Origin of the sequence: Streptococcus phocae (assembly GCF_001302265.1) — a bacterium.
Classification (GTDB): Bacteria; Bacillota; Bacilli; order Lactobacillales; family Streptococcaceae; genus Streptococcus; species Streptococcus phocae.
This window is the reverse complement of sequence record NZ_LHQM01000030.1, coordinates 1-57,671: the sequence shown is the minus strand read 5'-3', so window position 1 is coordinate 57,671 and position 57,671 is coordinate 1. Positions and strand designations below refer to the sequence as shown.

General features: G+C 39.6%; 48 protein-coding genes and 1 riboswitch (1 of these 49 running past the window's edge). Of the genes, 2 read left to right on the top strand and 46 right to left on the bottom strand.

The genetic code is table 11. The features are described from left to right. The 12 genes from galE to dnaG all read right to left on the bottom strand — a co-directional run. Positions 1-226, bottom strand: the start of a protein-coding gene (gene galE / locus AKK44_RS06695) for a UDP-glucose 4-epimerase GalE (protein WP_054279039.1). It extends 791 nt beyond the left edge of the window; only the first 226 of its 1,017 coding nucleotides appear in the window; its start codon is at positions 224-226; its stop codon lies off the left edge, out of view. A 35-nt stretch (positions 227-261) separates the two neighbouring features. Continuing rightward, a complete protein-coding gene (locus AKK44_RS06690; RefSeq protein ID WP_054279038.1) occupies positions 262-2,727 on the bottom strand; it encodes an LTA synthase family protein in 2,466 nt (821 codons plus the stop codon). Positions 2,728-2,745: 18 nt separating this feature from the next. Beyond that, entirely contained in the window at positions 2,746-4,500 is a 1,755-nt protein-coding gene (locus AKK44_RS06685) for a rhamnan synthesis F family protein (RefSeq protein WP_054279037.1), read from the bottom strand. Further along, on the bottom strand, positions 4,497-6,245 hold the full coding sequence (locus AKK44_RS06680) for a glycosyltransferase (RefSeq protein WP_054279036.1): 1,749 nt from the start codon (positions 6,243-6,245) through the stop codon (positions 4,497-4,499). The genes AKK44_RS06685 and AKK44_RS06680 overlap by 4 nt, the downstream gene beginning before the upstream one ends. A gap of 11 nt (positions 6,246-6,256) precedes the next feature. Then, the gene (locus tag AKK44_RS06675; RefSeq protein ID WP_054279035.1) at positions 6,257-7,453 is read right to left on the bottom strand and encodes an ABC transporter ATP-binding protein; all 1,197 of its coding nucleotides are present in this window, start codon (positions 7,451-7,453) and stop codon (positions 6,257-6,259) included. After that, positions 7,453-8,259 carry an ABC transporter permease gene (locus tag AKK44_RS06670; protein ID WP_054279034.1) on the bottom strand — a complete coding sequence of 269 codons (807 nt, stop codon included), beginning with the start codon at positions 8,257-8,259 and terminating at the stop codon, positions 7,453-7,455. Before AKK44_RS06670 ends, AKK44_RS06675 begins: the two co-directional genes overlap by 1 nt. Further along, positions 8,256-9,191: a glycosyltransferase family 2 protein gene (locus AKK44_RS06665; RefSeq protein WP_054279033.1), complete on the bottom strand. Its 936-nt coding sequence runs from the start codon at positions 9,189-9,191 to the stop codon at positions 8,256-8,258. The genes AKK44_RS06670 and AKK44_RS06665 overlap by 4 nt, the downstream gene beginning before the upstream one ends. Further along, positions 9,181-10,335 carry a beta 1-4 rhamnosyltransferase Cps2T gene (gene cps2T, locus AKK44_RS06660; RefSeq protein ID WP_054279066.1) on the bottom strand — a complete coding sequence of 385 codons (1,155 nt, stop codon included), beginning with the start codon at positions 10,333-10,335 and terminating at the stop codon, positions 9,181-9,183. The genes AKK44_RS06665 and cps2T overlap by 11 nt, the downstream gene beginning before the upstream one ends. A gap of 104 nt (positions 10,336-10,439) precedes the next feature. After that, positions 10,440-11,300, bottom strand: coding sequence for a dTDP-4-dehydrorhamnose reductase (gene rfbD, locus AKK44_RS06655; protein ID WP_054279032.1), 861 nt, complete (start codon positions 11,298-11,300; stop codon positions 10,440-10,442). A 111-nt stretch (positions 11,301-11,411) separates the two neighbouring features. Next, positions 11,412-11,750, bottom strand: coding sequence for a metal-sulfur cluster assembly factor (locus AKK44_RS06650; RefSeq protein ID WP_054279031.1), 339 nt, complete (start codon positions 11,748-11,750; stop codon positions 11,412-11,414). A 75-nt stretch (positions 11,751-11,825) separates the two neighbouring features. Then, positions 11,826-12,935, bottom strand: coding sequence for an RNA polymerase sigma factor RpoD (gene rpoD / locus AKK44_RS06645; RefSeq protein ID WP_054279030.1), 1,110 nt, complete (start codon positions 12,933-12,935; stop codon positions 11,826-11,828). 8 nt (positions 12,936-12,943) lie between these two features. After that, a complete protein-coding gene (gene dnaG, locus AKK44_RS06640) occupies positions 12,944-14,755 on the bottom strand; it encodes a DNA primase (RefSeq protein ID WP_054279029.1) in 1,812 nt (603 codons plus the stop codon). A gap of 124 nt (positions 14,756-14,879) precedes the next feature. Here dnaG and mscL point away from each other — a divergent pair, with 124 nt between their 5' ends. After that, the gene (gene mscL, locus AKK44_RS06635; RefSeq protein ID WP_054279028.1) at positions 14,880-15,251 is read left to right on the top strand and encodes a large conductance mechanosensitive channel protein MscL; all 372 of its coding nucleotides are present in this window, start codon (positions 14,880-14,882) and stop codon (positions 15,249-15,251) included. Positions 15,252-15,344: 93 nt separating this feature from the next. Here the strand turns inward: mscL and AKK44_RS06630 are convergent, their stop codons facing one another. From AKK44_RS06630 to AKK44_RS06555, 16 genes are all read right to left on the bottom strand, one after another. Then, positions 15,345-18,200 (bottom strand): endonuclease/exonuclease/phosphatase family protein, encoded by a 2,856-nt coding sequence (locus AKK44_RS06630; RefSeq protein WP_408022493.1) that lies wholly within the window; start codon positions 18,198-18,200, stop codon positions 15,345-15,347. A 228-nt stretch (positions 18,201-18,428) separates the two neighbouring features. Continuing rightward, on the bottom strand, positions 18,429-18,605 hold the full coding sequence (rpsU, locus tag AKK44_RS06625; protein ID WP_000048058.1) for a 30S ribosomal protein S21: 177 nt from the start codon (positions 18,603-18,605) through the stop codon (positions 18,429-18,431). A gap of 342 nt (positions 18,606-18,947) precedes the next feature. After that, complete coding sequence (locus tag AKK44_RS06620; protein WP_037595891.1) at positions 18,948-19,760, bottom strand: transporter substrate-binding domain-containing protein; 813 nt, start codon at positions 19,758-19,760, stop codon at positions 18,948-18,950. Positions 19,761-19,827: 67 nt separating this feature from the next. Continuing rightward, positions 19,828-20,943, bottom strand: a complete 1,116-nt coding sequence (locus AKK44_RS06615) for an aminotransferase (protein WP_054279027.1) — start codon at positions 20,941-20,943, stop codon at positions 19,828-19,830. A 130-nt stretch (positions 20,944-21,073) separates the two neighbouring features. Further along, positions 21,074-24,712, bottom strand: a complete 3,639-nt coding sequence (gene addA / locus AKK44_RS06610; protein ID WP_054279026.1) for a helicase-exonuclease AddAB subunit AddA — start codon at positions 24,710-24,712, stop codon at positions 21,074-21,076. Next, positions 24,702-27,941 carry an ATP-dependent nuclease subunit B gene (gene rexB, locus AKK44_RS06605; RefSeq protein ID WP_054279025.1) on the bottom strand — a complete coding sequence of 1,080 codons (3,240 nt, stop codon included), beginning with the start codon at positions 27,939-27,941 and terminating at the stop codon, positions 24,702-24,704. The genes addA and rexB overlap by 11 nt, the downstream gene beginning before the upstream one ends. A gap of 166 nt (positions 27,942-28,107) precedes the next feature. Further along, on the bottom strand, positions 28,108-28,773 hold the full coding sequence (locus tag AKK44_RS06600; RefSeq protein WP_037595900.1) for an ABC transporter ATP-binding protein: 666 nt from the start codon (positions 28,771-28,773) through the stop codon (positions 28,108-28,110). Positions 28,774-28,781: 8 nt separating this feature from the next. Further along, the gene (locus AKK44_RS06595) at positions 28,782-29,858 is read right to left on the bottom strand and encodes an ABC transporter permease (protein ID WP_054279024.1); all 1,077 of its coding nucleotides are present in this window, start codon (positions 29,856-29,858) and stop codon (positions 28,782-28,784) included. Positions 29,859-29,921: 63 nt separating this feature from the next. Then, the gene (locus tag AKK44_RS06590; protein WP_394297604.1) at positions 29,922-30,302 is read right to left on the bottom strand and encodes a YbgA family protein; all 381 of its coding nucleotides are present in this window, start codon (positions 30,300-30,302) and stop codon (positions 29,922-29,924) included. Further along, on the bottom strand, positions 30,295-30,672 hold the full coding sequence (locus tag AKK44_RS06585) for an OsmC family protein (protein ID WP_054279023.1): 378 nt from the start codon (positions 30,670-30,672) through the stop codon (positions 30,295-30,297). The genes AKK44_RS06590 and AKK44_RS06585 overlap by 8 nt, the downstream gene beginning before the upstream one ends. Before the next feature lie 77 nt (positions 30,673-30,749). Beyond that, positions 30,750-33,155: a phenylalanine--tRNA ligase subunit beta gene (pheT, locus tag AKK44_RS06580; RefSeq protein WP_054279022.1), complete on the bottom strand. Its 2,406-nt coding sequence runs from the start codon at positions 33,153-33,155 to the stop codon at positions 30,750-30,752. A gap of 61 nt (positions 33,156-33,216) precedes the next feature. Next, positions 33,217-34,260, bottom strand: a complete 1,044-nt coding sequence (gene pheS, locus AKK44_RS06575; protein WP_037595936.1) for a phenylalanine--tRNA ligase subunit alpha — start codon at positions 34,258-34,260, stop codon at positions 33,217-33,219. Between the two features lie 286 nt (positions 34,261-34,546). Next, positions 34,547-35,407: a DNA/RNA non-specific endonuclease gene (locus AKK44_RS06570; protein WP_054279064.1), complete on the bottom strand. Its 861-nt coding sequence runs from the start codon at positions 35,405-35,407 to the stop codon at positions 34,547-34,549. Positions 35,408-35,437: 30 nt separating this feature from the next. Beyond that, positions 35,438-35,626 carry a DNA-directed RNA polymerase subunit beta gene (locus AKK44_RS06565; protein ID WP_054279021.1) on the bottom strand — a complete coding sequence of 63 codons (189 nt, stop codon included), beginning with the start codon at positions 35,624-35,626 and terminating at the stop codon, positions 35,438-35,440. Positions 35,627-35,629: 3 nt separating this feature from the next. Next, complete coding sequence (gene murA, locus AKK44_RS06560; RefSeq protein WP_054279020.1) at positions 35,630-36,901, bottom strand: UDP-N-acetylglucosamine 1-carboxyvinyltransferase; 1,272 nt, start codon at positions 36,899-36,901, stop codon at positions 35,630-35,632. A 65-nt stretch (positions 36,902-36,966) separates the two neighbouring features. After that, positions 36,967-37,203 carry a DUF1146 family protein gene (locus AKK44_RS06555; RefSeq protein ID WP_054279019.1) on the bottom strand — a complete coding sequence of 79 codons (237 nt, stop codon included), beginning with the start codon at positions 37,201-37,203 and terminating at the stop codon, positions 36,967-36,969. Between the two features lie 187 nt (positions 37,204-37,390). Here AKK44_RS06555 and AKK44_RS06550 point away from each other — a divergent pair, with 187 nt between their 5' ends. Continuing rightward, entirely contained in the window at positions 37,391-37,945 is a 555-nt protein-coding gene (locus tag AKK44_RS06550; RefSeq protein ID WP_054279018.1) for a hypothetical protein, read from the top strand. Between the two features lie 214 nt (positions 37,946-38,159). Here AKK44_RS06550 and AKK44_RS06545 read toward each other — a convergent pair whose 3' ends face one another. From AKK44_RS06545 to AKK44_RS06460, 18 genes are all read right to left on the bottom strand, one after another. After that, a complete protein-coding gene (locus AKK44_RS06545; protein WP_236686666.1) occupies positions 38,160-38,306 on the bottom strand; it encodes a hypothetical protein in 147 nt (48 codons plus the stop codon). A gap of 519 nt (positions 38,307-38,825) precedes the next feature. After that, positions 38,826-39,248: a F0F1 ATP synthase subunit epsilon gene (locus tag AKK44_RS06540; protein ID WP_054279017.1), complete on the bottom strand. Its 423-nt coding sequence runs from the start codon at positions 39,246-39,248 to the stop codon at positions 38,826-38,828. 12 nt (positions 39,249-39,260) lie between these two features. Next, entirely contained in the window at positions 39,261-40,667 is a 1,407-nt protein-coding gene (atpD, locus tag AKK44_RS06535; protein ID WP_037595912.1) for a F0F1 ATP synthase subunit beta, read from the bottom strand. A gap of 184 nt (positions 40,668-40,851) precedes the next feature. Beyond that, on the bottom strand, positions 40,852-41,727 hold the full coding sequence (locus AKK44_RS06530; RefSeq protein ID WP_037595914.1) for a F0F1 ATP synthase subunit gamma: 876 nt from the start codon (positions 41,725-41,727) through the stop codon (positions 40,852-40,854). Positions 41,728-41,745: 18 nt separating this feature from the next. Then, positions 41,746-43,251, bottom strand: coding sequence for a F0F1 ATP synthase subunit alpha (gene atpA / locus AKK44_RS06525; protein ID WP_054279016.1), 1,506 nt, complete (start codon positions 43,249-43,251; stop codon positions 41,746-41,748). Positions 43,252-43,266: 15 nt separating this feature from the next. After that, entirely contained in the window at positions 43,267-43,803 is a 537-nt protein-coding gene (locus tag AKK44_RS06520) for a F0F1 ATP synthase subunit delta (RefSeq protein ID WP_037595918.1), read from the bottom strand. Beyond that, positions 43,803-44,297, bottom strand: a complete 495-nt coding sequence (atpF, locus tag AKK44_RS06515; protein ID WP_054279015.1) for a F0F1 ATP synthase subunit B — start codon at positions 44,295-44,297, stop codon at positions 43,803-43,805. Before atpF ends, AKK44_RS06520 begins: the two co-directional genes overlap by 1 nt. A 15-nt stretch (positions 44,298-44,312) precedes the next feature. Next, positions 44,313-45,026 (bottom strand): F0F1 ATP synthase subunit A, encoded by a 714-nt coding sequence (gene atpB / locus AKK44_RS06510; protein ID WP_054279014.1) that lies wholly within the window; start codon positions 45,024-45,026, stop codon positions 44,313-44,315. 144 nt (positions 45,027-45,170) lie between these two features. Next, positions 45,171-45,365: a F0F1 ATP synthase subunit C gene (locus AKK44_RS06505; protein WP_037595922.1), complete on the bottom strand. Its 195-nt coding sequence runs from the start codon at positions 45,363-45,365 to the stop codon at positions 45,171-45,173. 259 nt (positions 45,366-45,624) lie between these two features. Further along, positions 45,625-47,067 (bottom strand): glycogen synthase GlgA, encoded by a 1,443-nt coding sequence (gene glgA / locus AKK44_RS06500; protein ID WP_054279013.1) that lies wholly within the window; start codon positions 47,065-47,067, stop codon positions 45,625-45,627. Next, the gene (gene glgD / locus AKK44_RS06495; RefSeq protein WP_054279012.1) at positions 47,064-48,197 is read right to left on the bottom strand and encodes a glucose-1-phosphate adenylyltransferase subunit GlgD; all 1,134 of its coding nucleotides are present in this window, start codon (positions 48,195-48,197) and stop codon (positions 47,064-47,066) included. Before glgD ends, glgA begins: the two co-directional genes overlap by 4 nt. Beyond that, positions 48,187-49,326 carry a glucose-1-phosphate adenylyltransferase gene (locus AKK44_RS06490; protein ID WP_054279011.1) on the bottom strand — a complete coding sequence of 380 codons (1,140 nt, stop codon included), beginning with the start codon at positions 49,324-49,326 and terminating at the stop codon, positions 48,187-48,189. The genes glgD and AKK44_RS06490 overlap by 11 nt, the downstream gene beginning before the upstream one ends. Before the next feature lie 88 nt (positions 49,327-49,414). Next, positions 49,415-51,295 (bottom strand): 1,4-alpha-glucan branching protein GlgB, encoded by a 1,881-nt coding sequence (glgB, locus tag AKK44_RS06485; RefSeq protein ID WP_054279010.1) that lies wholly within the window; start codon positions 51,293-51,295, stop codon positions 49,415-49,417. Positions 51,296-51,372: 77 nt separating this feature from the next. Continuing rightward, complete coding sequence (gene pulA, locus AKK44_RS06480; protein WP_054279009.1) at positions 51,373-53,673, bottom strand: type I pullulanase; 2,301 nt, start codon at positions 53,671-53,673, stop codon at positions 51,373-51,375. Positions 53,674-53,681: 8 nt separating this feature from the next. Further along, positions 53,682-54,704, bottom strand: coding sequence for a diacylglycerol kinase family lipid kinase (locus tag AKK44_RS06475; protein ID WP_037595934.1), 1,023 nt, complete (start codon positions 54,702-54,704; stop codon positions 53,682-53,684). Positions 54,705-54,719: 15 nt separating this feature from the next. Continuing rightward, positions 54,720-56,678, bottom strand: coding sequence for an NAD-dependent DNA ligase LigA (ligA, locus tag AKK44_RS06470; protein ID WP_054279008.1), 1,959 nt, complete (start codon positions 56,676-56,678; stop codon positions 54,720-54,722). 154 nt (positions 56,679-56,832) lie between these two features. Continuing rightward, on the bottom strand, positions 56,833-57,339 hold the full coding sequence (locus tag AKK44_RS06465; protein WP_037596748.1) for a QueT transporter family protein: 507 nt from the start codon (positions 57,337-57,339) through the stop codon (positions 56,833-56,835). Next, positions 57,337-57,451: riboswitch (PreQ1 riboswitch) on the bottom strand. (Overlaps the previous gene by 3 nt.) 60 nt (positions 57,452-57,511) lie before the next feature. Beyond that, the coding region (locus AKK44_RS06460; protein WP_152911078.1) for a cold-shock protein at positions 57,512-57,671 on the bottom strand (160 nt) is incomplete at its 5' end.

Sequence of the window (57,671 nt, the reverse complement as noted above, 5' to 3'; positions counted from 1 at the left end):
CAATCTGTTCCTTTGAAAAAATGTTTTCTAATGCCTGTTCATTGCAAATATCTTCGTTATAAAAGGTGACTTTTTTTGCTGTTAATCGTTCAACCGTATCAATACTTGCCTTTTTACTATTAGAAAGGTTATCGACGATAACTACAGTATGGTCAGCCTTTAATAATTCTATGCATGTATGAGAACCTATAAAACCTGCTCCACCTGTCACTAAAATGTTTGCCATAATAACCTCCTTAATTCTTGATAAAAAGCGTATCACTATTTCACTTTAAAAAATTCTTTATCATCTAAAATATAGTGATGTCCTAACGTCAAATCGTACTGCAGTATTTTTAGGTCTTCGTTAAGTTTCTTGAAAACAGCTTTTTGGTCTCTATTATCTAACAGTTTCGTTAATAAAGCACCATAAGGAGAGACCTTTGCATTTGTGTGTTTCAAAATAAGTGCTGGAAAATCACTTGAATGGACTTTTGGATAATCCAACTTTTCCGTCTCATAATTGCTCCAGATAAAATAATCCGTCTCATATTGACTACCTGGATTTGAAGAAAAAGCTGAGTTAGGATAAAATCCAGGTAAATGATCGCCATAGAAAACAACTGTCACATTTTTTTCATAGCTAGACAGTTCATTCAAAAAATCTTGCGTCATTTGATCCGTCACATTTAATAATCGTGAATAATTTGATAACGTTGTGTTTTCTTCCTCTGTGAAGCCTTTTCCTGTCCCGCTAATATCTGCGGGTTCTTCCTTAGTCCAAGGAATGTGATTTTGCATCGTGATAACAGAAAAAAACTGGTTTTTATTCTTATCTAAATGACTAAGAACAGCATGGTAGCTTGATTTATCTGTGGCTCCTGCACTTAAAAATTCAAGCTGAGTTGGTTTATCTTTTGTACCATCTAGTGCAACAAAAGTATTAAATCCTAAATCATTATAAACAACATTCCTTGCATAATTTGTTGCATTGTGTAAGTGAACAGCATACTTATCATTATTTTTAAAAGTGTCACTTATCGATGGCACGTAAGGCATGCTAGGAATAACTTCGGTATTAACGACTGCTACGCTAGGAGAAAAGTTTGAATAAGGTAATCCTGTCAATGTTTGAATTTCAACATTGGCAGTACCTCCACCATAAAAATCAGACACCATTGTACCACTAGTGTTTGTTTTCATAACTTCAGAAATATTTGGAATGATGTTTTTTGAAAGTGAAACACCAGCAATACGTTCTGGATTTGCAAAACTCTCACTGAGTACAAAAATAACAGTTTGGTCATTCAAATGCTTAAATCTAGTTTGATTGATTTGAGTAGCCTCTTCTTTGTAAAGTTTCGCAATCCGCTTAACTGAAGCCTTGCTATATCCACTAGGGACTTCCATAATAGAACCTGTTAATTGTTTGGTCCAAATATAGGCAAGAGATTTATATCTGGCATTAACTAAAAAGCCCATCCAATCGATATCGTTCCAGTTACTCACTTTCGACAAAACTGGTATGCCATTAATAACCTTATTGTCTTCTTTATGTCTAAAAGTTATCAGCGTTCCAAGTCCAAAAAACATTATAAAAAACAAATAAAACAATCTAACTTTGTAATCATTTAAAATTTTTCCTGGAAAAATGTACTTTCTGACAATAAAATACAAGACAACAATGCCTAAACTTATCCCAGTTATTTTAATAAACAAATTAGTATCAAAACTGCTCAAAAAAGACAAGTCCTTTAGCCAAACAAAGTCTGTCATCAATAAAGGTTCATTACGCATTCTGACTTTTGTTGCATTTGCTATTGATAATAATATTCCTAAACTTAAGCTAAGCACCGTCGATAGCACATAGCGATTGATGAGTAGATAAATAACAAAAAACAAGAAAAACAAGAAAGCAATCTGATAAGCGGTTGCTCCAGGAAAAATATATCTCTCTAACAACATGGCATCTTTTTTTAAGCCATATTGGAAACAGTAGTTAAATACTAAAGCTAGTAATAAACTACTGGCAAAGGCAAGGTGGATGCTGGGTTTGTTGTTAGTTATTGACTCATACGCCTTATATAAATAGTAGCAAATAACATGAAATGTTATTAAGCAAAGCAAAAGATTGATTACAGAAAACCGTATGAAGGCAGTATAGTCTGCTTTTTCCAAAAATGATGACAAAATATCGTCTCGAAAAATCGTAACAAGATGCTTATCATTAATAATGAACGAAGAAATCATCCCAAACAGAATTGAGTCGGATGATTCAAATACTGCCATATACTTAGATAATATCAAATCCAATGAACTTCGTTGGAGAAATATTTTCAAGATTATAGTTGCTACTAACATACCTACTAACGGAAGTAAAAAACTATTTGTTGTCACTGATAGCTTAGAAAAATCCCAAACTTTAAATTTATCATCGTTTAGATACCTCGTTACAAGTATAAAATAAGATACTAATAAATAGGTGAGGTATCCTAAGCCTAACTTTTTAAGAAACGAGACATTTATAAATTGAGTTAATATCACTGTGATACTCGTCAAAGCTAAACCAAAAGTTATTCCTGAAAAATTAAAAAGTGTTTGAATGCCTACTACATTATGATTGGCAATAGATTGTTTCAAAATAGGAACAATGAGTAAATAAAAATTAATATAAGCAAATAAAATTACTGCTAAAATAGGTTGTAAGCACTTGGGCCAATTAGCGTTTTTTATTCTAGTAATTATCATTTTTTCAATATTTTTTAATTATTTATTTTTTAATATTCTTCTAATTATATATTTTATCGCACTTCCCGGACCACGGTAAATATATTTCAAGGCACCTTTTATACCTCCAATTTGATCAAAATTAATATATGTGTTCTGAACAAGATCCGGTCTTAAATTGAGAACTTTGTTATCAACATAAGGGCTGATATAAAGAGGATTACGAGAAATAGCATAATCATAATCATTAGCCCACGCTAGGTAAACAAGAATTCTTTCAATTGAATGAAGCACCGTATGTTGACCTATTGGTTCTTCGGGGATGTCTAAATCTTCAAGTACTAGATCAAATAAAGGTTGTAATGCTGCTTTTTTGAACCAAATAAAGGTACCATAGCTCATAATAAAAGTATCTAATTGATTAAAATCTAATGCTCTCGATAATCCCATTTGCTCCCATAAAGCATTCATATCTTCAGCAAACTTATTCTCATTAGTCGGGTCTACAATTTTTGTATAGCGAAAGAAAGAAGGAATATCCGCAATAACAAGTCCGAGATTATCTCTTTGCTCTAAACTAGCAAGAATGTTGTTAGCTGGTTTTATTAACATTTGATACAATTCGCGACGCCATGAGTCACCTACCCAATGAGGGTATTCCGGTGATTTTTTCGTGTGGAAATGGCCAATGTAATCATAGTTTGCCAATTCTTCTTTCAACTTCAGCATCGGAATAATGTCTCGTCCTTTATTACCAGTTAAGAAAATTCGAGCAGGCTGAGCTAGCTTATCAAGAATTACTTGAATGTGTTCTCTTTTTTCTTCGGTATCTGTTGTCAAAAACAAATCATAATCAAAATTGAAATGTTTAAATTGAATCAGAAATTCTTCTAATAAATCAACATAAAAAGTATGCAGGTGAACAGCTATCTTCTTCGTATTAGAGTAAGGAGGTGTCCCCGTTGTTAAAACTTTTCGTCCCAATAAATAAGCAGGTGTTGGCACGCTAATATCTGACATATGATCCAAGATATGTTGCACTGGATAATCTGTTTCTTCTTCTATTGCTATTAACAGATACGGAGATAAGTGTTGCGTTAAGTCGAAGGTCTTAACTTTAACAAAAGGAACCTTATTTGCCAGTATGACATGTGGATAATGAATTGTAAAATTAGAATGAAAATAATCGTCTGCAATAGGAACTGTATTTAAAACGGATTGATAATGAAATCCTGCATCTAAGAAGCGTTTCGTGTATTGCGTCTCATAATTATCAATAACATATTGAACATTATCATAAGCCTCTATGTTAGTCCAAAAAGCTTGAAAAACTTCTGAAGCTACGAGGGAGCGCTTGAACGACATGAAGTAAGATTGTAGGTGTTCTTCTATATGAACATGATGCGTGTCTACTTTGGTATGATTTGTCATTCCCCAAAAATCTACAGATATGTCCGACTCGTATTTTTCAAAGTAGGGCTCCATATCCCATAGTGGCCCAAAACAGGTGTCATTCATGCAGGTCACGGAATCAAATTGATCTAAACGGTCAAAACCGATAACATTCATTCCATCATGCCAAGCAGCAAAATCATACCCTTTGTTTTCTCTTTGAATAAAAGAATCAAATAGCTGCTGTTTTTTTAGTTGTTCAATAGCTTCCTCTTCTAATAGGCTATTAGAAATAAATACAATTTCAGAAAATAACGGTCTCATTTTCTCCAATTGATAAAATACATGGCTGCTAATCTTATTATATTTATGATAGTGAACATATAACAATAATCGTTTCATTTTTTTCTCCTAAAAAAGTTGATTATTTTAGTTGGAATCGTCCAGCGACGAGAATTGATGACATTTAGGTATTGATTTTTCCAGTTTTGGGATTCACGTTGCAAAGATAATATTTGAGTCGTCAATTCACTGATATCGCTCTCTAATCGCATGATATCATTCGACTGGTAGTGAGTTATCTGATCAAAAGTATGTGTCACCATGCTATCATAAGTGCTTGTCAGGGTGTAACGAAACTGAAGTGTCTTTTTATGATATTGATGAACATCATAAATGATTTGTGGATCTTGGGTCAAAAATAAAAACACATCATTTTCAAGTATTGCATTATAACTAAGTGGTTTGATAAATTGTTTCGTTTCAGCATCATATAAACTAATTTGAGCAGAAATACCCGTTTGTTCTGATAGATCAAACCTTATAAAATTACACTGATCACTGATTTCAATCATAAAATCATCAGAAAAAGCCAGGTCTTTTTGGTGACTATTCATAGCCGAAAAACTATCTAATTCTTCCGATTCAAATATTGTTAACTTTTGATTGTGAATAAACCAAGGAAATTCGTCATAATTATAAGAACCTAGCAACTCTTTTATGGGATAAATTATTTTTTTAGTGGAAGGGTGGCCAGTTGCTATTGCTTTTAGAATTGATGCATACGCATTTTCTAAAGTGTAAACTTGTCTAGCCTTTTGCTGTAAGTATAGAGACCTTGTTTTATACTCTTCATAGTCTTCTAAAATGGATTTCAACAGTTGTACTAACTTGTCAATATTTCCTATCGGATAGCTATGACCAGATTTAAAAACTTTTTGAACTGATTGATACCCATAATTATCAGAAACAACTGTTGGAATTCCTTTTAAGGTAGCTTCTACAAAAACCATTGGAAAAGCCTCTGATTTAGAGTTAAAGACACATACATCTTTATCAGTAACATATTCCCAAGGATTTGCCTTATGTCCTAAAAATTGAACATTAGTCAACTCATTCTCTTTAATAATCGCATCAATTTTTTCTTTTACAGACTCTTCCCAACCACCAATAAAAACAAGTGGAAGATTACGTTGATTTAACGCAATATAAGCTTTGAGAAGCTCTATTTGATTCTTATTATCATTGATTTTACCAATCGAGATCAAGCGTCTAGCCGTACCACTTGTAACAGGTGACTGGTCAATATTAGAATAAGGCATAAATGTTTTTGGTCTTTTCTCTTGCGGAAAGAGGCTAGCAAGTTGCTCATTCAAAATACCTTCAACAGAGAAAACATCATCTGACATGTCAGCCATAAATGGAATATAATCTTTGTAATAAGCAAATTCTTCTGTTGGAAACTCGTGAATTAACCAAAAATGCTGCCGATTTTCACAAGCAGCTGCAACAGCTCCCTGAAACAGATTAGCCGTATTAGTAATGACAATATCAATATTATTTTCCTTAATGTATTGACGAATGTCATAAATATATTTTTGGTAGAAATAAAAACGCTCTTCTTTTGTGCCATGAAGTTGTGCAGGCGATTCCTCCCACCACCAATTTAAAAGAGGTAATTTCAAAAAAAGTATTCCATTTTCCTTCATTTTTTCAATGTACTTGTCTTGAGAAGGATGTGGATTACTAGGAAAAACATTAAATACTTGATAATTGTGTGATTGCAGAAACGTCATTAGATTAATCACTGATATTTCTGCACCATTGTCCAAAGTTCCAGTAGGTGATATGACTAATACTTTTTTCATGTTCCTTTTACCTAATTCCACTCACTACTTCGTCTGAGCATCCCCGTATTGGCATCCCATTCGCTTTCTTGTGATTTGTCAATGATTCTGTCAATAACAATGACCGGAGCTGTAGCAGCTGGCGAAAAAGCCAAAGCGTGCTTCGAATTATCTCTGACAGTTGCTGCTAACTTTAATTTAGCATGGTTAAGGTAATCCAATCGACATGTAAATCGAACTTTTTTGTGACCTGCTCCTGTCGTTTTTAAGTCCATTGAGTTGTCGTTATAGATGCCGAAATTAGTATCGAGATCTAAAAATGATAACGCAATATGAGTATCAATATTTTTTAACACCCGATAAGAAAATTCTATAACAATATCTTCTGTCGGGCTAATTTGTGGTGAGGACAATAATCTAGCGTTAAAATCTTGTACAACACTACCTTGACCATCTGTCTGATGTTCAGCTGCTTTTTCTGAAACAACGACATTATCAAAACTATATTGATTGGCAACAATATCCGGGTCACCAATAGCCTTAACCAAGCCATTTTCAATTAATATAGCTTTATTGCAGTATTTTTTTACAGCCCCCATGTCATGGGTCACCAAAATAGTAGTTTTTCCACTCTTCTTACGTTCTAAAAAGTAGTCATTGCATTTGCGTTGAAATGCTTCATCTCCTACCGCTAACACTTCGTCTAAAATCAAGACATCTCCTTGCGCTTTTATCGCGACAGAAAATGCTAAACGAACTTGCATTCCTGATGAATAGTTCTTTAATTTTTGATTCATGAAGTCATGAAGCTCTGCAAAATCGACAATGTCATCGTACATTGCATCAATCTCTTCTGTAGTAAATCCAAGCATAGCTCCGTTCATGTAAACGTTTTCTCTACCTGTTAATTCTGGATTGAATCCTACCCCTAATTCAATAAATGATACCATCTTACCTTGAACTGTTACGCTACCTTTTTCGGGTATGTATATTTGGGAGATAATTTTTAATAGGGTCGATTTACCTGAACCGTTTCTACCAACGATACCAAAAAAATCTCCTTCTTCAACTTCAAAATTGATATCTTTCAATACATGTTGTTCTTTATAGCCTTTTATTCCTTTAAACCGATTGACCAAAGCAGTTCTTAAACTTTGGGTACGCTCTGTTGGTAATCTAAAATATTTGCTGACATGGTCAACGTTTACAACAATTTTTTTATTTGACATTAAAGAATCTCCGCGAATTTTTTAGCATGATGGTGAAAAATATAGTATCCAATCAGAAAGATTATTACTGGGAAAACATACGGTATCAATGCTAACCATTTGTTATTAATCAAATCCCATCCTCTCATTGCTCCTGAATAGATGATAAAATGCCTCATGTCTTGTATAATTTGTGCAATTGGATTAAGCATCATTACTTTAGCAATTCCTACCTGGCCTCGTTGCAAAATAAAGGTCAATGAATAGATAATAGGAGTTGCATACAAACCAGCTTGTAGTACTACTTCCCAAATTGGTCCGATATCTCGGTATTTGACAAAAAAGGTTGATAATATGAACGAAACTCCCGTAGCTAATAACATCAACTCAGCAAACAACGGAAAAATAATTACCCACTGCCAAGAAAAAGAAACTCCATTGACTAAGGCAAAAACAAAAACAACAATCAAATTAATTGAGTAATTGATAGCCGCACCAACAACAGATGAAAAAATAATAATTTCTTTGGAAAAATTTAATTTTCTTAAGAGGTCTCCGCGAGAAACAATTGACATCATTCCCATATTTGTTGCCTCTGTGAAGAAATTCCATGTCACCATTCCCAGTAGAAGACCTATTGCATAGTGAGGTGTTCCATCGTCAAAGCGTAAGAAACGGACGAAAACCAAATACATGATTGTAAAAAGAAGCATTGGTTTTAAAATAGACCAAAGGTGCCCGATGAGGCTTCCCTGATACCGTAATTTAAAATCTGTTTTTACCATTTCTTTTAGCAAAATACGATTTTTTTGTGTTAAAAAATTCATTCTGTTCTCCTGTATCCACATTTTGTCATCACTAATGCTCTAAAAATTATTGTGTGGAAAATGCGATTTTTTCGAAAACCATACTGCCTCAGAGCTGCTAGGCGTTGAGGCAGCGGTTTTTTTAATAAGTCGACATAAGTTTGTATCATTGCTCGATCATTTGGAGTGAGTGGTAACGCTAATAATGACTGGGCCTGTTTTTGGCTGGATGTGATTAACCACCAATATTTCTGTATCAAGGTGGTTGGACGTATCCAGTTTTTGACACGCTTTGACCATGTTCTCGCTCCGAGGACGTTATTGTCGTGTTGACGATAAAGTTCTGTTGCAACATCGAGATAAACTAATTTACCTTTGACTGTTGCTAATAAAGCGAGGTACCAGTCATGCATCAATAGATTTTCACAGCTGGTCCAATATGCTGCTAACGCCTGATTGATCATCATAGTGCCACCTGTCACGGTATTTTCTGTCAATTCTTGAACTAATGTTGTGTTAGCATGTGCTGATTGTGTGCGAATCATGCTGTCATAAATGACTTCGAGGTTTTGATTGACCACTTTTAAGTCAGTGTAGACCAACAAGGGTGTTTGAGCACTATGCTTTTCAGCTTCTGCCAAACTAAGCGCTAACTTGTCTTCTAACCACACGTCATCTTGGTCGCTGAAAAAATAGAAATCAGCCTCTTGATGCTTTAAAAGGGTGAAAAAATTTTTGACAACGCCAAGGTTTTCATCCTTTTCTGAGTTAATGCACTTAATGCGAGGGTCTTGTGCCACAAACTCTTGAATGATTTCACGTGTTCGATCGCTCGACCCATCATCTCTAATCAATAAAGTCCAATCCGTGACGGTTTGTTTTTGAATGCTTTGAATCTGCTCTGCCAAAAACCGTTCACCATTATAGGTGGATAGCAAAATATTAATGTTCATTTAAAAATAAAGCCTCATACTCTCTGACAATTTTTTCCCAGGTATAATCGTTTTGGATAATTGTTTTGGCTTTTTCACCCAAAGCATCTTGATCGCTACCTGAGTCAACTTGATTAATCAATTGAGCCAAGTTGCCTTCTTTTTTTGTCCAATAAAGCGCCGCTGTTTTAGCCACTGAGTGATTAAATGTCACGTCTAGTACTAAGTTAAGGTTTGTATGGGCTAGCGCCTCTAACAATCCTGGATTGGTCCCACCAACCTCATGACCATGAAGGTAAGCAAAAGCATTCTCACGAATATAAGTCAGCAAGTCTCGGTCATACTGAGTGCCGATAAATTTTATCCGAGGATCCTCATGGCAGCCCGTGGACGCAACAAGTTTGTCAAAGTAAGCGTTACCTTTGTGGTTGCAAATGATAATTAAATCACGCTTAGTTGAAGACGCCATAAACTCTCGAATTGCTGTTTCATAATTGTTTTCAGGAACAAATCGGCCTATGATTAAATAATAATCTCTTTCTGTCATGTCAAATTGACGGAAATAATCTCTGACCTTATTGTCTGTGGCAAGAAGGTTCGAAGCTTTTGTCTGTGTGCCATAAGCGATGAACCTGGTCTTTGACCACGGATAGGCCAGTTTGATGTAGTCATCAATACCAATATTGTCAGAAATCACCAAATCTGCGTGCTTGGTCATTTGTTTTTCAGCATATTTCAAGTAAACCTGAACAGGTTTTGACCATTTGGCACGTTTCCACTCTAGTCCATCTGGGTTGATAAATAGTTGACCTCCACGCGCATGCACCTGTCTTACAAAAGGTGCAATAAAGGCACCGATTGTGTTGCCAAGCACATAAAAAATAGGCTTTTGAATATGATGTTTGTCGATGTAAGACAAAGCATAACTAATAGCCATCATGTCGTAGGCGATAACTCTTGCAGGACCCAGTTTAGGTGGATTGATGTAAAAACAGTCTGTCCCTTTATAGTCAAAATGCTCTTGGTGTTTTGTGTCACTGAGGCAGGCAACGTGGTACCGAATAGCTTTGCTAATCTGATGACTAATCAACTCCTCAACAAAAGTCTCAAACCCACCATAAGTTGCTGGCAAGCCTCGACTTCCGATGATAAACACGTCTTGCATAAACATAATGCCCCATTCTAAAGTATAATCAGTGATATTATATCATATTTTAAGGGGTAATGCGATACAAAAAGAGGTGGCCACTATAGCCATCTCTTGCTTCATTATGATAAATTATTGACCTCTTGATGGTAAAAATCATTTAAGGCATCTTGCCACATTGGGATGACAAATCCAGTAGCTTTAGCCTTGTCCAGGTTCAATGTTGAGTTAGCTGGTCTTTTTGCCTTGGCAGGAAAAGCTGATGAATCCACAGGTACCACTTCGACATCTGTATCTTTTAAAATTTCTTTGGCAAAGTCATACCAAGTGGTGTCTTCGTCTGCATCATTCGAGAGGTGATAATACCCATATTCTTTTTGATTATCTGCCAAGTGGCACATAAACTCTGCTAGAGTTCGGGTCCAAGTCGGACGACCATGCTGGTCATTGACAACCGTTAGTCTTGGGTGAGTTTTTGCAAGATTTTGCATGGTAAAGACAAAGTTTTTCCCATAATTACCAAATACCCAAGCTGTGCGGATAATATAAAACTGCTCAGCATATTTCTCAACCGCTTGTTCTCCAAGACGCTTTGTGCGTCCGTATTCGGTTTGAGGGTCTGGCTGGTCTGTTTCTAGCCACTCTTGTCCTACTGGTTTATTGCCGTCAAAAACATAGTCTGTTGAAATGTAAACTAGAGTCGCACCGTGACTGGCACAGGCTTTAGCAATCACCTCTGTTCCTGTGACGTTGATTGCTTCGTTCAAGGCTTTCCCTTCATCTTCGGCAGCGTCAACTGCTGTGTAGGCTGCACAATGATAAACCAATGTTGGTTTGACTTGCGCAAAGACCTCCTCAACCTGATGTTGATTTGTAATATCCATCTCAGCAACATCAACTGCAACGTAATCAGTGTTACGTTCATCTAGCAAATAGCGAAGCTCTGTGCCAAGTTGCCCCTTGCTTCCTGTAATTAGAATCATGTTTTCTCCTTTTCAAATAAAGACAGAGTCGCCCTTATTAATAACGACTACGGTTATCTTTCTTATTATTTTACATCAAAAAAGGGAATATTTCATCCCTTTGCTTTATGATTAACGAATTCCTAAGGCAATTCTCGCATAACGGCTCATCTTATCAACACTCCAGGCTGGTGACCAAACCAACTTCACTTCTGTTTTCGTCACTTCTGGAATGTCACGCATGGCATCATGAATTTGGTCTGTTAACAAATCTGCTAAAGGGCAGCCCATAGTGGTTAGGGTCATATCAATTTCTGTATGACCATTGTCTTCAAAGCGGATTTCATAAATCAAACCAAGATTAACAATATCAATCCCTAATTCAGGGTCAATCACTGTTTCTAAAGCCTCTAAAATGCTATCTTTAATCGCCATAACTTGCTCTTCAGAGTAATGTTGTGTTTCAGGCATTGCTCCCCCTTTCCAAAAATGTTCCAAATCAAGCTTTATCTGGTCATTTCTCAAACAACTACGTGGCTAGACGTCTTAGTCTTCAATAAAATCTCTCAACTGTTTGCTACGGCTAGGATGACGTAGTTTACGAAGGGCTTTGGCTTCGATTTGACGGATACGCTCACGGGTGACGTTGAAAACTTTGCCCACATCTTCTAAGGTGCGCATCTTGCCATCATCTAGTCCAAAGCGCAAACGAAGAACATTTTCTTCGCGGTCTGTCAAAGTGTCAAGCACTTCATCTAATTGCTCACGAAGCACGACACGCGTCGTGTAGTCAACTGGGTTTTCAATGACTTCGTCTTCAATAAAGTCACCTAGGTGGCTATCATCTTCTTCACCGATTGGTGTTTCTAAGGAGACTGGCTCTTGAGCAATTTTTAAAATCTCGCGAACCTTGTCCGGAGTCATTTCCATACGCTCTGCAATTTGCTCAGGCGTTGGATCTTGTCCCAACTCTTGTAGCAGATTACGTTGCTCACGAACCAATTTATTAATCGTCTCTACCATATGAACCGGAATACGGATAGTTCTGGCCTGGTCTGCAATCGCACGCGTGATTGCCTGACGAATCCACCAAGTCGCATAAGTTGAGAATTTAAAGCCTTTTGAATAATCAAATTTGTCAACAGCTTTCATGAGACCCATATTGCCTTCTTGAATCAAGTCAAGAAATTGCATGCCGCGCCCTACATAACGTTTTGCTATTGACACCACCAAACGTAGGTTAGCCTCTGCCAGACGCTGTTTGGCTTCTAGGTCTCCCTCAGCTACTGCTACCGCCAAGACTTTTTCTTCCTCGCTGGTTAATAGGGGAACAACACCGATTTCTTTGAGGTACATCCGAACAGGGTCATTAACCTTAGCAGAGTTGCTACCAATTAATTCTGCATCTGTCAACTCTTCTGGCTTTGGCTCTTCAACGATATATTTTGTTGAAGGGTTCCCTTCTTTATCAGTGATGGAAATACCACCATCTGTCAAACGCTCAAGCAAATCATCAATACGATCTGCATCTAAAGCAAATGGAATCACAAGTTTTTCAGTCACTTCGTCATCAACAGCTGTTCCTTCTTTTTTATGATGACGAATAAACTCCGCGACCTGAACATTAAACGTTGTAATTTCTGTTTCTTTTGCCATATTTTCCTCTATTCCATGTTTCTTTTTTGGGCGATTAGATTTTCTAATACTTCCAAAGCTAATTGGTGATCCCCTTTATTGCTAGACTCTCTCACTTGTTTGCCTTGTTTGTTGATATCTCTTTGGGTTAATAGCTTTTGGCGCTGAGATAAAATGTCTGCTATTTCACCATCTGCTATTTCCTGGGGGAGTTGCTCTTCCAAGACCCGATAGTAAGCTTGGTTGACCTCTTCAGATAATTGCGATAAATCATATGAAGAAATCTGACCATACTGTTTGATGTGCTGATAAATCTCTTGAAAGGCGGGTGTGTCAAAATAAAATGTTTCTCGGTGACGAAATTCATTGAGCAGGTAACTGTGATGTAATAATCTGTGCAAGAGGTGACTTTCTGTCTTAACCACAGCTGACAAACTTTTAACAAGCGGTAAAGTCATCATTGCTGTTGGTTGAGGGACTTGATTTTGCCGATGTTGGCGCTCTTGCACCCTAAACATGTCTACGGATTGCTCGACTTGAAAATAGTCAAAATCCGGCAAGAGGTCTGCAACTTTATTAATGTATGAATTCTGAGCCATGATGGACGGTGATTTTGCGATAATCGGCGAAATTTTCTCCACGTAAGCAATCTGCGACTGTAAGTTGTCTAAATTTTCTGGTTTTAAGTGATCAATAAAAAATTCTGTACTACTAATACGCGACTGTTTGAGTAATTTCGCCAAAGCTTCGGGAGAATGTTTCTGCACAAAATCATCAGGATCCATTTGATTGGGCAATTTAACAATCTCAACTAAAAAATCCTCTAACAAGGTGAGTGATTTTGCAATTGCTTGCTGGCCAGCATCGTCGCCATCATAGGTCAAAATAACTTTTTTAGCCACTTTCTTGAGATGATTGACATGTTCAGGAGTCAAAGCTGTCCCCATCGAAGCCACTGCATTTTCACATCCCGATCGATAGGCTGCTATCACGTCCATGAACCCTTCCATCAAAAATACTTCGTGTGTTTTTGCAATCACAGGTTTGGCCTTGTCTAAATGATAAAGCTCATAGGATTTATTAAAAAGAACTGTCGACCGAGAATTTTTATACTTAGATAGTTGGCTCTTGGCATCAGCTTCTGTCCAAATCCTCCCAGAAAAAGCAATGACACTTCCCCTATCGTCCGTCAAAGGAAACATGATTCGGTTTCTAAACGCGTCATAAATCGTGTTTGATTGTTCAGACAAGTTAAATAAGCCCGAGGCGGCTAGCTGGTCTTCATCGTATTTCTTAGAGAGCGCTTGGTAGAGATAGTCTGTCTCATCTGGTGCTAAACCAATATTGAAATGCTCAAGTAACTGATCTGTCAAACCTCTCTGGTAAAGGTATTCTTTAGCTTGTTGTCCTATCTTTGTAGTCATTAACACGGCATGATAAAACTTAGCAGCATCCTCATGGAGTGTTTTTAATATCTGGTTAGCACTCTTTTGAGGAGATTTTTTTGAACCTGACCGCGGCGCAAAATCAACAGCAATGCCTGCCTTATCAGCGACAATTTGAACACTATCTAAAAAAGGAACTTGCTGATATTCCTCTATAAATTTAAAAACATCCCCTGATTTTCCACATCCAAAGCAATGGAAAAACTGTCTGTCTTCAATGACATTAAAAGAGGGCGTTTTTTCTTTATGAAAGGGACAAAGTCCAAGGTAACGTCGACCTGTGCGGGTAAGATTAACCACCTCACCGATAACATCAACGATGTTTACTGCACTTTTTATTTGGGAAATCTTTTCTTGGTCAACTGCCAAATCATCACCTCCCCACAAAAATCCCATTATGATTTTATATTTTATTATACCATTGAAAATGGTCTTTGTAAATTCAAAAGCATAAGCTATTACATTGCCATTTTTCTTTAAATTATGTTATGATTAAAGAAAGTCAAGGAGGAAATCGATTATGATTCAAGAATTAAAAAAGTTTTTATTTAGGGGCAATATCATTGACCTTGCTGTTGCTGTGATTATCGGTGGTGCGTTTGGTACTATCGTCACATCGTTTGTAAACGACATCATCACACCACTCATCTTAAACCCAGCTTTGAAAGCTGCTAATGTCGAAAACATCGCTCAATTAGCTTGGAATGGTGTCAAATATGGTAGCTTCCTAAGTGCTGTTATTAATTTCTTAATTGTTGGTACCAGCCTATTCTTCGTTGTTCAAGCAGCGCAAAAAGCTATGCCTAAAAAAGAAGAAGTTGCTAAAGAGCCTGCAACACCATCTCAAGAAGAACTTCTTATGGAAATTCGTGATTTACTCGCTAAAAAATAGTCACAAAAAACAACTGATTGCATGTCAGTTGTTTTTTCATTTCTCAATTTTAAAAGCACTGAGACGGTTCGGTCTCAGTGCTTTTTGAGTTGATTAATGTGTGTTCTTTTTATGACGTTTTGCGCCAAAAAATGTTGTTAATATCAGGCTAAAGCCAAATAGAGAGGCTAAGCGACTAGTTGTGTCTCCAGTGCTTGGCAACTGTTTCGAAGCCTTCGATGCCACAGTAGCCTTGCTAGGTGAGAGGTCTTTTTTAACCTCTGCTTGGTCAGATTTTTTCTGAGGAGTTTGATTTTTTTGTTGTTGGGCGTCTTGCGATGAGGTATCTGCTTTAAGCTCCAACTGCAATAACAATGGGTCATGGTCAGAAGCTCTGCCATGTTCTTCCATAAACGGCGAATTAACATGGACCATATCAAAAGCATAACGTCCCAAAAGATTATTAGAAATCAAAACATTGTCAAGAGTTTGGTTATTTCCTTGATAGAAATAAGAGAAACGATCTGCCTCATCATGACGGCTCACAAGATTTGACATGCCGCCTGTCTCAATGAGACTGATGGTCTTAGTAAACTCATAGTCATTGAAATCTCCCAACATCACAATATTGGAATTGGCGTTTTGTGCTAATCCCGTTTTTGCAAAATCAGCTAACATCTTAGACAATTGATGGCGTCTTTCTTCAGATTTAAAAGTTACTGGTTGAACGCGACCATAAAGACCATTGTCCCCACGTTTTGAATTAAGGTGGTTAGCCAACACAACAACTTTTTGCCCTTTGAAAATAAACTCAGCTGCGAGTGATTTACGAACCGTTTCCCAAATAGGATTGGTCGGATCAATTCTTCCAACACTAAGGTTTAATTCACCGTTTTCCCATGCAACTGCCTGAGTAGCTGTTCCTTTAGGTTTGTCAGAAAGGCTAACGCGATCTTTATTATAAAGGAAGGCAACACGGATATTACCGCCAGGCTGACCTCCATCTTGGTTGTTTTCTGGTGCAATGTCAACATAGGTATAGGCTGGACCACCCAAATCTGTAATTGCTTTGATCAAACGAGCTGCACTTTGGCTTGCATCGGTCGTGCCATCATCTGTCGGACCATTGTTGTCTTGAACCTCGATGAGACCAATGATATCTGGAGATTGAAGATCGGAAATAAAGGATTGGGCAATGCGTTTTACTTTGCTGTCTGGCGTTGATTTTTTATCTGCCGAGAAGTTTTCAATATTATAAGAAGCAATGCTCAATCGGCTCTCATCTTTTGCTAAGTAGGTTTTTTCAGGAACAACTGAACCTTGGTTTAAGGTTGGCATCGTTTCATCGTTAACATAAACCTTATAGTTTGTGTAGCTATAGGTCACCGGACCAACCAAGCGACCAGTAAAGAAATCTCCTGCCTTAACAACTTGTTTTCCTGATTTAAACAAGATTGGTACCAAACCAGTGTTGTAAGTATTTGGTTTCAAATTGATGCCGCTCATGTTATTGAGTTTTGCTTGGTAAGACCCTGGTAACACGTAAATTTCTTTGTGTTTCATCGGTCCAACAATCTTAGCATCGTCAACAGCAACTAACATGCCTTCAACAGATTCCCAAAAATCAAGAGCATCTTCTTCTGGGTCAAAAACAGTCATGCCGTCGTTATCAATGATGTCAGCAGGAATCTTGCGGTCTTTGCCGATGACAATCGCTTTAGGCAATTCAGCTGTGCCTGTTTTTCCGATTTCTTTTGCTTTGATGCGCGTAATGGTTAAGTCAGTTTTACTCTTTTCTGAATAGCCCTTCCCAAAATGTTCTTCAACGGTTCCTGTTAATGTTAAAACATCTCCAATACGGATATCTTTAGCATCTACCTCGCTGATGACATTGATACCGTCTGATGTTGCGCTATCACCATCTGGGTGAAGGTCTTGGACGTAAAAATTATTTGAAGCAACAAGGTAAGTTACCACAACGTCTTTTACTATCACTTTTCGGTGATTATAAGGCGATTGATGACTCTTGCCCTGGATATCACCAATAGTAACTGTCGCTTTTTGAGGACTTCGAGGGGCAAGTTTTTTAATGACTTGGAAATGTGATTTGTCAAAAGGTTTGATTTGGAAATTATTGTCAAAAAGAGATAAGATTCCTGAAACGTTAATGACATCACTAGTATCAACTATCTCTAGCAAATCAGAACCTGTCATTCCTGTTCGATTATCTAAACGGATAGTTGCTTTTTGACCCTTATCGTCTGAAACAGTAAAGGTAGCGGTATTATGGGAATCAATAGTAATCTCACCAACAGTCACCTGATCCAATTCCACCATAGTAGCTAAAGGTGCTGTGGCAAGCTCGCTTGGACTAGTTTTTGTGACAGAAGTCTTAAAGGTTTGATCAGTAGACTTATGGTCAGTAACATCTACCAATTGCAAATCACTTCTAAAACGTTTTAGTGTCCCTGTTAGTGTGACACGGTCACCCAGCTGATACCCTAGAGAGTTGTTTTTAGGATAGACATAAAGCCCTTGACCTGAATTGTCTTGAAGGTAAAACCCATTACCGCCCCAGGCATTGACTTTACTAATGATTTGGCCTGAAACAGTATAAGCTACACCTTCTTGCCCGTTTCTAACGTCAGACAAAGGACTAGATATCGTAGCCGTTGCTTGACTGTCGCTGACCTTTTCTTGCTCTGGTTCTACGACAGCAACTTCTCCAGCTTTTTCAGGTGCTGATGTTGGTTGTAATTCCTGTTCTGTTACACCAACCGCAGACACTTCTGCCTGTTGATTTGCCGCAGCTTCTGTTAGGGAGAGTTGTTGTGCTTGAGGCGACTGACCGTCTACCTCTCCAGCATGAACCACTTGCTCTGCTGCAGTTGCTGATAGCAATGCAACTGCCATTTGCCCTAAGACCAAATAACGTGAAAAATCACTTGTCCCAGACTTTCTTTTCACAATAAATACTTCCTTTCTTTTATCACTGCTACCATCAAAATAATTAATGTCATTCGTGATAACAGCTCTATAGCAATAGCCAACGCTTATATTTTATCAGAAAACGTTTAATATGGAAATGTTTTTTCTGACAAAATTAAAAATTGTTCGTACTAATCTGGGAGTGTTTTTCTGAAGTGACGACGAAAAAGCAGCCTCCTTTTTAAGGAGACTGCTTTTAATATCTAGAATTTAGAATTTTTTACGTTTGCGAGCTGCTTCTGATTTGCGTTTGCGTTTTACAGAAGGTTTTTCGTAGAATTCACGTTTACGTGATTCTTGAAGAGTACCAGCTTTAGTAACAGAACGTTTGAAGCGACGAAGAGCATCGTCAAGCGATTCGTTTTTACGGACTACTGTTTTTGACATGTGTTTCACCTCCTCAAGATATTGTAACATTTTCACGTTCTTGACTATATTACATGATTTTGATACAAAAGTCAAACAATTTTTTCTTCTTTTATGTGCTATTTTTTTAAACTCCACGCTAAATCAAATGGAGTACTATCTCCTAAAGGTTTAGCAAAAGGCGGAGCGTTTTTGCTATCCAGTCCTAACAGATATTTTCTTAATAAAATAAATATACAAAAAGAGGACAGATATTTTTGTCCTCCTTTTTAAAATAGCATGATATATCCTACTAATATTTCTGATTGCTTGTATTGTTTCGTTTTTGATAACACTACTTACCAGATAGGCTCGTAACTTTTACTATTCCACTGCTTTTCCTGTTAATGCCGCAGCTTCTTTAATAAAATCTTTGTATTTGCCTTCTTTGATGAGTTTTTTAATAACTTTATCAGCAACTTTTTTCAATTCTTTGCTGCCTTTTGGCATTGCCACTGCTTTAGCATCGCCATCACTGGTTTTTAGTTTAAAAGGTGCCAAAGCTAAATCTGGGTTTTGGGCTAAGAATCCTTCTGCTACTGGAGCTTCTAGGTCAACAGCTTGAACTTGTCCTGATTTCAACTCATTAATTGCTTCACCCATCGCTGTCAAAGGAATGATGTTGGCTTTTTTAAGTTGCTCTTTAGATAATTTTTCCTCGATAGCCCCTTTTTGCACAGCAACTTTTTTATTGTCTAGACTCGATTTATCTGTGTATTTAGAAAGGTCTGAAGCTTTTACTAAAATAGCATTTTCTGTTTCGTAATAAGGTGTTGAAAATTCATAGACCTTTGCACGCTCTTTGGTGTAAGATAAGCCAGAAATTGCCATATCAGCCTTTCCTGTTTGAAGGCTAGACAAAACATTATCAAAGCTCATCGCTGATAACTCTAGCTTGACCCCTAGTTCATCTGCAATGGCTTGGGCTAATTGAATGTCAGCGCCTACCACAGTATCTTTGCCATCAATTAAGGCTTTAAATTCAAAGGGAGCGTAATCAGGGCTGACTGCTACAACTAACTTTCCTGTTTCTTTCACACTATCTTTCAAACTGCTTTTTTGAGTACTCCCACAAGCTGCTAGGCTAAATAGAGATAAAAAGGTGATGGTGCTGATCATTATTTTTTTGAGTTTCATAGTATTTTTATTCCTTTTTTATTTGATAAAACCTATTATAGTGTATTCTTATTCAAAAGTAAAGCATTTATTGAATATTATTTAATAATTTCGACAAGGCTGTCAGTCCTGCTTCGAGATGATCTTTTTGGCAACAGTAGCCAATTCTCACATGCTGAGGTTGCTGAAATCGATTGCCAGGAACAACCAATGTTTGGTAATCATTGAGTAGACTTAGCGCAAAGTCTTCTATTGGGATATCAATGGCTAGTTTTACAAAAGCTGTCGAAACCAAAGGAGGCTTTCGGTAGGAAGCTTTTTCTTCTTGTTGAACCCATTGATCTAAAATGGCTAAGTTAGTAGCAACGATGTGACGGTTACGCGCTAAAATGGCATCAACATGCGTCAGAGCTAATGTTGCTACCATATCATCAAACACACCTGCACAAATCATGGTGTAATCACGGTAACCCACTAGCTGCTGACAAATGCTCTGAGATGCTGCTAGCCAGCCTACTCGAATCCCTGGAATAGAAAACGTTTTAGACATGCTGTTGACTGAAATGCCCTTATCATACAAGTCAGCGATGGCAATCAGTCGGTCTGAGGCAAATGAGTGGTAAACTTCGTCACTGAGAATATAGATATCGTGTGCCTTTGCGATAGCGACAAGTTTTTCTAAGTAAGCCCTATCCATAAAGGCACCTGTCGGGTTATTGGCATTATTGATGGTAATGAGTTTGGTATTTGGTCGAATCAGCGTTTTTAACTCTTCTAAATCTGGCAGCCAATTTAAAGATTCTTTGGTGTGCCAATAGTCTACCTCAGCACCTAATGATGCTGGAATGTCATACAGTTGCTGATAACTTGGGTAATGAGCAATAACATGGTCTCCTTCACTAATCAAGGCATAAATCACTAGAAAATTAGCTCCTGTAGCCCCATTGGTTTGAAGGATGTTATCTGTTTCTTGGTTTTGGTAAAGCGCTGCAACAGCTTTTTTAAACTCAGGCGACCCTTCTATCCAGCCATAGTCTAACTGTTTATGGTGCAAGGTCTGGTAAAAGGCTTCTGGGTTAGTCTGGGTTAGTTCGAATAACTCTGCAAGACTAAGTGATGAAATTGAGGATTCTGCAATATTATGCACTGCTTTTTTTTCGTGCTGATTAAGCCATTCTTCAACACCAAATACTGGTAACTTCATAGATAGGCCTCCTTGCTTTTAATAATTATTATATTAACTTATAAAAATACAAAAATCAAGGCTAAACTGAGCCCAGCAAAAAAGTTGCAGCAATTGCCACAACTTTTACTAATCTTTAGTGATAAGTATCTTAATAAACAGAGACAACTTCTAGTTTGGTGCCTCCCATTAAAACAAGGTATTTGTCAATTTGGTTAATGCCATAAACTTGTTGGAGAGCTTCTGCATATAAATCCATCTGATGTTGGTACCGTTTTTGCAGCTCTTGAGCGTGCGTGTAGCGATCTGTCTTGTAGTCAAACAAGACGATGTAATCGTCAAACAACAGATACCCATCAATAATTCCTCGAACAACATACTGTTCTTTACTCTCAGGGTCTTGGCGCAAAATGGCAAATGGGGCTTCACGGTTCAATCGCTCAGGATGTTGTTTCATGAGTTTTCCGAGAGTTGTTGTTTCAAAGAAACTATTAACCTTATCAAGATCAATTTTTTCCTTCACAGCCTCATCAGCTCCTACCATCTCAAGGGCTTTTTCAATATCAGCCTCTGATAGGTCTTTTGAGATTGGAATGCGCTGCATTAATTCATGCAAGCTAGAGCCTATTTGATGGGGGAGAACCTTTCCTTTTTTCGTAAAATCAGGTAAGTCAAAATCACGTTTTTGGGGATAGGCTTTTGAAATCACCTCAATCTCCTCTGTCCCCATTAATGGCTGGTACCGCTCTTTGAGTTGGCTCGGAGTTCTCACTGTTGGTAGGTTAATGGCCGCTTGATAAGTGTCATTGAGACGAGAGACATTCTCTAAAATGTCTAAAGCACGCGCAATGTCAGGAGTCTGGCGATTGTTGCTCACATCGTCAGCCTGTAAAACAGCGGGGGTTTTAAGTTGCCCAATAGCTTCTGACGTCAACTCCTCATCCGAACAATAATTGATGTCAAAGTGCAAGTCTTGTTTGCTAAACACCGCCGCAACTGCCAGCAACCAGTCTTGAAAACTGGTCAGACGTTTTCGCAGCTCTAAAGCCAAATGATTGCCACTGCGCTGATCATTCTCAAAGGATAAGTCAGTGCTTTCGCTGATCTTACCGACTAGATATAGTTTTTTTTCTGCTCTAGTCATTGCCACATACAAAAGGCGCATTTGTTCTGATAATGTTGCCAGGTGCAATGCTTGCTTATTAATCTGATAAGGCATGGTTTCCATCATCACCTTGACTGAGGCTAGTGATGTTTCTTCTAGTTCTTTTTTGACGTCTGCCAGATACTTGATGCCAATGCCATTCTGGCGGTTCAACATAACAGGTGCTTGCAAATCGGTCATCGAAAAACGCTTGTCACTGTTTAAGATAAAGACATAAGGAAACTCCAAACCTTTGGATTTATGGATAGTCATCAGATTCACCGCTTGCTTAGGGCTTGTCAGCTCAACATTTGCCAAGTCATTTTTGGTTTCCAAAACCTTGTCAATCATGCCAATAAAGCGAGAAAGGCCTTTGTAGCCAGATTGTTCAAATTGATAAGCACGAAAGGCCAGGGCGTAAAGATTTGCCTGAGCCTGTTCTGCCTTTGGCTGAGTCGCAACAAAGTCAAAGTAAAAACGGTCATTAAAGATTTTCCAAATCAAGTCATACAACGAGTTCACTTTGGCAAATTGTCGCCACGAGGTCAACGTTGCGACAAAATCTGTCAATTTCTCAGTCAGGTCTTGTGGCATCAGGGAGGTGTGTGCCCCTTTTTTCAGAAGGCTATTTTCAATTTTTTCATAGAAGGATTCAACATATGGCGTTTCTTGGTTTTGAAGAGCAATCCGAGCTAGCTGGTCCTCGTCAAATGAAAACATCGGTGAGCGCATCAAGGCCACTAAGGCATAATCGTTTAAAGGATTGTTAATGCTTCTTAGTGTGTCTAACATGACCATCACCTCAACGGATTTGAGGTAATTTTGCTGACCACCGTCCACAATCAATGGAATCCCATACTGATTGAAGGTCTGTAAAATGCCATCGTTACGTGTTCTCGAAGAAACTAACAAAGTGATTTGATCAAACGTAACCCCCTCTTCGTTGTGAAGTCGAATAATTTCTTTCACAACCATTTTGACTTCGGCTGGTGATAGTTGACCAACATCAGCTGAGGTTTCTTCTGATTCTTCATTTTTGTCAGTGTTGTATAGTAATAACTGGGTTTTGTTTTGAGGTTGTGGAGCTTTTTGACGATCACTACCGGCGACTAAGGCGTGGCTGTCGTCGTAGTTGATTTCTCCTAAATCCTCATCCATGAGATGGCTAAAAATAGCATTGGTGGTGTCTAAAACCTCTGATTGGCTGCGGAAATTTTCCTTGAGCAAAATCAGTTTCCCATGCTGAGGGTTATTTTGGTAATCTTTGAAGGTTGTGTTGAAAATCTGGGGATCTGCCTGTCTAAATCGGTAGATTGACTGCTTGATATCCCCCACCATAAAGCGATTTTGCCCATTTGAGAGCAGTTCTATCAAACGCTCTTGCATGTGGTTGTTGTCTTGATACTCATCAACCATAACTTCGTGGTAATGGCCTTGATAGGCTTGTCTGATGTCTGGATTTTGCTGTAAAATGTGAATGGCAAAATGTGCGATGTCAGAAAATTCAAAAGCACTTTCAGCCATTTTGACAGACAGGTAGTCTCTCGAAAAATCAAGCATAAAACCTTGCAACACCTCTAATAAAGGAAGGGATTCTGCTTGGTAGGCAAAAATAGTCTCCATGTGCCTGAGCCTCGTCAATCGATGCTGTAAAGGACGGTAGACAGGGTATTTTTCACCAGCAACCGTCACATCTGAGCCAGAAGGCAAGAGGGCTGTTAGGTCTTGGGCCAAACGGCTCAAACCTGATTTTCCATAAAGGCTCTCAAAATGCAAGGCCCATTCGTAAAGCGACTCAATCTGCTGCAAATGTTTAACATATTTCGCAGTGGGTTTGCCGTCTTTTTTTACTTGCCCATAACCTTCTAAATCGGTCACATCTCTGAGTTGGTCAGCGGTATCCTGCATACAAATCAGCAAAGCCTCGACATCTTTGTCAGCAATGTCTTGAAAACTCGTGTAGGTTTTGGCAGCTCTTAAAAAATGCTCTTTCAGCCATTTTTCAGGGTCATCCGTTGACTGGCTAAATTGATGAATTTGATAAACCACTTGCCTAAAGCCTGTGGCATCTTTTCGATTTCCTGAAAAGTTTTTGACTAAAGCCTTAAATAGCTGTCCTTGCGTGCCTTCTAGGTAGCTGGCAAAAAGCTTGCTAAAGACCTCCTTTTTCAAATAGTCTTGCTCAGTTTTATCCTGCATGATTCGAAAATGAGGTGATATCCCTAGGGTATAGCCATACCGACTGACTAATTTTTGGGTAAAGGCATCCATGGTGCCAATATCTGCCTGAGAAAGAGATTGTAATTGGTCGTTGAAATAAGCTTTTAGTTGCGCATCAGAGGTTTTAGCAATGGTTGCTACTAGTCGCTTTTCAATACGCTCTCGTAGCTCTGTTGCAGCTTTGACAGTAAATGTGGAAATAAAGAGTTGGTCAATGCCTATCCCGCGCTTGATTTTATCCAAGATACGCTCAACCATCACAAATGTTTTCCCAGAGCCTGCTGAGGCAGATACCAGAACATTTTGCCCATTGGTGTAAATGGCTTCAATTTGTTGCGCTGTTCGCTTTTGCGCCTTATCTGACAGTTGCTCTTTTTGCTGCAAGTCAGTAATGGCTTCTGGCGTTAAAAAAGGGTCAAATGTCATCGTTTTTGTCCTCCGTCATCATGAGCTCAAAGAAAGCCTGACGTTTTTGTCTAGCAGGAAAGGTCACTAAGCGTCTGGCTTGACCCAAATCAAGATCTGCTTCAAATCGGGTAATGGCTTTCAGTTGATCTCCTTGAACCGATTTTCCGTCTTTGGTGTAGGGATTAATAACAAAATGCCCTTGTCTGATACGCTGAGCCGCTGATTGGTAAAGTTTCTGGTTAACATCCAGCAAGGTTTCAATCTCCTCAGGGCTATATAGAGATTGTTTAATGGCATAACTGCCATTAGCTAAAAACTCTTTTTTAGCTTCCATGAAAATGCCTTTATAGGTCAATTCTTTATGAATCGCCTCAACCAACTTGTTGTCCAACTGTTTAAATTTTGCCAATTCTAATTTCGGCTCTTGCAAATGCAAATACATGGCTCCAAACAGACTGGCGGAATCCTTGTCATCACTACCGTTTGCCAAGGCTGCTAGATAGGTGATTAACTGTGGGCTTAGTCCATTATAGAACTGCTCAATGTCAAACGTATTGGCGCTCGATTTGTAATCAATAATTCCCAAACTACCATCTGGCAAGCGGTCCACACGGTCAATCATGCCTCGCACAACCACATTCTCGTCTAGGTCCCATTCAAATGGAGCTTCTTGACGCAAAACCTGCAAGTTTTGATCAGTAGGCAAAGCGCGTGCTGCTGCTCTGGCTATATCTTCTAAGACCTCGAGGCTGTACTGCCCTTCAGCATCATCATGATAGGCTTGTAAAAAAGTTGATTGCTGATTTGTCTGTTGAATCGCCTCTCCTAACTTGTCGTCAAACGGCAAATCGCGTTGGTCTTGCATGACCAACTCAAAAACACGGTGCAAGTACTGACCATGAATACGAGCATCTGGATGAATAGACTCGAGTTCCTGTAACCTTAGGACATAATCTAAAAAGTATTTGTATTCATTGTTGTAAAAAATAGTTAAAGCTGACGACGATAGCCTTATCGGCTGATCACTTGGGAAGCGGGCTTCTATGACCTTAGCATCTAGTGGTTTAGTGGCGAGGTGATTTTCAAAAGTAGGAATCACCATATCCTCCTCACGTAATCGTCGTTTTAGATACCTAAGCGCCACTGTCCAAAAAGTTCTATCCTCGTCAGTCATTTCCTCAGAAATAGCTTGTCGATTGATATCAATTAAGCGAGACAATAAAGATTTGTAGTTGCCAATATCTTCTGGCGATGTTGATAACAAGTTCTTGCCTTTTTCTACTAGTGGCACGCCAAAACTGATGAGTTCCTCAAGGTAGGGAGACATTTCCTGAGGCACTTCATTGAGAGATAGCGGGGTGCTAAGCACCAACTCTGACGTCGCAGCATTAAACAATGATAAGGCTGTTTGATGATTTTTTTTAAGATTTTCAGCAGTTGGAATTTCAAAACGCTGATGAGTTTCTGTGGCTTCATTGATTAGAGCCCTTTCCTGGTCAGAAATCAGGCTCGTATTAGTGACTTGTTTTGGAAAATGAGACTGGCTAAGCCCAATCGCAAAAACAAATGGTCTAGAGTGAGGTTCAACAAGGTCATAAGACGTCACTGATACCACGTCAACAGTTGCTGGTACTGTTCGATAATTCGCTGCTTGCATGCCTGCTTTAATCAGAGACAGGCAATCTGATAACGTCATTTTTTCCATGCCAAAAATGCGATGGAAAGATTCTAAAATGCCAACGAAGGTCTTCCACACCTCCTCATCTCTGTCCATTTCAGCTTCTGATCGGTTGCTTGATAAAGTGATAATGTTTTCTGATAATCGGATGGTCTTGAAGAAACTCGTGAGTTTTTTTAGCAGAGATGATCCTAACTGTTTCTGACTTTTAAATAACTGTTGCAAGGGAGTTACGACCTCAAGCCTAATCTGATCTAATCGCTCAAGTGGGTAGTGCCTAGAGGAGTTGATGCTAAAAGGACGAGAAAACTTGGTAAATCCTTTAATATCAGCAAAATCTAAATAGTACTCTAGTTGGTCCAGGTCTTTTTCTAAAAAATTACCATATAAACCCGATTTCAACAAATTGACAATGTCATCACGTCTCCAGTTGTAGCGGAGGCTTCTCTCCAAGGACTCTATGAATTGCACCAAGGGGTGAGCTGACATGGATTCTGTCTTACCAAAATAATAGGGAATTTCAAATTTATCAAATAAATGCCCCACTTGGAGCTGATAAGCATCCACATCACCTAAAAGCACTAGCATGTCTTTGTAACGGTAACCGTCTTGAAGTTTTTGTCGAATGGCTTTTGCAACATGCTCTATTTCTTCTTTTTGAGAGATGTTTTGCCAAATGGTCACCTTGCTTTTATCTTCTTCGCTCAGCGTCTGGTCCAGTACTGAGTAATCGTGCCCAGCCTCAAAAAGCTGGGTCAGTCGTGAAAAGGAGGGATCAAAAACCATTTCTGAAGAGCGGTAGATCGGCTTGGTTTGAAACGTCTGGGCGAGACTTGTCATAAAATCAACACTGGCCTGATAGATATTGCCTTGGATAAACGATTGCTGATAAGCTTTTTGGCTGATATAGCTCCCCACAACAATATCGTGGCATTTGGCATGCAACAATGTTAGCAAATGATCTTCTTCTGCAGAAAAGCGTGAAAAGCCATCAATGATGACAACGGTTTTCCTTAATGCATCATCTAAATCGCCACTTTGAATCGCCTCAGCCAGATGGCTAAGTTGGCTGTCTTGATCATAGTTACCTTGAGCAATAATCGCATCAACACGATTGAAAATAGTGATAAAATCAGCCTGTTTATCTGGATTTTCAAGACCGGTCAAGTCAAAAGCGGTCAACTGAGCTTGTTTTAATTCCTTATAAAGGTCAACCAACTGCTTGATGAAAGCTTGATCTGTTCGCAAACGGTTAAAAACCTTTAGCTGATCTTCGTTCAAAGTCATCAATGCCCGATACATAATCATGGACAAATCATTGTCGTCTAAAGATTCTTTTGAGATGGACTTGGACAATGTCAAATAATGCGCCATCTGTGAAAAGCGCGTCACCGTGATTAAAAATGACCCCTGCTCTGGAAGTAATTCTAGAACAGCCCTTTCCTTTTCAAAAGACAAGGAGTTAGGGGCGATATAAAACACACGCAATCCCTCATCAGCATAACCTTTTGCTTCTTTGACGAGGATATCGGTTAATGAGTGGGCGATGTCTGTATATAGTAATTTCATAGGACTCCTTTTGCCTCAATCTGATACTGGTGGTTCCATTATAACAAATGCCACCTTCTTTTCCTATCAATGTCCTGCTTCACATCACAAAAACACACAAGAAGTCATCACGTCTTTCTAGAGTGATGCTGCTTGTGTGCTTATGATGTTATAAGCTAAGTTTCCCTTAGTCTTGGCTGAGATTTCCATCTTGCATGCGATAAACTTTATCACAAAATGATATCATGCGTTCATCATGGGTAACCATGATAATAGCTTTGTTTTGTTCCTTGCTTTCTTTTGCTAACAGATTCACCACTTCAAAGGCCTTCTCAGTATCTAAACTAGCCGTTGGCTCATCTGCTAGTATAATCACAGGGTCATTGTATAGGGCCCTAGCAATAGCTACTCGCTGGCGCTCACCACCTGACAAATCCTGAGGCAGTTTATTCACCAACTTGTCAATGCCTAAGTCCTCAAACAATTTTTGCCGCTTGTCTTCTTGCTTTGTTTTGTTTAATTTATCTACCAGCTCTAACTGTTGCTTCACTGTCAAAAAAGGAATCAGATTAGAAGCCTGTAAAATAAAGCCGATGTCATTAAATCGTAATTTTGCTCGCTCTTTTTCAGATAAGTTGGTATAATCTTGACCATTTACCAAAAATTGACCCGAACTTGGGGTTTGTAAGCCTCCTGCGATTGTCAAAAAGGTCGATTTCCCTGACCCAGATGGACCGACCAAGGCCACAAACTCACCTGCTGAAATTGAAAAATTGGTTTCCTTGAGGGCTTCAATGGTTTGACTACCATCTTTAAATGATTTTGTCACATTTTTAAATTCTAATACCGTCATGTTAACTCCTATCCAATCGCTTTTAATGGATCAATTCTAACAATAGCTAGAACTGAAAACAAGGTGCCCATCACTGCAAAAGTAACCATAGCTACTAAGATTAGTGCATACAAGTACCAGTTACTTTGAAAGGGAACAGCAGCTGGCAACACTTGTGAACTAAGCCAAGTCCCAAGTAAACCAAAACTGCTACCCAATAGGCTCAAGATAAAGGTCTGCGACAAGACAGCATTAGCAATTGTCTTGTTCGAAATGCCTTGTGCTTTCATAATGCCAAAAATAGGGGCCTTTTGAATTGTTAACACGTACATAAAGATACCAATTATAATGGCTGAAATGACAATTAAAAAACCAATCATAAAACCAAAAGTCAGGTTCTGTGCACTATAACCTGGTAATTTCGTGATAAAATCACTAATTGTCAATTTTTGAAAATCAGCTTTTGGGTAGCTATCTAACTTTCCTTGAACAATAAACGCATTCACTTGTTTTGGTTGTTTAGTCGCTCTGTCCCCATATTTCAACTCTTGAAATGCCTCCAGAGTCATGTAGGCAACTGGTGCCACGCTAAAACTAGCTTTATTGGTGTAACCAACTATGGTAAACCCCTTATCGAGACTTGAGACGTAGAGTTTGTCTCCTAGTTGAAAACCTCCTTTTTCAGCCATGATTTCATCAATAACCACTTCTTGGTCTGATTGAAACATTCTACCTTTGGTCAGTGTTGGTTTCAAAAAGGTTTTTGGATCTATCCCGAAAAAACTGACTTTTTCTTTGTCTGTTTCAGTTGGTTTTTTCACAGACCAAGTCACTGAACCTAGCTGTGCTAGAGGGGCAACTTTATCTGCTTTTATGGTTGAAATTTGATCAGCTTCTAGTGATGATAAGTTTAAGCTAGCATCTGCGTCTTTTGACAACAACACGGTATCTGCGTCCCACTTATCAACTGCCGAACGGTTTTCTTGCATCAGACCAAACGATAGACCTGATAAAAAAAACATCAAATAGGCAATTAAAAAAAGTAATCCCATAATCAAACCATAGCGTAGCTTGGCTTGTTTCATTTCATTGATTGCTAAAAACATAACATCTCCTTTGTTTCTTAAAACAGATAGCTGACTGCTATCAACATACCTGCTGTTTCGTGCTCAGACCCCTTCTAAAATCAAACGGGACTGTTGTAAATAGGTTGGCTGATAGAGAGCTGTCAAGTCTTGTAAAAAAACAAGCATCTCACTAGCTCGGTCTTCTAAGCCGTCATCCAATTCTTTAAACCGCTCTTTCTCACTAGGAGTAGCTGACTTCTTGAAGTAACCCCAAACGTGTTGATAAGCAGTGCGCAAGGTTTTGGTGCTTGGCTCAATCCGCTCAGCTTCGGCAATTAGCTCATCAAATTGTTGGGCTTTTTCCTGCGACCAATCATTACCTTTGAATAATAGGCGCAGCTGATTGTAGTGTTGCTGTGAGTGTGCCATAACCCAGTATTTTTGGTAGGCCCACTGAGCTTGATAAGTTGCTAAATTAGTCATTAACATCACCTCTAAAGTCGATAACGATAGGCACATCTGTGCTGAGGAGCTGTTTAACACGGCAATAAGTGTCCACATAAGCTAATAAGGAGGCTTTTTGTTCCAAGGATAGACTCTCTGTCAATAGAATGCTCAATTGAAAGGAGCTCCCATCATAATTAGCTTGGATATCAACCTTTAAATCTTCTCGGTCAAATTCACGTTTGAAATAGCTCTGCACACACATGGTGACACAAGAAGCTAAAGCGATTAGCAAGAGGCTCATAGGAGTTTCGCCTTTTTCTGTAGCGGCGAATAACTCAATTTCTGAACCATATCCATTAGAGCGGGTATGATAAAGTCCGTCTCCTGTAATTGTTGTTTGATACATGGCATTCCTCCTTTTGCTATCTTCTCCCTCAATTATAACAAAAAACCATCCTCAAGGATGGTTTTTTGCTTGTGTGATTATCTGATTTCTGCGTCGACCTGTTGGACCAGAGATTTAGTAATCTTATCCATGTATTTGGTGACTTCTTCATCAGTCAAGCTATCGTTTGGATTTTGGAAGGTTAGGCTGTAAGCCATTGATTTTTTATTTTCGTCAATATTGGCACCTGTATAAACATCAAATAAGGTCACATCGGTCAAGCGTTTCACTCCTGCTGACTCAATCGCCGATAGAATCATTTGATGGCTAGTCTCTTTAGGAACTAGCATGGCAATATCGCGTGACATGGCTGGGAATTTAGTAATCTCAACAAAAGTCTGCTGTTCTGGCAACAAGCTTTCGATAGTAGTCAAGTCAAGTTCCGCCACATAGGTTTCTGGAATATGATAGGTTTTGGCGGTCTGTGGATGCACTTGCCCTACAAAACCTAATACTTGCTCGCCTAACTGAATTAATGCAGTACGACCCGGATGCATATGGGCCAGGTCCTTAGTCGGTAGGTAGTCTACCACTAAACCGAGTTTAGCAAATAATTGCTCTAAAATACCTTTGGCATGGTAGAAATCGACAGGTTGGGCTGCTGTTTGAAAATCTTTTTCAGTGATTAATCCTGTCATGGCAAAAGCAAAATGGTTACGCTCATCTGGTAGATCTGCTTTTGGATTTCCTCTTTGTTCAAAGACTTTACCAATCTCGTAAACCCCTATATTACCTTGTTTACGAGCGACATTGTAAGCAATCGTATCTAGCATGCCTGAGACAATGTTTTGACGAAGCGCGGAGCGCTCAACAGACATCGGCCACATAAGCTCAGTCAAATGGCTTGGAGCTCCTGAAAAGGCAGTCGCTTTTTCAGGAGTTGTCAAGGCATAAGAAATCATCTCTGTCAGTCCTAGACCTTCTGCTATGGTGTGACATTTGCGACGTAACAGCTGTGTCGGCGTTAACTCTGCAGCAGTTCCCCCTGCTTCTGGGAGGGTCGTTGGCAAGCGATCATAGCCATAAATACGAGCAATTTCCTCAACTAGATCAGCTTGTATATGGATGTCCCAACGGCGACGCGGTACCGATACGGTAAAATGACTTACGTCTCCTGCTAAACCAAAACCTAGTTTTTCAAAGACCTGCTCAATATCTGCAAAGGTAAGGTCTGTCCCTAGACGGACATTGACGTAATCCAAACTGGTAGATACCGCTACCGGCTCCGTATCTAATTCCCCTGCCTGCAAATGACCTGATAGCACCTTACCGCCAGCTAACTCTTCTAACATGGCTCCAGCAAAATCTAAAGCTTCTAGCAGGGTTTCATGATTGATACCCTTCTCAAAGCGTGAAGATGATTCAGAACGCAAGTTCAAACGATTGCTGGTTTGACGAATAGACTTACCATCAAAAAGCGCTGCTTCTAAGACGATTGTCTTTGAGGTATGATCAACCTCGGTAGATTGACCTCCCATGATTCCTGCTAGGGCAACTGGCTTGTCCGCAACAGTGATCACAAGATCACCAGGCATCAAGTCTCGCTCTTGCCCATCAAGTGTCACCAATTGCTCACCCTCACGCGCCTCACGCGCTAGAATGTTGTGATTGCCAAACTTATCATAGTCAAAAGCATGCATGGGTTGACCAAAATAAAGCAAGACATAATTAGTCACATCGACAACGTTATTGATTGGGCGAATGCCTGCATTCATCAGTCGGTTTTGTAGCCATTGAGGACTTGGTTTGACCGTGATATTGGTCACCACACGACTGGCATAAGTGGTCACCTTATCAGAAGCAATGGCAACTGACAACAGTTCAGAAGCTTTCTGCGGGACTTCTGCAGGGCTTTTCTTATCAAAAGACACTGTTTTGCCATAAATAGCAGCGACTTCGTGAGCCACACCACGCATGGACAAAGCGTCTGCTCGGTTTGGCGTGATTGACAGCTCAATGATGTCATCATCAAGGTCCAAGTAAGGAAAAATGCTCTCACCAGGTTTAGCGGTTTCTGGCAATAGCTGGATACCTTCTGAAAATTCTTTTGGAATAATGGCTTCTGGCAGACCAAGTTCTTGCAAGGAACAAATCATTCCAAGAGACTCAATCCCACGGATTTTACCTTTTTTAATTTTGTAGTTATCTGCAATGCGAGCCCCAGGAATCGCGACAATAACATTGATTCCTGCAGTAACATTTGGAGCCCCACAAACAATTTGGCGCAGAGTTTCGTCTCCTGTGTCAACTTGACACAAGTGCAGATGGGTGTCTGGAATATCCTCACAAGACACAACATGCCCAACAACTAACTTTGATAACCCTTCTGACGGGACTGTAACCCCTTCTACTTCAATACCTGTGGTTGACATTTTTTCTGCCAACTCGGCAGGCGAAACGTCAATATCCACTAATTCTTTTAACCATTTATAAGATACTAGCATACTTTTATTTTGTTCTTTCTATATTTTCGGATTGTGCCACAAGGCAAATCTAAGACTGCTCTTAGTTAAATTGCTCAGCAAAACGTCGATCGCCTTGGTAGAAGCCTCGAATATCATTAATGCCATAGCGCAACATCGCCACACGCTCTTGCCCTAGTCCAAAGGCAAAGCCAGAGTATTCTTGAGAATCAACTCCTGACATTTCTAAGACGCTTGGATGAACCATGCCTGCTCCCAGAATCTCAATCCAGCCTGTTTTTTTACAAACATTGCAGCCCTTGCCCCCACATTTGAAACACGAAACGTCTACTTCAACAGAAGGCTCGGTGAATGGGAAATACGATGGGCGCAAACGAATCTTACGCTCTTCACCAAACATCTTTTTGATAATCATCTCAAGAGTCCCTTTTAAGTCACCCATGGAAATGTTTTTCCCGACCACAAGGCCTTCAATTTGATGGAATTGATGTGAGTGAGTCGCATCATCTGTATCACGACGGAAAACACGGCCTGGTGAAATCATTTTTAAAGGACCTTTGCTAAAATCGTGTTGATCAAGTGTCCTTGCTTGCACGGGACTTGTATGAGTCCGTAATAAGATGTCTTCTGTGATATAAAAAGTGTCTTGCATATCGCGGGCAGGATGGTCTTTCGGAAGGTTCATGCGTTCAAAGTTGTAGTAGTCTCTTTCAACTTCAAAACCGTCCACAATCTGAAAGCCCATTCCTAAAAAGATATCCTCAATCTCATCACTGGTTTGTGTGAGAATGTGACGATTTCCTAGGGTCATTTGACGCCCTGGCAAGGTCACATCAATGCTTTCAGCCTCAAGCTGTGCCTGAATTCTCGCTGCTTCAACGACCTTCACTTGCTCATCAAAAGCTTTTGTCAGCACATCACGCACTTCATTGACTTGCTTGCCAACAACAGGACGCAAATCATTTGACAAATCTTTAAGCCCTTTTAATAGCTCGGTTAACGACCCTTTTTTACCCAGTACAGAAACCCTCAACTCTTGCAATTCCTTGCCGTGGTTGCCAGTTAACGCTTTAAGGTGCTCCAGCGTCTTAGTTTTTAAGTCTTCTAATTGTGTTTGTAAGTCCATTATATTCCCTTCTGTTTGAAACCATGAAAAAAGCATGCCAAAACTCCATTTAGCGGAGCGTTGACACGCGGTACCATCCGTTTTTTATCTGACTCATCAGACCTTAATTACTCGGTCACCTACTGAGTGAATTCTTAGCATTTCCCTTAAGAAGGCTTCCAGTCACGGCCCTCACTCCCTGTTAATTTCCACACTAATACTAGTCTCACTGACCTTTATTCAATTACTCTTATTCTATCAAAAAAACAAGCGTCTGACAATCTTTATTGCAAAAGGAAGCATCGGTTTAGTCCAATGCTACCTCACCTGTGTAATAGTTAGCAGTCAGCCCTTTTTGCACATTTGGAACAAAAACATTAAACTCTAAACTACCGTCTGATGATTTGGCTTCCAGATGACTCCCACTGGCAAGCAGGTTGTCACCATCATAAATCAAACTGACTCGGTAGCGAACTCGCTTATTGCTGTCTAACGCTTTACGAATTTGTGTTTCGTAGTAATTTTGCCCCGTCGATTCTTCCGAGGAAGCCTGATTAGCCCAAGCTAGTTGCGTTGCAATGTTGTCAGGATTACTAGTTGAAGCATCAAAACCTTTTAGACGACCCACCAAAGCATAGGCAATCAAATGCCCTCTGTCAACAGCGTGATTGTAGCGACCAGGTAATCCGCTAAGCTGATGCCAACCTGGAGGCATCCAACTTGTTGACCCATTACCTGTTTCTTGGCGATTACGGTATTGTCGTGTGCTCTTTGTCAAAAGAGCATTAGCCACTGTTGGAACCTTTTGCCCTCTAACTATTTTCGTGTCATTTCTGGCATAAGGAAGACTTGCCACTTGAGCATTTAAGGGCGTTTTATTGTTATTGATGATGTAAGCTCCTGCTCCATTCCATTCAATAAACTGACCCAGTTGTTTGGTTACTGCAACTGTCATAACCGAATCAGCTAACTCTTTTGACGGTCTTGCAGCATCCGTTTCCTCGGTTGCGACAGTTTTTGTGTCATCACCTATAACTGCCTGATAAACCTGAGCGATGGGATTTTCTGGTGATAGGTAATCCTCGTTGACCAGATAGCCCGTCCCTAAAAGCAACACACCTAACAATAAGGCATTGAGAGTTTTGGTTTTTGGTTTAAATTTTGACATTTTTTCTTTCATATTAAAAGTAGGTCTTGCCTACTTTCCTGTAAATTTACTGATTAGCTCTGCCCATTTACCTACTGATAAAATCGACAAAGGATCCTGACCATCACCAATAAAGGCATAGCCAATCACTAAGCCAATCGCCAAAAACAAACACGCTAAAAAAGCAATAAGCGCTAACAACATGAATTGTTGCAAGACATATCTCCAACCTGTTGTCATAGGCTAATCCTCACTGATACGCTGAATCTTAGCACCTAGCTTAGCCAATTTTTCGTGAAATTTGTAATAGCCGCGATCCAGATGATTTAGCTTGTTAACCGTTGTTCTACCTTTAGCCACCATCCCTGTTAAAATAAGGGCTGCGCTAGCACGGAGGTCTGTCGACATGACAGGAGCTCCTTGCAGCTCATGTCCACCGTGAATCATTGCAGTATCTCGTAAAATTTCAGACTGCAATCCCATACGGCGCATTTCTTCAAGGTGTTGGAATCGGTTTTCAAAGACCGTTTCAACCATTGTAGACTCCCCTTTGACCGTTGCCATAAGGGCTGTAAATTGCGCTTGCATATCTGTTGGAAAGCCAGGATGTGGCAAAGTTTTAACAGCAACTGGTTTCAAGCTAAGAGTATCTGCCTGTACACGGATCCCTTCGTCTTCTTCTGTGACAGAAACACCCATTTCTAACAGTTTTGAAATTAGTGGACGATTATGCTCCCAGACAGCATCTTTGATTAACACATTGCCAGAAGTCATTGCTGCAGCGACCATAAATGTGCCTGCTTCAATGCGATCTTGAACCACGTCATGTTCGACACCTTTTAGTGACGAAACGCCTTTGATGATTAGGGTTTCTGTTCCTGCCCCTCTGACATTAGCACCCATTTTGTTTAATAGCTGAGCAAGATCGACAATTTCTGGCTCACGTGCAGCGTTTTCAAGTACGGTAACACCTTCGGCAAGGGTCGCTGCCATCATCAAATTTTGTGTGGCACCAACCGATGGGAAATCCATGTAAATGTTGGCTCCTTTTAGACGCTCTGCTGTTGCCGTGATATCACCGCCATGCTGCTTAATGACCGCACCCATAGCTTCTAAACCTTTCAAATGCAAGTCTATCGGTCTGCTACCAATGGTGCAACCTCCTGGCATAGAGACCTTAGCATGACCATTACGCGCTAAGATAGGTCCTAATACAACAATCGAAGCACGCATCTGGCTCACGTATTCATAAGGCGCTTCATCTAAGATGTCACCAGAAGCATCTACCGTAATCTCATTTGCAGCCTCGTTAAAATCAACTGCAATGTCTAAACCACGCACAACATTATTCATAGTAAAAACGTCTGACAAAACGGGAACGTTTTTTAAAATGGTTTTACCTTGCGACGGTAAAATAGTAGCCGCCAAAAGAGGAAGAACGGCATTTTTAGCTCCCTCAATTGTGACAACTCCTTCTAAGCGGGTCGTTCCGCCATCAATGATTATTTTATCCACAATAGTCTCCGTTTCATATCTCATAGTTCATAGTCAAATTATACCATACTTTCTGATGCGATTCCTTAACGGAAAGCCACAAAAAGAGACTGGCTTAGCTGGATGAGTTCTATCATAAAATGACTAACCAAATAACCAATGGCAATAGCGACTAAAAATAAAAAAAGACGCAGTTTGCCAACATTCTCAGGCCTATTGTAAATGAACTTAGACCAATCAAAAAGAGTTATGAGTAGCTGATAACTCACGCCGATAAATATTAGATGTGTCATAAACATGACAAAATGATTAATAGTTTCCATATCCCTATTATACCAAAAGTCCCTCCAAAAAGCGTCTTTTCATTTTTGAACATAAAAAAAGAGGTAACCAACAAGACCACGGAAAATATCTAATGGCTAAAAAAGTAAACAGCTAATATCTGCTCTTTTTCTTATTATCTAACTTTTTCAGTAACTTAAATGATATAATAATTATGAGGTGTATTAAATGAAAAAAACATTAATTATTTTAGTATTATCAGTCTTTTTTTTAAACGGCTGCACTAATAATAAAGAAACTGCTAAGAATAGTTTCAGCAATGAAGATAGAATAATTCAAACTCCTAGCAGTGAAGAATCTAGCTCTAAAACTGAAAGTAGTTCTACATCTAAATCTGAAAGTTCAACAAGTGAATTTATTCCAGCAGACTCATCAAAAGATAATATCTCGTCAAGTTCTAATACCACTCCGTATTCATTATATGTCGCTGATTATGTTTCTTTAAACCATATAAAAGATGGACAAGCATTAAGAGATGCTTATGGGCATGTTTTTAGAGATGGTTTCTATATTCATAGGGGCATAATGGGAAGCCGACATGAGGAAGTTGGAATGGTGTACCAATTGTCTCAAGGTATTATGGTCGATAATACATTAATTTTAGGACCCGATGAAGCTAAGCAATTTCTTGATTGGATTAGACAAATTGCTCCAAGCGGAACAACAAAAAATAGGCTTAAGTCTAACTATGATTATTGGACAACAAACATAAAAGATAAGTAAGAAGTACGGCGCTATAATCAGTCTCTGTGTTTCCTGTTGAGAAAATTGATTTGTTGGTAAAGCATTTAATCTAAAATAGCGGTTTTCTAACTCCCCTTGAAACAGACTTGTCTGCGGTAGGAGATAGAATACCTCTGTTTTTTAGTTATCAAAAAATCAAGTAGCTGATTGCTAACTGCTTATAAAACACTTTCGATTGATTTGATTTCCGACTTCATAATTTCTGTATATCCTGTTTTATTTTTTCGACCATAAAATCTTCGAGAGACTCATTTGTTTCAGCGTCATAATGATATGCCATTCCAGTCCAAACCTTATTATCAATATCAATGAGATTAGCTTTTTTATTATTGATTTTCAATAATTCTATGTGTTTTTCCTCCTAATAAGTTACATCAAATATTAAGTTTAGTCTACAAAACATCTTAAAACAAACTCACCTATATAGCCGCTATTAATTTTTTCAGTTTTAAGATGATTTCATCATATGATTCATCTTATGTATCAAGTTTTCCTATAAAAGTGTTGTATCCTATTCTCCATAAAAATACCATCAATCAAAGGAAACTAATTGTCATAAATATTGGATCTCTTGGCGAAGCAGTCTATGTACCATAGTTTCTTATTTACTGAGTTAATGCTGACTTCTTTTAAAGACTCTCATATATGTATTGAAGCTCAATGTAAAGATTTTTAATCTTTGAAGTAACAAACAGCAATTTCTAAGAAAATAAGAGTGATGAAAATAAAAAGCACCTTGGGATAACACCCAAAAGTACTTAATATAAAAAATTTAAAACCTATCAAGTTAAACAAGACTTTTCAAAGATTAGGTTTCATTCTAGTCTTTGAAATGACTTGCAAGTTAGGACTCTTCATTTTATTTTTTACTGACATTGATCCGATTTAAGGCACGTCTCAAGGCAACTTTTGCCCTTTGAACTTCATCAATGTCATGAGTTGTTTCAGCTTGCGCAAGCTTTCGCTCTGCTCGCAGTTTTGCTCGCTCTGCTCGACTAACATCGATATCGCAGTCACGCTCAGCAGAATCTGCAACAATGGTAACCATATTATCTTTTACTTCAAGAATTCCACCATTAATAGCAATCCAGTCCACAACTTCTTGATTTTCCTCACCAAGGCGACGAATCTTCATTTCATGCACCTGTAACGGTGCGATAATATTAATGTGGTCTGGCAAAATTCCCATTTCGCCTTCAGGCGTTTTCACTGAAATAAATTTAGCCTGATTATCATACTTGATACCATCTGGTGTTACCACTTGAATCGTCATTTGTCTCATGACACCACCTCACTAAAAGCCCATTTTTTTGGCTTTTTCGATAACATCCTCGATTGGACCAACTGAACGAAAGGCATCTTCTGGAAGGTCATCATATTTTCCTTCAAGAATTTCCTTAAAGCTACGAACCGTATCAGAAACTGGAACATATGATCCTGGTTGTCCGGTAAATTGCTCAGCAACGTTAAAGTTTTGTGACAAGAAGAACTGGATACGACGAGCGCGTCCAACGAGAGTTTTCTCCTCATCTGATAGCTCATCCATACCCAAGATAGCAATGATATCTTGGAGTTCACGGTAACGTTGAAGAACACGCTGAACCTCAGTTGCAACAGCGTAATGCTCTTCACCTACAATTTCAGGTGACAAAGCACGTGAACTTGAAGCCAGTGGGTCAACCGCTGGGTAAATCCCCATCTGTGTCAACTTACGCTCAAGGTTAGTTGTTGAATCAAGATGGGCAAATGCTGTTGCTGGCGCTGGGTCAGTATAGTCATCGGCTGGTACGTAGATTGCTTGGATAGAGGTTACAGATCCTTTTTGAGTAGATGTGATACGCTCTTGCAATTGTCCCATTTCAGTAGCTAGGGTTGGTTGGTAACCTACCGCTGAAGGCATACGCCCTAGAAGGGCAGACACTTCAGAACCTGCTTGTGTGAAACGGAAAATGTTGTCGATAAAGAGCAATACGTCTTGTCCTTCAACATCACGGAAATATTCAGCAATGGTCAAACCAGTCAAGGCAACACGCATACGTGCTCCAGGAGGTTCGTTCATCTGTCCAAATACCATGGCTGTTTTTTCGATAACACCTGATTCTTTCATTTCCCAATAAAGGTCATTTCCTTCACGGGTACGTTCACCAACTCCTGAGAACACTGAGATACCACCGTGTTCTTGAGCGATGTTGTGAATCAATTCTTGAATAAGAACGGTTTTACCAACCCCGGCACCACCGAAAAGTCCTACTTTACCACCTTTTAGATATGGGGCAAGAAGGTCAATAACTTTGATACCTGTTTCAAGAATTTCTGATGATGTTGATAATTCATCAAAAGCTGGCGCTTTTTTGTGGATTGGTTCGCGTCTTGCATCTGCTGCAAAAGGTTCTTCCAAGTCAATGGTTTCACCAAGGACATTGAAAACACGCCCCAAGGTTTCTTTTCCTACTGGAACGCTAATAGCTTGACCAGTATCAAGAACTTCTAATCCACGAGTAAGCCCATCAGTTGATTCCATAGCAATTGTACGAACTAAACCATCCCCAAGTTCAAGAGCAACTTCAAGGACAATTTTTTGTGTTTTATCGCTATCTTTATAAACTATCAATGCATTATTAATCTCTGGTAGCTTGTCTCCGCTAGCAAACATAACGTCTACAACTGGACCAATAACCTGAGCAATTTTGCCTGAGCTCATGTATTTCTCCTTATATTTGATAGTAAGGGACTTATTCTATTTATCTCAGCCATTGTTAAACCAAGGACTGACCAACCGTATCAAGCAGCTGGATTGATAAATAGATCCCGTATGCTATGTTCCCTTTATGAGGTAACATAGGCAGTTGTCGACCCCTTTATAAGAGTGGGTCTTTTATAATGTTTTAATCAAGTGCATTTGCACCAGCTACAATTTCGGTAATTTCTTGCGTAATTGCTGCCTGACGTGCGCGGTTGTACTGAATGGTTAAATCGCTAATAACATTTTTAGCATTGTCTGTGGCAGTCTGCATTGCAGTCATGCCGGCAGCATGCTCAGCTGTTTTTGCATCAATAATAGCGCCATAGATAAGGCTCTCAGTAAATTGAGGCAATAACTGCTCTAAAATAATATGACGACTCGGTTCCAACTCAAAACCAGTGACCCCTTCTTCTGCTGCTTCATTAGCAACTAGATCAGAAATAGGTAGCATCTGTTGAACACGAACTTGACTGGTTAAACTGTTCACATGATGATTGTAACAAACATACAATTCATCAAAAATTTCGTTCACAAACATGTCCACAGAGCGCGAAATAATTTTGCCTACTTGTTCAAAACTTGGTTGATCAGCAAGACCACGTAGCTCAAAGGCGATATTCATGCCTCTGGCTTTAAAAAAGTCTGAGCCCACACTGCCGATAGAGATAATTTCATAACTACCATCTGCGTGGTGCTCTTGGATCATGTCCATAACAGATTTCAAGATTTTAGAGTTATATCCGCCAACCAATCCTTTGTCTGATGTGATGACAATGTAACCTGTTTTTTTAACCGGTCGCGATGCCAACATGGGATTTCCAGACCCTGCTGTTAAATCAGATTTTAACAAGTCTGTTGTAATTTGTCGGATTTTAGACGCATAAATTTGGAAATCACGAGCTGCTTGTTCTGATTTAATTAGTTTAGCAGAAGAAACCATACGCATGGCACTAGTGATTTTACTTGTTTTTTCAGTTGAACTAATCTTAGCTTTAATTTCGCTTAGAGAGCCTACCATACTAGTATCCCCCCTCTATTAGTTAAAATGTGACTGCGCTTTGAATGCTTTAATAGCTGCATCAAGTTTAGCTTCTTCAGGAAGGTCTTTTGTCGTACGGATGACCTCAAATAAATCATCATAGTGAACATCGAAGTAGTCATAAAGGGCTTCTTCAAAGGCTAAGAGATCATCAACAGGAACATCGTCCAAGAAACCACGCGTTAACGCGTACAATATCACAACTTGTTTTTCAACAGGTAGTGGTTTGTGTAACGGTTGTTTCAAGATTTCTACTGTACGACGACCACGATTCAATTTAGATTGTGTTGCCGCATCCAAATCAGAACCAAACTGTGTAAAGGCTTCTAACTCACGGTAAGATGCCAAGTCAAGACGCAAGGTTCCGGCAACTTTTTTCATTGCCTTGATCTGCGCTGCACCACCAACACGTGACACAGATGATCCTGCATCAATAGCTGGACGAATCCCTGAGTTAAAGAGGCTTTCTTGCAAGAAGATTTGACCATCTGTAATAGAGATAACGTTTGTTGCGATGTAGGCAGAAATATCACCAGCTTGTGTTTCGATAAATGGTAGAGCTGTAATCGAACCACCACCTAATGCATCTGACACTTTAGCTGAACGCTCAAGCAAACGACTGTGCAAGTAGAAAACATCACCTGGATAAGCTTCACGACCTGGAGGACGACGAAGCAAGAGTGACAATTCACGATATGCAACGGCTTGTTTTGATAAATCATCGTAAACGATTAAAACGTGTTTGCCTTGGTACATAAACTCTTCAGCCATAGCTACACCAGCATACGGTGCAATAAAGAGTAATGGAGATGGTTGTGATGCAGAAGCTGTCACAATAATTGTGTAATCCATCGCACCATAGCGACGTAAGGTTTCAACTTGCGTACGCACTGTTGATTCTTTTTGACCAATTGCAACATAGATACAGATCATATCTTGACCTTTTTGATTCAAGATAGTATCTATAGCAACGGTTGTTTTACCGGTTTGGCGGTCTCCGATGATTAACTCACGCTGACCACGACCAATAGGTACTAAAGCATCAATCGCTTTTAAGCCGGTTTGTAGCGGTTCAAAAACAGATTTACGCTGCATAACGCCTGGAGCTGGAGCTTCAACCGGTCTAAAACCAGTTGTTGCAATATCACCTAAGCCATCAACTGGCTGTCCTAGTGAGTTCACCACTCGACCTATAAGAGCTTCACCAACTGGCACTTCCATGATTTTCCCGGTACGTTTCACAACATCACCTTCACGAATGGTTGAAAAATCACCAAGGATAATGATACCGACGTCATTTGACTCAAGGTTTTGAGCCATCCCGTAAGCACCATTTGAAAATTCAAGAAGTTCACCACTCATGGCATTGTCTAACCCACGAGCACGCGCAATACCGTCACCAATATAGGTAACGATCCCAGTTTCTGTGACATCGAAATTTGGCTGGAAGTTCTCAATTTGCTTTTTAATTAAAGCGCTAATTTCTTGTGCATTAATTGCCAAAAGTCACACCACTTTCTATTTTAATTTCATTTTAAATTCTTGTAACTGACGACGCACACTGGTGTCAATTACCTTATTGTTGACGCTAATAACAAATCCGCCGATTAAGCTAGTATCAACGTGCTCAATCAACTGATTTGTTTTTAATGATAGTTTTTTTGCTACTACATCACGAACGCGTACTTTTTGATCCTCGTTTAGGGGAACAGATGATGTGACGGTCACATCGTATTGATTGGTCACAACAGCTATTTCAGCCAATACCGTTTGTAAAATAGTATGCAAATACTGCTCACGTTCATTGTGCAAAATAACGTCTAAGAAATTATTGACGTATGCCGAATTATTTCCTTGAAGTAATCTTACCAACTGAACTTTATCAGCGTGCGGAACAGCTAGACTTGATAGCATTTTATCAAGTTCGGTAGCTTTAAAAGTCTCTAGAATAGCAAGCACATCAGCCTGCAAGGTTTCAAGAGCATCGTGCTCAGAACAAACCTCTACAAGACTTTTTGCATATTGCTCTATAAGAGCCTGTTCTTTTTTAGTCATTAAGCTTCTCCTAGGTCATCAAGATAACTATCAATAAGTCGGCTTTGAGCCTCCTTATCAAGATTAGCTCCCATAATTTTTTCGGCTAAGAGAACAGTTAGGTCTGACATATCCGATTTAACTGCTGAAATGGCTTCTGACTTACTTTGTTCAATATCTGTTAATGCTTTTTGTTTTAAGCGACTCGCTTCATCAGTAGCTTCTGCTACAAGCTTATCACCTTGTGATTGACCAACTTCTTTTGCATCTGTAATGATTTTGCTTGCTTCTTCTTTAGCACCAGCTAATTCATGTTCGCGTTTTTGCGCTAATGTTTTAGCTGTTTGACGTGCAGTTTCAGCAGTTTCGATATCCTTAGCAATTTTAGCTGCTCTTTCTTCTAAAAGACCGCTAATCGCTCCCCAAGCATATTTTCTAATCAAGAGATACAAAACAAGAACTGATCCTGTTACTAGGATAAAATTCCCAATAAGTTCACCTAATGTTAACTCCATACAGGTTCTCCTTTCTTATTCTTCTTCTTCGTTGACTTTTTTACCAAGATACATTGATGTCAACTTGGTAAATACGTAGGCTTGGACACATGAAATAAAGATAGAAAATCCTGTCCATACTATATTTAATAGTAAAGCAACAGGGAACCAAGCCACATTGGCAACTAAAATCTTCAAGATTAATCCTGTAACAACCTCTCCGGCAAAGATATTTCCGTATAGACGCAAAGCCAAAGATAAGACGTTAGTGACTTCTTCTAAAAGATTCATTGGCGCCATAACTTTTGGACTCATTAGACGACTAACATATGCTTTGAAACCACGTTGGCGAATACCTTCGACCTGACAAATGATCGAAATCAAAAATGATAACGACAAGTCAAATCCAATATTAGCTGTTGGCGATGTCCAAAGATTGTAGTGATCTAATGTTTCCAATTTGGTCATAAGACCCAAGTTATTGGCAACCATTACAAAAAGAAAAACACAGAAAAAGAAAAGTGAATAACGACTGCGATGTTGCTTTTCAACGTGCTCATCAGTAACTCCGGATATGAAATCCAAAATCAATTCAAGAACAGTCTGTTTGCCTTTTGGACGCAGCGTCATGTTACGACTAGCTGAGTAGACAAATGTAAAAACAAGGCCTATCGTTACTACACACATGGCAAGCAGGGTTAAATTAAAGGTCACAGGACCTAGTGTCAGTGTTGGAGTTAATTCTCCCAACCTTATCCCTCCTTTTTTCAGTTACAAGGGGCATCAACGAGTAGGTGCTGATATTTGGCATGACGCACAAAATCAGCCTACTCACCTAAAGAGGTAGTCTCTTGACTATATCAGCCCATCTATTTTTCTGAGACAGACACTCGTTTATAAGATAAATGCCATTGCAAGTGTTACGAAGAATGTTCCCTCGATAAAGGCAATACCTAGGATCATCAGAGAACGTAATTGACCGATGATTTCTGGTTGACGAGATGCAGCCTTAAACAGGTTTGCCATCAAGAAACCTTCTGAAAGTGATACACCAAAACAGGCTAAAGCCAATGCGAAAATAGGACTCATAATAAAATACTCCTTAAAATTTTTTGTACCATGTTATTCTATTCTTTAATGTAGAGAATGTCAACAAATTCCTATAAAATCATTATGTTTCTTAGACCAAAACTAACCATCTTTCAGTATTTTCCGACAATATCATTTGCCTTTCACTACTTAAAATAAGGTTACTTTTAGCAGGACGATTCGCCGTCAAAACCCAATAAACTAATGTTTATCGGGCTTGAGCAACGATTACTTATTCTTTTTTTATCAACTCCTTATCTTATCTAAAGGACTCATGAAGCTCCTGGTATAGCGCTAGATAAGCCAGGCTTGCCATATCCCACGAAAAATCCTTGGTCATGGCATTTTTTTGTAGGTTTTGCCATACTTCTGGGAAATTACGATAGGTATCAAGAGCGAGCAAGATTGTTTGTGTCATCCAGAATCCAGTAAAGTTATTAAACCCAAAACCAGTTCCTGTCTGGCTATAGGGATCATACGGCAGGACAGTGTCTTTCAATCCCCCAACTTCGTGCACGATTGGCAGGCTTCCATACCGCATTGCCATCATCTGAGAAAGTCCACAAGGCTCAAAGGCACTAGGCATCAGAAATAGATCGCTAGCCCCATAAATCTGCTGCGCCAACTCCAAATCAAAAGTAAGGTTAGCTGATAACTTTTCTGGGTATTCTTGCGCAAATCTCCTAAAGGCTTCTTCATACTCAGGATAGCCCGTGCCCAAAACCACTAATTGAAGGTCTAGCTGCATCAAATGATGTAACTCTTCAACCACAAGGTCAAACCCCTTTTGGTCTGTTAACCTTGAGACGATCCCAATCAAGGGAACGCCGTCGTTAACCGGCAGGTTTAATCGCTCTTGCAAGGCTTTTCTAGTTGCTTTTTTTCCTGTGATGTTTTCTGCTGAAAATGGCTCCGCTAGATAAGTGTCGGTCTCGGGATTAATTAATTCGGTATCAATCCCATTGACAATTCCTCTAAGCTTCCCAGCTATCATACGCATGACGGGGTCTAGTCCTTTACCAAAAGCTGGCGTTTGAATCTCTTGGGCATAAGTGGGCGATACGGTTGTTACGCGATCAGCATAGAGCACTGCTGCTTTCATCCAGTTTAGAGCATTGTCCCATCGCAATGTGCCGTCATGGTAACGTTCCATGCCTACACCAAACAAGTCCCCTAACATGCCTGGATCAAACTGCCCTTGAAACTGGATGTTGTGAATGGTAAAAACAGTCTGTATGTCTTGATAGGCTGTTTTCCAATGGTATTTTTCTCTTAGTAAGAAGGGAATCATCGCTGTGTGATAGTCGTGCAGATGTAACACATCAGGTATCAGATTGATTTTTTCGAGAGCTTCTAGTGCTGCTAGTTGAAAGTAAGCAAAGCGCTCACCATCATCCCAATCACCATAAACTTTTCCTCTGAAAAAATAGTACTGGTTATCAATAAAGTAAAAGGTAACGCCATCCTTAAGCAGTTTTTTTATCCCAACATACTGATGTCGCCACCCAACTTGGGTGTAAAAGTGTGAGACGTCTTCTACCTGATGACCAAAGGTTTGGTCTATCACATCATAATAGGGAAGCATCACAGAGACTTCATGCCCACTTTTGACGAGTGATTTCGGTAATGCTCCGATAACATCACCCAATCCTCCTGTTTTAGCAAAAGGTGCTCCTTCTGCTGCAATAAACATTAATTTCATTTAATCATATCCTCAACAACCCTTGTTCCTTTGGCGATGACAATAGGATCTTCTGGGGTTCCTTTAATGGTGATGCCTGGTGCGACCTTGACAGACTTATCGATAATCGCATAAGCAATAACAGCCCCTTCGCCAATTTCAGCCTTTGGTAGCAAAATACTGTTTTTGACACTGGCTCCAGGCGCAATCAGACAATTTCGCGACACAATGGCATGCTCTACTGTTCCTTTGATGATGCTGCCTGACGCAAATTGTGAATTTTTCACTACCGAAGCTCTATCAAAGTAGGTAGACTCTTCATTTTTAACCCGAGTGTAAACTTTTTGGTTTGCATATAATAGCGAGTAAAATTTTTGAGGATCCAACATGTCCATATTGGCATCAAAATAAGATTTGACCGAATGGATATTTGCCAAATAGCCGGTGTACTCAAACCCTAGTGCTCCTTCGGAGATAATCAAATCACGTAATAAGAAGCGTAGCTTTTGTGGCACTGCTTTTTGAGCTTCTTTTTCCATCTGTTCAATCAACCAAGGGGTATTTACAATATAGATGCCCGCCGACATTTTTTGTGATGGCTCGTCTCCCAAATGAGTGCGTCTACAGATAACCGTATCCGTTTCATCAATTTCTAGCACATCATTTGATGGCGAAATAGAATCCTTTGGCATGGTTTTGTAAACGACCGTTATGTTACGATGATTGGCATTGTGCAGGTGAATAACCTGGCTCAAGTCAATATTGCACAACATATCACAACTCATGTAAATGGTTTGATCAGACCCTGACCTTTTAAGATAGGTTAGGATTTGCTCGTAGTAGTCTTTGTCAGCTTCTTTGGAATCTTCTTGCGTGTTATAAAAACCAAGAAAATAATGGCTCAACAAAGAATTTAAGCCCCATTCTCTCCCTGAGCGAATATGGTCAAAAACAGAGCGGATGTTTTGCCCACGAAAAATACCATAGATGCTTCTGACTCCCGCATTAGCAAGGTTTGATAACTGAAAGTCGATGAGGCGGTATTTCCCATCAAAAGGCAAGTTTGCCAAGGGACGTGTGTCTGTTAGTCCTTTCATTTCTGGAAAACCAACGGAACTTCCTAAAATTGCTGAATATTTATCAATCTTCATTTGGTACCCCCACTACCTCGTTATAGCCAACTACCTGTACATCTTGACTGCCATCAATAACAACGCCTTCGCCAATCACTGCACCTTCACCGATAATAGCTCGAGTGACTTTGGCGCCTTCACCAATAATAGCTCCACTCATGATAAAGGAGTCCTTGATTTCTGCACCTTTTCTGACTTGGACATTTGTTGATAAAATAGAATGTTCAACTCTTCCTGATACAAAACTACCATCCACAACCAAGGAATCTAGGACTTCTGCGTCTTCGGTGATGAAATTTGGAGGAGCAATATGATTTTTAGAATAGATTTTCCAAGAGCGGTCACGGCTTACGAGCTCATTGTCTTCACCGATATATTCCATATTGGCTTCCCAGAGTGATTCAATTGTTCCTACGTCTTTCCAGTAGCCACTAAAGTTATAGGTGTAGACACGCTCACCAGACTCTAGGTATGATGGGATAACGTTTTGACCGAAATCACACATGTCAACATTGTTTTTTTCAGCATCGACAAGCATTTTGCGTAGGCGTTTCCAGTTGAAAATGTAAATCCCCATAGAGGCTTTGGTGGATTTTGGATTAGCTGGTTTTTCTTCAAATTCAACAATGCGGTCATTGGTATCTGTGTTCATAATGCCAAATCGACTGGCTTCTTTCAAAGGGACATCAATCACGGCAACAGTTAAGCTAGCCATATTATCTTTGTGGGTTTGCAACATGTCATCATAATCCATCTTGTAAATATGGTCGCCAGATAAAATCAGCACGTACTCAGGATTAATGCTATCAATGTAGTCAATGTTTTGGTATATGGCATGGCTAGTTCCTTGGAACCAACGGTTACCTTCTGTAGCAGAGTAAGGCTGTAAGATGGTGGCACCTGAATTAATACCATCTAGCCCCCAAGAAGAGCCGTTTCCGATATGATTATTTAACGCCAAAGGCTGGTATTGTGTAATAACTCCAACATGACCGATGCCTGAATTGGCACAGTTGGACAATGCAAAATCAATAATGCGATAGCGACCACCAAATTGTACTGCAGGCTTGGCAATGGTGTGGGTTAATTTTCCTAGACGAGTTCCTTGCCCTCCCGCTAGAATCAAAGCTAACATTTCATTCTTCATTCAGATATCCTTTCATGGCTCTTAATACGTTTCTATCATTAGTAGGTCTATTTCAACACACGTGCTTGACGAGTTCATAAGCTACTTTTCACGACTTGTTACGGCGCTTAATCCGCCAAATGCTGGCGCCAAGAGCAGGCAATGTAAATTGTAGCGTCTGCTCATAGGTTTTCCAGGTTTCCTTGACAGTTTCTGTAACTGGATTGTGCTCTTTCCATACGCCGCCAAAGGCTTCAAGCTCTGTGTTAAGCACTTCTTCGTATAGACCTGCTATCGGTACACCTATGGTGAACTGCTTGCGCTCTACTGGCGTCATGTTAAAGACACACAAGAGAAGATCGCCTTTTGCGTTAAAGCGACAAAACGACAAAACCGACTCTTCTTTATTATCAGCATCAATCATTTCAATGCCGTCATAGGTTTCATCATTTTGCCAAAGCATGTTATGCTCTTTATAAAACTGATTTAAAAACGAGGTAAAGTATGACATCTTAGCATTAAGGTCATCGGTCAAATCAGACCATTCTAATTGGTCGTCACACTTCCATTCTAAAAATTGTCCAAACTCTGAACCCATAAAGAGCAATTTTTTCCCTGGGTGACACATTTGGTAAGCATAAAGATTTCTCAACCCTGCAAATTGATTGTAGCGGTCTCCCCACATTTTATGCATCATGCTTTTTTTCCCATGAACAACCTCATCGTGAGAAAAAGGCAACAAGTAATTTTCCTTAAAACAATACATAAAACTAAAGGTCAGCAAATGAAACTGATATTTTCGATAGTAAGGGTCTTCTGCATAAAATCTTAGAATATCATTCATCCATCCCATGTTCCACTTAAAGTCAAAGCCCAAACCACCTTCTGTAACAGGACTAGTAATTGGAATAGCTGAGGTTGCTTCTTCAGCTATGAGCATCACATCTGGATGGTAACTTTTGAGAGTACTCGTTAGCTTTTGTAAAAATGCAATGCCTTCTAGGTTTTCGTTGCCACCGTGTTTATTTGGTGTCCAAGGACCTTGATCGTAGTCTAAATACAACATATTGCTAACGGCATCCACTCTGATGCCATCGACGTGATACGTCTCTATCCAAAAAAGAGCACTGGAAATTAAAAAAGAGTGTACCTGTGTTTTTCCTAAATCAAAATTAAGTGCTCCCCAGCCATAATTATGCGCTCTATGATGGTCTTGATATTCATAAGTTGCAGTCCCATCAAAATAGGCTAATGCATCATCGTTTTGAGTAAAGTGACCAGGCACCCAATCAATCAGCACCCCTATATTATTCAGATGGCATGCCTCAACAAAGTCTTGAAAGGCTTCGGGCGTCCCAAAGGTAGACTCAAAAGCAAAATATCCCATCACTTGGTAGCCCCAACTCTGACCTAGAGGATGAGCCATTAAAGGCATAAATTCTACATGGGTATAATGCATTTGTTTCAAATAAGGAATCAGTTCTTCTTTTAAGCGGTTAAAATCATAGGGATTGCCTTGTTCATCTTTTTTCCACGAATTGGCATGCACTTCATAGATATTGACAGGTCTTTTCTTAAACCCAAACCGCTTTCGACGTCCCATCCAAAGGCCATCACGCCATTTTTTAGATGGTAAGGTCTTTACAACGGCAGCGGTACCTGGCCTTGCTTCAAACAAGAAAGCAACAGGGTCAATTTTTTCAACCACATGACCTCCCTGACGCTTAACCAAATATTTATAAAGGTCTCCCTCTTTAGCTAATGGCGTAACTGTCTCCCAAACACCTGCACTGTTTTTTTGCATTGGTATTGGGCTTTGTGTCCAATTTGTAAAGTCACCAATCACACTAACGGCTTCGGCATTGGGGGCCCAGACTCTGAAAACATAGCTCGGTCTACCGTCATGCTCTACGCGATGTACCCCAAAATAATCTTGCATGTGGCTGTTTTCGCCTGTCCCAAATGTATACAATGCTAAGTCATTATCCATCCCATCACCCTTTCTTGCTTTTAATAACAAAGAATATAACCCTTAAAAAAACAAAAAATAACCTGAGATTTCTCAGGTTATTCCGTGATGTCAAGGATCATCGCTGTCAAATTATTCATGATTAACTCACTTTTTTGAAAACGCTTGTCATTTGTCTCAATTATAGCATTATTTTCAAGGTATTGCAAGCGGTTCCCAAAAATAGTGAAAATCACTCGGTATTTTCTTTTATCTGTTACGGTAAAGCTAATAAAGCCTGTATTGTAATCAGCTTTTTCAATGTAGACATGCTTTCTAATGTCTTCGAAAGTCTGATATGAAAAGAGCGGGGTTTTCGTTTTCAAGAAAATCAAAGCCTTGACAAACGCCACTGTCTCACGCTCCAAGCTGACCTTTCGCCAATCAACCTGATTCACTTCGTCTGGAGCATTGTAAGAATTCATCGCACGGTGCTTATCGTCATCTGTCAGCACCTTGTTAGCTCCTGTTGGATAAAGTTTGGTGCGTAAAAATTCTTGACCAATCTGCATAAAACAAATCCCTTGCATGAGGATATTCATGGCAGAGGCTAGCTGAACACGCTTAGTATGCACAGCTTTTGTGTCATCAGGGTTCAAAGCCCAAAACAGATCATTTAGATTGTAATTATCATGTGCTTCGACGTAGTTAACAACTTGACTCGGAGTTAAGTAACCATTTAGCTCATCGCTACCAAGAATCGCCTTAGCAACTAAATCTTCTGTAGAGGCACCAGACACAAAGCCTTTTTTAAAATGACCATACACTTCAGCACCTTTTATGGCATTGCGCTGATCATCATTGAAAAAACCAATCCCCGGTAGTTGACTCGCATTTTCTTTTTTGGCTTTTTGGTCTGGTGCTAACCCAATACCCATGTCCCAACCTTCTCCGTACATGAGAATCCTTGGATCGATTTTGTCTAATTCTTGTCGGATCATCCTCATAGTTTCAATATCATGAAGTCCCATTAAATCAAATCGGAAACCATCAATATTAAACATTTTTGTCCAATACAGGATTGAGTCAATCATGTATTTGCGATACATTTCTTTCTCGCTGGCTGTTTCGTTACCACAGCCTGAACCATTTTGAAAAGAACCGTTTGGATTCATCCGATAATAATAATCAGGCACCGCTAATTGAAAGGCCGAATCCCGCGAAGAATAGGTATGATTATACACAACGTCCATAATCACGCTAATGCCTGCATCATGGTAGGCTTGAATCGCTTCTTTCAACTCTAAGATACGAGTTGCAGGCTCATGAGGATTACTCGTGAAACTAGCGTCAGGAACATTATAATTTTCGGGGTCATAGCCCCAGTTGTACGCATAATCCCCCTTATCATCAAGGGTTTGATGATGATCAAAAATGGGTTGTAGCTGAATATGAGTCACCCCAAGAGAGGTAACGTAGTCAAAGCAGGTCTTATCACCAAAAGAATTACGAGTCCCTTTCTCAAACAAGCCCTTAAACTTACCACGATTAGCTTCTGAAACACCTGAAGTTGGTGATTTTGAAAAATCACGAACATGCATTTCGTAAATGACCGCTTGATTTGGATTGTCCAGGCGCCAAGTAGCCTCTTTCCCTTGTCTGACTGAGAACCCTTCAGGAATCAATGCTTTGGGATCAATAACGATAGAACGTCGTCCGTTAGCTGTCGTTGCAGTAGCATAGGGATCACGTGTGTCTCTAAATGTTCGTTTGCGGTAATACACTCGGTAGCGATAAGCTTGGTAATTATAATCACCACTAAGCTCTAGCTCCCAAACCCCGTGCGTGTTGACCGCATGGTCATCTGGATTATGGTCACTCCCTCTTTGCATGGGAATAACCTGCGAAACACTGGCACGATCATCTGTTGAATGGTATAGCACCAACTCCACACGCTCAGCTGTCGGAGCCCACAAGCGAAAAGTCGTATGGTCAATATGGTATCGACATCCCAGCCAACCTGAAAATCCCCACCGTTTATCAAAAGCCTTGCTATTAATCGCAAGATCAAAAGCGTGCGGCACGCAACGTGAATAATAGGGACTAGAAACCGCTGCTTGTCGTGAGTAGTAAACCGTATCATCACCATCAACAAGCCAAACTTCTACTTTGGACAAACCATAATCACGCTCAATGCGATAATCAACCGTCTGATGATTCCATGACTGGTCCTTGATAATGACATATGCATGCCCTAAAAAATAAGGGGCTGGATAGACAAGATGAGCTACTGCTCCAAAACTATCAAACCGCGAAAAATAAGCATCTTTTCCTAACTTTCCATCTTGCCACTGCCATAAACTAAGGTTAAAATAGTTTTCCTGACGCGTGTGGTAATGGATGATAACAGCATTATCCATGGCTTGATTTATTTCTCCATTTCCTGTTCTAAATCTTTTACCTCGTGGGCAAATTTCTTAACCATTTCACCAATAGCTAATTCTTCTTGATCAACGACAAGAGCATCGTCTGAAATCAGATCCGTATCTGCAAAAAAGGTAATGTGGTTTTTAAAGTTTTCTAAAGTAATCGGCGCATCGCCCCCGTATTCCCCATCTAGATTAATCATCATGCGCTTATCAGATAGAGGCTCGATAGTGATTTTACTCGTTTTAATGTATTCAACACGACGGTCCGTGACATGCTTTCCGCCATCAATAATTAAACGCAGCAAATGCACCACTTCAAATAAGTTGGCTGTTTTTACCACAATCAAGGTAAACATCCCATCATCTAATTTGGCATCTGGAGCTATCATCTCAAACCCACCAACCGAGTTAGTTATCGCAGCAAAAATCATCGATGCTTCACCTTCAAAAACCCCATGATCATGAGTAATTTTAACTGGTACCTTACGCACGCGCGGCAAGAGTTCAACTCCTTTTGCCAAATAAGCCAAATAACCAAACATGGTTTTCAACTGGCTAGGCACGCTATAGGTCAACTCCGTCAAACTTCCCGCTGCCGCAATATTGATAAAATAGGTATCGCCCTTGGCACGACCAATGTCCATCTGAATGGTTTGATTTTTTCCAATTAATTTAGCCGCTTTGATTGGGTTTCCACGGGGGATTTTCAAAGCTCTGGCAAAATCATTGGTTGTTCCTGTGGGAATAATAGCCATTTTAGGTCGATGTTCCAGTGGTGCAATGCCGTTGACAACTTCATTAATCGTCCCATCACCACCAGCAGCCACAAGTAAATCAAAACCGGCTTGCGCTGCCCTCTTCGCCTCATTGAGAGCCGAGTTGGGAGCCGCTGTGGTTTGAAAGGCTGACGTTTCATAGCCAAACCCTTCCAAAATATCCAAAACTTCGGCAACATTTTTTTTAATGATTTCCTGCCCTGAAGTTGGGTTATAAATGAGACGTGCTCTCATTTGCTTCTTCATCTTTTCACCTCACCTTTATTGGTTGCGTAACCAATCCTCGTTTTCAATCCTAATACCTAGTTGTTGCGCCTTATCAAGCTTAGAGCCTGCCTCTGTTCCTGCCACCAGCAAGTCCGTTTTTTTCGAGACGCTGTTAGTGACCTTTGCCCCCAGTTGTTCAAGCTTTGCTTTGGCTTCGTTTCGAGTCATTTGTGATAACTTCCCAGTCAGGACAACGGTTAAGCCAAATAAAGCCGCTGTGCTATCCGTCCGATGACCTAGATAGCTCAAATTAACGCCAGCCTCTTTTAATTCAGAGATCAGTTTTGCAGCTTGTTCTTGTTGAAAATAACGCACTAAAGATGCCGCAATAACTTTTCCGAGGCCATCAATTTGTGCCACCTGGGCTTCTGTGACATTTAAAAGGGCTTCGATATCGCCAAACGTCTCTAAAATCAGACGACTGGCTTTAGCACCAACATGACGAATGCCTAGCCCAAACAGTAATTTATCTGCCGATTTTGTCTTAGAATTTTCGATAGCTGTCACTAACTTTTCAGCAGATTTTTCCTTAACCCCATCTAATAGGACTAATTCTGCTGGTGACAGGCTATAAATATCAGCAACATCATGGACTAAACCAGCAGCAAATAACTTACCAACCATAGCCGGTCCTAGACCTGCAATGTTCATCGCATTTCGACTAGCAAAGTGTTCTAAGCCACGTTGCATCAAACTTGGGCACAGGGGATTAATGCAGCGCAAAGCCACCTCATCTTCAAAATGCACCAAATCACTCTGGCAAGAAGGACAAACACTTGGAATCGGCATCGGTGCTTGCTGATGCCTTTTCGTATGAACAACTCTCAACACAGCAGGAATAATATCCCCTGCCTTATAGACAACAACAGTATCTCCAATACGGATGTCCTTTTCCGTAATATAGTCCACATTGTGCAAGGTTGCACGGCTAACGGTTGTTCCTGCTAATTGAATAGGCGTTAAATTAGCGGTTGGGGTCACAACACCTGTCCGTCCGACAGTCCAGTCGACTGATAAAAGCTCCGCTTCTTTTTCTTCAGCTGGAAATTTGTAGGCAATTGCCCATCGCGGTGCTTTAACTGTAAAACCAAGCTCTTCTTGCATAGCGAGATGGTTGACCTTGACAACTATACCGTCAATATCATAAGGCAATTGGTCTCGAACAGTTTCGATTTCTTGGATAAAGTCCCAAATCTCAGCCATTGAGGAACTAACGATATAGTTGCTATTAACCGAAAATCCCAAATCAGCCAAATGCTCAAGCACCTCTGCTTGAGTCGTCTGATCAGGTGAATCAACAGTTTGATATAGGAAGGTCGCAAGCTGACGCTTGGCAACAACTCTTGTGTCCAATTGCCTTAAAGTTCCTGCAGCGGCATTTCGTGGATTAGCAAACTCAGTTTGCCCATTTTCGTGACGCTCCTCATTAATGGTTTGAAAAGCCAAACGAGGCATATAAGCTTCCCCACGAATCGTTAAGGAAAGCTCTTTTGCTAAGCATTTTGGGATATCTGCTACGTTTTTGAGATTTTCTGTAATGTTTTCACCCGTACTACCATCGCCACGCGTGGCACCGACCTTGAGTTTGCCAGATTCATAAACTAAGGAAATGGAAAGCCCATCTATTTTTAATTCGGCAATATACTGAGCAGCTGGAAATTCTGTTTTCACCCGTTTGTCAAACAACAGTAAATCTTCACGTGAAAAAGCATCCTGTAAACTAAACAACGGATACTGGTGTCGATATTTTTCAAAACCTTCTAATAGCTTACCACCCACTTCAAGGGTAGGGCTATTGGGCAAAACAGCATTAGGATATGCTTTTTCTAATGCTAAAAGTTCCTGATATAGGCTGTCATAGTGGCTATCTGAAACAGATGGCGCATCATTAGTATAGTACTCTTGACGATAACGATTTAATAAATCTGTCAATTCTCTTATTCGTTTTTCCATACCTTTATTTTATCATAAAAGACAGAAAATAGGCGAATGACTAGAAATAAGAATCAAAAGATACATCCTAGTTAAGGATTTTTTTATCACACGACAAACAGCACAGTAGACAAACTAAAAAGCCTCCCCTAAGGGAGGCTTGGTATTTAAATGGTTATTGATTTAGATTAAGGCGTTTAGATAATTTGTCGATAATCACCGAACCAATCAAGAGCGATGCCAGCTCTCCTATAGCCGTGGTAAACCAGGTTAAAAAGAAAGGAGCTCCAAAAAATGTCAACTCTATAGCAACAGTAATCATAGAGGTTGCAAAAAATAATGAAAAGTAAACAAAAGCCTTATTTAAGAGTCCGTTAAACAGATAGTCTTTGTGGTATTTTTGAAATAAAAATACTCCTAAGGTCACAAAAATAAAGGTTGAACCACCACCAACAAAGACATCAATCAAGCCAAAACTGTAAAAGTTAGCTATCATACACCCTAGAGTCACTGCAATAATATATTTTTTGTTATAAAATGCCAAAAAATTCATCATTTCAGAAACCCTAAATTGATACATTCCATAAGAAATGGCGTTCAGAGGTGGGGTAATGGTTAGCACCACATATAAAGCAGCTACCAAAGCAATGTGAACGTAGTCACGGACAGTAAAATGTTTCATGTTTTCTCCTTTAACGTCAAAACAAGGACTTAACCTTGCTACGTGTGTAATATGCTTGATGAAAGGGAACTAAGCATCAAGGGTTGCCAAACAACTATTCTATTGTAACATAATTTCATACAAAAAAACCCAAAAGATTAGATTTTTAGTCTAACCTTTAGGGTTTTTAATATTAGGCGTTTTTAGTAATATTTGTCGCTTGAAGGCCACGTTGACCTTGCTCAATATCAAAACTAACTTTTTGGCCATCATCTAATGATTTAAAACCATCAGTCTGAATTGCTGAGAAATGGGCGAACACGTCGTCTCCATTTTCTTGTGAAATAAAGCCG

What these genes read in the sequence shown, in the direction of transcription:
- AKK44_RS06590 (WP_394297604.1), bottom strand. Translation starts at nt 30,302, where the DNA reads ATGACTAATTTAGCAACTTATCAAGCTCAGTGGGCCTACCAAAAATAC.
- AKK44_RS06555 (WP_054279019.1), bottom strand. Translation starts at nt 37,203, where the DNA reads ATGGAAACTATTAATCATTTTGTCATGTTTATGACACATCTAATATTT.
- AKK44_RS06540 (WP_054279017.1), bottom strand. Translation starts at nt 39,248, where the DNA reads ATGAGACAAATGACGATTCAAGTGGTAACACCAGATGGTATCAAGTAT.
- rpsU (WP_000048058.1), bottom strand. Translation starts at nt 18,605, where the DNA reads ATGTCAAAAACAGTAGTCCGTAAAAACGAATCGCTTGACGATGCTCTT.
- rpoD (WP_054279030.1), bottom strand. Translation starts at nt 12,935, where the DNA reads ATGGCAAAAGAAACAGAAATTACAACGTTTAATGTTCAGGTCGCGGAG.
- AKK44_RS06570 (WP_054279064.1), bottom strand. Translation starts at nt 35,407, where the DNA reads ATGTCAAAATTTAAACCAAAAACCAAAACTCTCAATGCCTTATTGTTA.
- AKK44_RS06665 (WP_054279033.1), bottom strand. Translation starts at nt 9,191, where the DNA reads ATGAACATTAATATTTTGCTATCCACCTATAATGGTGAACGGTTTTTG.
- glgD (WP_054279012.1), bottom strand. Translation starts at nt 48,197, where the DNA reads ATGAAGATTGATAAATATTCAGCAATTTTAGGAAGTTCCGTTGGTTTT.
- pheS (WP_037595936.1), bottom strand. Translation starts at nt 34,260, where the DNA reads ATGGACTTACAAACACAATTAGAAGACTTAAAAACTAAGACGCTGGAG.
- atpD (WP_037595912.1), bottom strand. Translation starts at nt 40,667, where the DNA reads ATGAGCTCAGGCAAAATTGCTCAGGTTATTGGTCCAGTTGTAGACGTT.
- AKK44_RS06600 (WP_037595900.1), bottom strand. Translation starts at nt 28,773, where the DNA reads ATGACGGTATTAGAATTTAAAAATGTGACAAAATCATTTAAAGATGGT.
- AKK44_RS06520 (WP_037595918.1), bottom strand. Translation starts at nt 43,803, where the DNA reads ATGACTAAAAAAGAACAGGCTCTTATAGAGCAATATGCAAAAAGTCTT.
- AKK44_RS06530 (WP_037595914.1), bottom strand. Translation starts at nt 41,727, where the DNA reads ATGGTAGGCTCTCTAAGCGAAATTAAAGCTAAGATTAGTTCAACTGAA.
- rexB (WP_054279025.1), bottom strand. Translation starts at nt 27,941, where the DNA reads ATGAAATTACTATATACAGACATCGCCCACTCATTAACCGATATCCTC.
- AKK44_RS06550 (WP_054279018.1), top strand. Translation starts at nt 37,391, where the DNA reads ATGAAAAAAACATTAATTATTTTAGTATTATCAGTCTTTTTTTTAAAC.
- AKK44_RS06615 (WP_054279027.1), bottom strand. Translation starts at nt 20,943, where the DNA reads ATGAAGTTACCAGTATTTGGTGTTGAAGAATGGCTTAATCAGCACGAA.
- rfbD (WP_054279032.1), bottom strand. Translation starts at nt 11,300, where the DNA reads ATGATTCTAATTACAGGAAGCAAGGGGCAACTTGGCACAGAGCTTCGC.
- atpF (WP_054279015.1), bottom strand. Translation starts at nt 44,297, where the DNA reads ATGGAGTTAACATTAGGTGAACTTATTGGGAATTTTATCCTAGTAACA.
- glgB (WP_054279010.1), bottom strand. Translation starts at nt 51,295, where the DNA reads ATGGATAATGACTTAGCATTGTATACATTTGGGACAGGCGAAAACAGC.
- glgA (WP_054279013.1), bottom strand. Translation starts at nt 47,067, where the DNA reads ATGAAATTAATGTTTATTGCAGCAGAAGGAGCACCTTTTGCTAAAACA.
- AKK44_RS06505 (WP_037595922.1), bottom strand. Translation starts at nt 45,365, where the DNA reads ATGAGTCCTATTTTCGCATTGGCTTTAGCCTGTTTTGGTGTATCACTT.
- AKK44_RS06675 (WP_054279035.1), bottom strand. Translation starts at nt 7,453, where the DNA reads ATGTCAAATAAAAAAATTGTTGTAAACGTTGACCATGTCAGCAAATAT.
- AKK44_RS06620 (WP_037595891.1), bottom strand. Translation starts at nt 19,760, where the DNA reads ATGAAACTCAAAAAAATAATGATCAGCACCATCACCTTTTTATCTCTA.
- ligA (WP_054279008.1), bottom strand. Translation starts at nt 56,678, where the DNA reads ATGGAAAAACGAATAAGAGAATTGACAGATTTATTAAATCGTTATCGT.
- AKK44_RS06650 (WP_054279031.1), bottom strand. Translation starts at nt 11,750, where the DNA reads ATGCCTGAAACACAACATTACTCTGAAGAGCAAGTTATGGCGATTAAA.
- mscL (WP_054279028.1), top strand. Translation starts at nt 14,880, where the DNA reads ATGATTCAAGAATTAAAAAAGTTTTTATTTAGGGGCAATATCATTGAC.
- AKK44_RS06490 (WP_054279011.1), bottom strand. Translation starts at nt 49,326, where the DNA reads ATGAAGAATGAAATGTTAGCTTTGATTCTAGCGGGAGGGCAAGGAACT.
- AKK44_RS06465 (WP_037596748.1), bottom strand. Translation starts at nt 57,339, where the DNA reads ATGAAACATTTTACTGTCCGTGACTACGTTCACATTGCTTTGGTAGCT.
- AKK44_RS06680 (WP_054279036.1), bottom strand. Translation starts at nt 6,245, where the DNA reads ATGAAAAAAGTATTAGTCATATCACCTACTGGAACTTTGGACAATGGT.
- dnaG (WP_054279029.1), bottom strand. Translation starts at nt 14,755, where the DNA reads ATGGGATTTTTGTGGGGAGGTGATGATTTGGCAGTTGACCAAGAAAAG.
- pheT (WP_054279022.1), bottom strand. Translation starts at nt 33,155, where the DNA reads ATGCTAGTATCTTATAAATGGTTAAAAGAATTAGTGGATATTGACGTT.
- AKK44_RS06595 (WP_054279024.1), bottom strand. Translation starts at nt 29,858, where the DNA reads ATGTTTTTAGCAATCAATGAAATGAAACAAGCCAAGCTACGCTATGGT.
- cps2T (WP_054279066.1), bottom strand. Translation starts at nt 10,335, where the DNA reads ATGCAAGACGTGTTTATCATCGGAAGTCGAGGCTTGCCAGCAACTTAT.
- AKK44_RS06585 (WP_054279023.1), bottom strand. Translation starts at nt 30,672, where the DNA reads ATGTATCAAACAACAATTACAGGAGACGGACTTTATCATACCCGCTCT.
- AKK44_RS06565 (WP_054279021.1), bottom strand. Translation starts at nt 35,626, where the DNA reads ATGACAACAGGTTGGAGATATGTCTTGCAACAATTCATGTTGTTAGCG.
- addA (WP_054279026.1), bottom strand. Translation starts at nt 24,712, where the DNA reads ATGACATTTGACCCTTTTTTAACGCCAGAAGCCATTACTGACTTGCAG.
- AKK44_RS06685 (WP_054279037.1), bottom strand. Translation starts at nt 4,500, where the DNA reads ATGAAACGATTATTGTTATATGTTCACTATCATAAATATAATAAGATT.
- AKK44_RS06670 (WP_054279034.1), bottom strand. Translation starts at nt 8,259, where the DNA reads ATGAATTTTTTAACACAAAAAAATCGTATTTTGCTAAAAGAAATGGTA.
- AKK44_RS06690 (WP_054279038.1), bottom strand. Translation starts at nt 2,727, where the DNA reads ATGATAATTACTAGAATAAAAAACGCTAATTGGCCCAAGTGCTTACAA.
- pulA (WP_054279009.1), bottom strand. Translation starts at nt 53,673, where the DNA reads ATGGATAATGCTGTTATCATCCATTACCACACGCGTCAGGAAAACTAT.
- AKK44_RS06475 (WP_037595934.1), bottom strand. Translation starts at nt 54,704, where the DNA reads ATGAAGAAGCAAATGAGAGCACGTCTCATTTATAACCCAACTTCAGGG.